Annotated in this window: 55 protein-coding genes and 1 pseudogene (1 of these 56 cut by a window edge); 33 read left to right on the top strand and 23 right to left on the bottom strand. The window is 64.8% G+C overall.

All coding sequences use genetic code 11. From position 1 onward, the window contains the following. Positions 1 to 712 carry the end of a DUF1800 domain-containing protein gene (locus tag AC628_RS20285; RefSeq protein WP_074128549.1) on the top strand. The gene continues 857 nt to the left of window position 1, outside the view, so 712 of the gene's 1,569 nt are visible here — the last part of the coding sequence; its start codon lies beyond the left edge, outside the window; the stop codon is at positions 710 to 712. Beyond that, complete coding sequence (locus tag AC628_RS20280) at positions 709 to 1,938, top strand: DUF1501 domain-containing protein (protein WP_074128548.1); 1,230 nt, start codon at positions 709 to 711, stop codon at positions 1,936 to 1,938. The genes AC628_RS20285 and AC628_RS20280 overlap by 4 nt, the downstream gene beginning before the upstream one ends. Before the next feature lie 147 nt (positions 1,939 to 2,085). Here AC628_RS20280 and AC628_RS20275 read toward each other — a convergent pair whose 3' ends face one another. From AC628_RS20275 to AC628_RS20265, 3 genes are all read right to left on the bottom strand, one after another. Then, positions 2,086 to 3,027, bottom strand: a complete 942-nt coding sequence (locus AC628_RS20275) for an aldo/keto reductase (protein WP_074128547.1) — start codon at positions 3,025 to 3,027, stop codon at positions 2,086 to 2,088. Positions 3,028 to 3,338: 311 nt separating this feature from the next. After that, complete coding sequence (locus AC628_RS20270; protein ID WP_074128546.1) at positions 3,339 to 3,800, bottom strand: GNAT family N-acetyltransferase; 462 nt, start codon at positions 3,798 to 3,800, stop codon at positions 3,339 to 3,341. Between the two features lie 154 nt (positions 3,801 to 3,954). Further along, positions 3,955 to 4,770 carry a PAS-domain containing protein gene (locus tag AC628_RS20265; RefSeq protein ID WP_074128545.1) on the bottom strand — a complete coding sequence of 272 codons (816 nt, stop codon included), beginning with the start codon at positions 4,768 to 4,770 and terminating at the stop codon, positions 3,955 to 3,957. A 211-nt stretch (positions 4,771 to 4,981) separates the two neighbouring features. Here AC628_RS20265 and AC628_RS20260 point away from each other — a divergent pair, with 211 nt between their 5' ends. Next, complete coding sequence (locus tag AC628_RS20260; protein ID WP_074128544.1) at positions 4,982 to 5,335, top strand: DMT family protein; 354 nt, start codon at positions 4,982 to 4,984, stop codon at positions 5,333 to 5,335. A gap of 22 nt (positions 5,336 to 5,357) precedes the next feature. On the opposite strand, the gene AC628_RS44110 is transcribed toward AC628_RS20260, so the two are convergent. The 3 genes from AC628_RS44110 to AC628_RS20255 form a co-directional block, all read right to left on the bottom strand. Further along, on the bottom strand, positions 5,358 to 5,513 hold the full coding sequence (locus AC628_RS44110; protein WP_168193410.1) for a hypothetical protein: 156 nt from the start codon (positions 5,511 to 5,513) through the stop codon (positions 5,358 to 5,360). Between the two features lie 61 nt (positions 5,514 to 5,574). Then, a complete protein-coding gene (locus tag AC628_RS44105; protein ID WP_167351873.1) occupies positions 5,575 to 5,751 on the bottom strand; it encodes a hypothetical protein in 177 nt (58 codons plus the stop codon). Positions 5,752 to 5,917: 166 nt separating this feature from the next. Continuing rightward, the gene (locus AC628_RS20255; RefSeq protein ID WP_074128543.1) at positions 5,918 to 6,571 is read right to left on the bottom strand and encodes a glutathione S-transferase family protein; all 654 of its coding nucleotides are present in this window, start codon (positions 6,569 to 6,571) and stop codon (positions 5,918 to 5,920) included. A gap of 633 nt (positions 6,572 to 7,204) precedes the next feature. On the opposite strand from AC628_RS20255, the gene AC628_RS20250 reads away from it, so the two are divergent. The 3 genes from AC628_RS20250 to AC628_RS20240 all read left to right on the top strand — a co-directional run bounded on the left by AC628_RS20250 (position 7,205) and on the right by AC628_RS20240 (position 9,994). Further along, positions 7,205 to 8,407, top strand: coding sequence for a pyridoxal phosphate-dependent aminotransferase (locus AC628_RS20250; protein WP_074128542.1), 1,203 nt, complete (start codon positions 7,205 to 7,207; stop codon positions 8,405 to 8,407). A gap of 259 nt (positions 8,408 to 8,666) precedes the next feature. Next, positions 8,667 to 9,191, top strand: a complete 525-nt coding sequence (locus AC628_RS20245) for a DUF992 domain-containing protein (RefSeq protein WP_050423222.1) — start codon at positions 8,667 to 8,669, stop codon at positions 9,189 to 9,191. A gap of 320 nt (positions 9,192 to 9,511) precedes the next feature. Next, positions 9,512 to 9,994: a DUF992 domain-containing protein gene (locus tag AC628_RS20240; RefSeq protein WP_050423223.1), complete on the top strand. Its 483-nt coding sequence runs from the start codon at positions 9,512 to 9,514 to the stop codon at positions 9,992 to 9,994. On the opposite strand, the gene AC628_RS20235 is transcribed toward AC628_RS20240, so the two are convergent. After that, entirely contained in the window at positions 9,991 to 10,923 is a 933-nt protein-coding gene (locus AC628_RS20235; protein ID WP_074128541.1) for an alpha/beta fold hydrolase, read from the bottom strand. The genes AC628_RS20240 and AC628_RS20235 overlap by 4 nt on opposite strands. Before the next feature lie 124 nt (positions 10,924 to 11,047). On the opposite strand from AC628_RS20235, the gene AC628_RS20230 reads away from it, so the two are divergent. From AC628_RS20230 to AC628_RS20205, 6 genes are all read left to right on the top strand, one after another. Continuing rightward, a complete protein-coding gene (locus tag AC628_RS20230) occupies positions 11,048 to 11,956 on the top strand; it encodes a LysR substrate-binding domain-containing protein (protein WP_074128540.1) in 909 nt (302 codons plus the stop codon). A gap of 180 nt (positions 11,957 to 12,136) precedes the next feature. Then, positions 12,137 to 14,185 (top strand): elongation factor G, encoded by a 2,049-nt coding sequence (locus tag AC628_RS20225; RefSeq protein WP_074128539.1) that lies wholly within the window; start codon positions 12,137 to 12,139, stop codon positions 14,183 to 14,185. Positions 14,186 to 14,275: 90 nt separating this feature from the next. Further along, positions 14,276 to 14,917 (top strand): YoaK family protein, encoded by a 642-nt coding sequence (locus AC628_RS20220; RefSeq protein WP_074128538.1) that lies wholly within the window; start codon positions 14,276 to 14,278, stop codon positions 14,915 to 14,917. Between the two features lie 31 nt (positions 14,918 to 14,948). Next, positions 14,949 to 15,791, top strand: a complete 843-nt coding sequence (locus tag AC628_RS20215; RefSeq protein WP_074128557.1) for a shikimate dehydrogenase — start codon at positions 14,949 to 14,951, stop codon at positions 15,789 to 15,791. A gap of 117 nt (positions 15,792 to 15,908) precedes the next feature. Beyond that, positions 15,909 to 16,487, top strand: a complete 579-nt coding sequence (locus AC628_RS20210) for a hypothetical protein (protein ID WP_168193411.1) — start codon at positions 15,909 to 15,911, stop codon at positions 16,485 to 16,487. A gap of 246 nt (positions 16,488 to 16,733) precedes the next feature. Continuing rightward, a complete protein-coding gene (locus AC628_RS20205; RefSeq protein WP_074128536.1) occupies positions 16,734 to 17,342 on the top strand; it encodes a single stranded DNA-binding domain-containing protein in 609 nt (202 codons plus the stop codon). A 174-nt stretch (positions 17,343 to 17,516) separates the two neighbouring features. On the opposite strand, the gene AC628_RS20200 is transcribed toward AC628_RS20205, so the two are convergent. Then, positions 17,517 to 18,653 (bottom strand): alpha-hydroxy acid oxidase, encoded by a 1,137-nt coding sequence (locus AC628_RS20200; protein ID WP_074128535.1) that lies wholly within the window; start codon positions 18,651 to 18,653, stop codon positions 17,517 to 17,519. A gap of 135 nt (positions 18,654 to 18,788) precedes the next feature. On the opposite strand from AC628_RS20200, the gene AC628_RS44100 reads away from it, so the two are divergent. The 13 genes from AC628_RS44100 to AC628_RS20135 all read left to right on the top strand — a co-directional run bounded on the left by AC628_RS44100 (position 18,789) and on the right by AC628_RS20135 (position 33,249). Further along, positions 18,789 to 18,962, top strand: a complete 174-nt coding sequence (locus tag AC628_RS44100) for a hypothetical protein (RefSeq protein ID WP_168193409.1) — start codon at positions 18,789 to 18,791, stop codon at positions 18,960 to 18,962. Positions 18,963 to 19,180: 218 nt separating this feature from the next. Further along, on the top strand, positions 19,181 to 20,527 hold the full coding sequence (gene glmM, locus AC628_RS20190; RefSeq protein ID WP_074128533.1) for a phosphoglucosamine mutase: 1,347 nt from the start codon (positions 19,181 to 19,183) through the stop codon (positions 20,525 to 20,527). 266 nt (positions 20,528 to 20,793) lie between these two features. Continuing rightward, positions 20,794 to 22,044, top strand: a complete 1,251-nt coding sequence (locus tag AC628_RS20185; RefSeq protein WP_074128532.1) for an MFS transporter — start codon at positions 20,794 to 20,796, stop codon at positions 22,042 to 22,044. Positions 22,045 to 22,349: 305 nt separating this feature from the next. Next, entirely contained in the window at positions 22,350 to 23,201 is an 852-nt protein-coding gene (locus tag AC628_RS20180; protein WP_074128531.1) for an outer membrane protein, read from the top strand. A 187-nt stretch (positions 23,202 to 23,388) separates the two neighbouring features. Next, positions 23,389 to 24,240 carry an outer membrane protein gene (locus AC628_RS20175; protein WP_074128530.1) on the top strand — a complete coding sequence of 284 codons (852 nt, stop codon included), beginning with the start codon at positions 23,389 to 23,391 and terminating at the stop codon, positions 24,238 to 24,240. A gap of 71 nt (positions 24,241 to 24,311) precedes the next feature. Further along, the gene (locus AC628_RS45375) at positions 24,312 to 24,902 is read left to right on the top strand and encodes a glutathione S-transferase family protein (protein WP_074128529.1); all 591 of its coding nucleotides are present in this window, start codon (positions 24,312 to 24,314) and stop codon (positions 24,900 to 24,902) included. 18 nt (positions 24,903 to 24,920) lie between these two features. Beyond that, entirely contained in the window at positions 24,921 to 25,391 is a 471-nt protein-coding gene (locus AC628_RS45370) for a GNAT family N-acetyltransferase (RefSeq protein WP_074128528.1), read from the top strand. Positions 25,392 to 25,558: 167 nt separating this feature from the next. Further along, the gene (locus AC628_RS20160; RefSeq protein WP_074128527.1) at positions 25,559 to 25,771 is read left to right on the top strand and encodes a hypothetical protein; all 213 of its coding nucleotides are present in this window, start codon (positions 25,559 to 25,561) and stop codon (positions 25,769 to 25,771) included. 78 nt (positions 25,772 to 25,849) lie between these two features. Next, positions 25,850 to 27,022 (top strand): phosphoserine transaminase, encoded by a 1,173-nt coding sequence (locus AC628_RS20155; protein WP_074128526.1) that lies wholly within the window; start codon positions 25,850 to 25,852, stop codon positions 27,020 to 27,022. A gap of 157 nt (positions 27,023 to 27,179) precedes the next feature. After that, positions 27,180 to 28,769: a phosphoglycerate dehydrogenase gene (serA, locus tag AC628_RS20150; protein ID WP_074128525.1), complete on the top strand. Its 1,590-nt coding sequence runs from the start codon at positions 27,180 to 27,182 to the stop codon at positions 28,767 to 28,769. A gap of 256 nt (positions 28,770 to 29,025) precedes the next feature. Then, complete coding sequence (locus AC628_RS20145) at positions 29,026 to 30,198, top strand: thiolase family protein (RefSeq protein ID WP_074128524.1); 1,173 nt, start codon at positions 29,026 to 29,028, stop codon at positions 30,196 to 30,198. A 378-nt stretch (positions 30,199 to 30,576) separates the two neighbouring features. After that, positions 30,577 to 32,244, top strand: coding sequence for a mucoidy inhibitor MuiA family protein (locus AC628_RS20140; protein ID WP_074128523.1), 1,668 nt, complete (start codon positions 30,577 to 30,579; stop codon positions 32,242 to 32,244). Positions 32,245 to 32,412: 168 nt separating this feature from the next. Then, positions 32,413 to 33,249 (top strand): enoyl-CoA hydratase-related protein, encoded by an 837-nt coding sequence (locus AC628_RS20135; protein WP_074128522.1) that lies wholly within the window; start codon positions 32,413 to 32,415, stop codon positions 33,247 to 33,249. A 76-nt stretch (positions 33,250 to 33,325) separates the two neighbouring features. Here AC628_RS20135 and AC628_RS20130 read toward each other — a convergent pair whose 3' ends face one another. Then, positions 33,326 to 33,769: a hypothetical protein gene (locus AC628_RS20130; RefSeq protein ID WP_143201698.1), complete on the bottom strand. Its 444-nt coding sequence runs from the start codon at positions 33,767 to 33,769 to the stop codon at positions 33,326 to 33,328. A gap of 286 nt (positions 33,770 to 34,055) precedes the next feature. Further along, on the bottom strand, positions 34,056 to 35,408 hold the full coding sequence (locus AC628_RS20125) for an esterase-like activity of phytase family protein (protein ID WP_074128520.1): 1,353 nt from the start codon (positions 35,406 to 35,408) through the stop codon (positions 34,056 to 34,058). Between the two features lie 263 nt (positions 35,409 to 35,671). Between AC628_RS20125 and hmuQ the strand changes: the two genes are divergently transcribed. Continuing rightward, positions 35,672 to 36,004 (top strand): heme-degrading protein HmuQ, encoded by a 333-nt coding sequence (gene hmuQ / locus AC628_RS20120; protein ID WP_074128519.1) that lies wholly within the window; start codon positions 35,672 to 35,674, stop codon positions 36,002 to 36,004. Positions 36,005 to 36,028: 24 nt separating this feature from the next. On the opposite strand, the gene AC628_RS20115 is transcribed toward hmuQ, so the two are convergent. The 4 genes from AC628_RS20115 to AC628_RS20100 all read right to left on the bottom strand — a co-directional run bounded on the left by AC628_RS20115 (position 36,029) and on the right by AC628_RS20100 (position 40,557). Next, positions 36,029 to 36,871 carry a carbohydrate ABC transporter permease gene (locus AC628_RS20115; protein WP_371818069.1) on the bottom strand — a complete coding sequence of 281 codons (843 nt, stop codon included), beginning with the start codon at positions 36,869 to 36,871 and terminating at the stop codon, positions 36,029 to 36,031. A 43-nt stretch (positions 36,872 to 36,914) separates the two neighbouring features. Continuing rightward, on the bottom strand, positions 36,915 to 37,871 hold the full coding sequence (locus AC628_RS20110) for a carbohydrate ABC transporter permease (RefSeq protein WP_074128517.1): 957 nt from the start codon (positions 37,869 to 37,871) through the stop codon (positions 36,915 to 36,917). A gap of 133 nt (positions 37,872 to 38,004) precedes the next feature. After that, positions 38,005 to 39,351: an ABC transporter substrate-binding protein gene (locus AC628_RS20105; protein WP_074128516.1), complete on the bottom strand. Its 1,347-nt coding sequence runs from the start codon at positions 39,349 to 39,351 to the stop codon at positions 38,005 to 38,007. 162 nt (positions 39,352 to 39,513) lie between these two features. Continuing rightward, the gene (locus AC628_RS20100; protein WP_074128515.1) at positions 39,514 to 40,557 is read right to left on the bottom strand and encodes a C-terminal binding protein; all 1,044 of its coding nucleotides are present in this window, start codon (positions 40,555 to 40,557) and stop codon (positions 39,514 to 39,516) included. A 278-nt stretch (positions 40,558 to 40,835) separates the two neighbouring features. Between AC628_RS20100 and AC628_RS20095 the strand changes: the two genes are divergently transcribed. Beyond that, on the top strand, positions 40,836 to 42,521 hold the full coding sequence (locus AC628_RS20095) for a methyl-accepting chemotaxis protein (protein ID WP_074128514.1): 1,686 nt from the start codon (positions 40,836 to 40,838) through the stop codon (positions 42,519 to 42,521). Positions 42,522 to 42,618: 97 nt separating this feature from the next. Here AC628_RS20095 and AC628_RS44085 read toward each other — a convergent pair whose 3' ends face one another. Beyond that, positions 42,619 to 43,002 carry a nuclear transport factor 2 family protein gene (locus AC628_RS44085; RefSeq protein ID WP_074128513.1) on the bottom strand — a complete coding sequence of 128 codons (384 nt, stop codon included), beginning with the start codon at positions 43,000 to 43,002 and terminating at the stop codon, positions 42,619 to 42,621. A 136-nt stretch (positions 43,003 to 43,138) separates the two neighbouring features. Between AC628_RS44085 and AC628_RS20085 the strand changes: the two are divergent. Further along, positions 43,139 to 44,094, top strand: a pseudogene (locus AC628_RS20085) (LysR family transcriptional regulator). Between the two features lie 24 nt (positions 44,095 to 44,118). Here AC628_RS20085 and AC628_RS20080 read toward each other — a convergent pair. Further along, entirely contained in the window at positions 44,119 to 45,078 is a 960-nt protein-coding gene (locus tag AC628_RS20080) for a DMT family transporter (protein ID WP_074128512.1), read from the bottom strand. Between the two features lie 326 nt (positions 45,079 to 45,404). After that, positions 45,405 to 46,250, bottom strand: coding sequence for a metal-dependent phosphohydrolase (locus tag AC628_RS20075; protein ID WP_074128511.1), 846 nt, complete (start codon positions 46,248 to 46,250; stop codon positions 45,405 to 45,407). Positions 46,251 to 46,383: 133 nt separating this feature from the next. On the opposite strand from AC628_RS20075, the gene AC628_RS20070 reads away from it, so the two are divergent. After that, positions 46,384 to 46,785, top strand: coding sequence for a DUF1330 domain-containing protein (locus AC628_RS20070; protein ID WP_074128510.1), 402 nt, complete (start codon positions 46,384 to 46,386; stop codon positions 46,783 to 46,785). Positions 46,786 to 46,907: 122 nt separating this feature from the next. On the opposite strand, the gene AC628_RS20065 is transcribed toward AC628_RS20070, so the two are convergent. Continuing rightward, complete coding sequence (locus tag AC628_RS20065) at positions 46,908 to 47,534, bottom strand: TetR/AcrR family transcriptional regulator (protein WP_074128509.1); 627 nt, start codon at positions 47,532 to 47,534, stop codon at positions 46,908 to 46,910. Positions 47,535 to 47,609: 75 nt separating this feature from the next. On the opposite strand from AC628_RS20065, the gene AC628_RS20060 reads away from it, so the two are divergent. Then, positions 47,610 to 48,014 (top strand): hypothetical protein, encoded by a 405-nt coding sequence (locus AC628_RS20060; protein WP_074128556.1) that lies wholly within the window; start codon positions 47,610 to 47,612, stop codon positions 48,012 to 48,014. 164 nt (positions 48,015 to 48,178) lie between these two features. On the opposite strand, the gene AC628_RS20055 is transcribed toward AC628_RS20060, so the two are convergent. The 5 genes from AC628_RS20055 to AC628_RS20035 all read right to left on the bottom strand — a co-directional run bounded on the left by AC628_RS20055 (position 48,179) and on the right by AC628_RS20035 (position 52,966). Further along, on the bottom strand, positions 48,179 to 49,333 hold the full coding sequence (locus AC628_RS20055) for an alpha-hydroxy acid oxidase (protein WP_074128555.1): 1,155 nt from the start codon (positions 49,331 to 49,333) through the stop codon (positions 48,179 to 48,181). Between the two features lie 107 nt (positions 49,334 to 49,440). Then, positions 49,441 to 50,250, bottom strand: coding sequence for an MlaD family protein (locus tag AC628_RS20050; protein WP_074128508.1), 810 nt, complete (start codon positions 50,248 to 50,250; stop codon positions 49,441 to 49,443). 81 nt (positions 50,251 to 50,331) lie between these two features. Further along, positions 50,332 to 51,261, bottom strand: a complete 930-nt coding sequence (locus AC628_RS20045; RefSeq protein ID WP_074128507.1) for a DMT family transporter — start codon at positions 51,259 to 51,261, stop codon at positions 50,332 to 50,334. 181 nt (positions 51,262 to 51,442) lie between these two features. Next, entirely contained in the window at positions 51,443 to 51,829 is a 387-nt protein-coding gene (locus AC628_RS20040; RefSeq protein ID WP_074128506.1) for a hypothetical protein, read from the bottom strand. Positions 51,830 to 52,192: 363 nt separating this feature from the next. Further along, on the bottom strand, positions 52,193 to 52,966 hold the full coding sequence (locus AC628_RS20035; RefSeq protein WP_074128505.1) for a helix-turn-helix transcriptional regulator: 774 nt from the start codon (positions 52,964 to 52,966) through the stop codon (positions 52,193 to 52,195). An 81-nt stretch (positions 52,967 to 53,047) separates the two neighbouring features. Here AC628_RS20035 and AC628_RS20030 point away from each other — a divergent pair, with 81 nt between their 5' ends. The 3 genes from AC628_RS20030 to AC628_RS20020 are packed head-to-tail and all read left to right on the top strand — an operon-like array spanning position 53,048 to position 55,285. Continuing rightward, positions 53,048 to 53,725, top strand: coding sequence for an acyl-homoserine-lactone synthase (locus AC628_RS20030; protein WP_074128504.1), 678 nt, complete (start codon positions 53,048 to 53,050; stop codon positions 53,723 to 53,725). Beyond that, positions 53,664 to 55,028 carry a cytochrome P450 gene (locus AC628_RS20025; protein WP_245321237.1) on the top strand — a complete coding sequence of 455 codons (1,365 nt, stop codon included), beginning with the start codon at positions 53,664 to 53,666 and terminating at the stop codon, positions 55,026 to 55,028. The genes AC628_RS20030 and AC628_RS20025 overlap by 62 nt, the downstream gene beginning before the upstream one ends. 38 nt (positions 55,029 to 55,066) lie before the next feature. Beyond that, complete coding sequence (locus tag AC628_RS20020) at positions 55,067 to 55,285, top strand: hypothetical protein (protein WP_050423265.1); 219 nt, start codon at positions 55,067 to 55,069, stop codon at positions 55,283 to 55,285. Positions 55,286 to 55,348 lie beyond the last annotated feature (63 nt).

Genomic DNA, 55,348 nt, shown 5'->3' with positions numbered 1-55,348 from the left:
CGTCATCACCGGCTGGACCTTCGCCGGCCGTCGTGGCCAGCTCGGCACGCCCGGCAGCTTCGTGTTCAACGCCAATGCACATCAGCCGGGGCCGCAGCAGGTGCTGGGCAAGACCTATGCGCAGGCCGGCATCGCGCAGGGTGAGGCGGTGCTGTCCGACATCGCGCGGCATCCTTCGACCGCGAAATTCATCGCAACCAAATTCGCCCGTCACTTCGTTGCCGACGATCCGCCGCCGGCGCTGGTGGCGAAGCTGCAGGACACCTTCACCAGGACCGACGGCGATCTCAGGGCGCTCGCCACCGCGCTCGTTCAGTCCAACGAGGCGTGGCAGGCGCCGCTGACGAAAATGCGCTCGCCTTACGAATTCCTGCTCGCCTCCGGCCGGCTGCTGGCGCGCAATCCCGAAGATCCGGGCCGTTATCTGAACGGCCTCAATCTGCTAGGCCAGCCGCTGTGGTCGCCGGCTGGGCCGAACGGTTTCCCGGACACCGCGGCGGCCTGGGCGGCGCCTGAAGGCATCAAGCTCAGGCTCGACATTTCGGCGCAGCTCGCCTCCCAGCTGGCCGACCGGTTCGACCCGCGCGACCTGCTCGAACTCGTTGCCGCGGATGCCGCCGCGCCGGAGACGCGGCGCACCATCGAGCGCGCGGAATCGCGGCAGCAGGCGCTGGCGCTGCTGCTGATGTCGCCGGAATTCCAGAGGAGATGACGATGGATTGCTCCGAGAGCCTGACGATGCAGGCGACGTCGCGGCGCGCGCTGCTGCTCGGCGGCGCCTCCTTTGCGGCCTGGGCCTACTTGCCGAAATTCGCGCGCGCCGCCGATGGCCGCGATCCGCGATTCGTCACCATCATCCTGCGCGGCGCGCTCGATGGCCTTGCCACTGTTGCGCCGATCGGTGACCCCGACTATGCCGGCCTGCACGGCGCGATCGCGCTGAAAGCCGATGGACCGAACGCGGCCGTGATGCTCGATCAGTTCTTCGGCCTGCATCCGGCGATGCCGGAATTCGCACGGATGTACCGCGCCAAGCAGGCCGCGGTCGTGCACGCGGTTGCGACTTCGTATCGCGACCGCTCACACTTTGATGGCCAGGATGTGCTGGAGAGCGGCTTCCCCGGTCCCGGCCGCGTGCAGTCCGGCTGGCTCAACCGCGCGCTCGAAGCATTGCCGAAGGGCGAACGGGTGACGAGCGCGCTCGCGGTCGGCCCGACCACGCCGCTGGTGTTGCGTGGCGCAGCGCCAACCGTCGGCTGGGCGCCGACCGCGTTGCCGCAGGCGGCGGACGACACCGCGATGCGGTTGCTCGATCTCTATCAGCACCGCGATCCGAGGCTGGCGAGCGCGCTGACGCAGGGCTTGCAGCTCGAGAAGCAGGCGCAGGGCGATGAAATGAAGCCGAAGCCCGGCGGCGGCGGCGTGGCAGCGATGCGGCTGGTGGCGCGCGGAGCCGCCAAGCTGATGGCGGCGGATGACGGCCCGCGGATCGGCGCGCTCGCCTTCGACGGCTGGGATACACACGCCAATGAGGGCGGCCCGGTCGGCCGCCTCGCGCAACTGCTCGGCGGTCTCGACGGCGCGCTGGCGGAATTCCAGAGCGGTCTCGGCGCGCGCTGGCGCGACACCGTGATCGTGGTCGCCACCGAGTTCGGCCGCACCGCGCGCATCAACGGCACCGAGGGCACCGACCACGGCACCGGCACCATCGCGCTGCTCGCCGGCGGCGCTGTCAATGGCGGCCGCATGATCACCGATTGGCCGGGGCTGAAGGTAGCCAATCTCTACCAGGCCCGCGACCTCGCCCCGACCACTGACCTCCGCGCCGTGATCAAGGGCGTGCTGCACGATCAGTTCGGCCTCGGCGAGCGCGTGCTGGCGGATACGGTGTTTCCAGACAGCGCGCCGGCGAAGCCGATGAAGGGGTTGGTGGTGTGAGCCGCCACAACAATGGTGTCGTCCCGGCGAAGGCCGGGACCCATTACCACCGCTGATATTTGTTGGAACGAGCTGTGGCCCCAGCGCGGGCTAACCACCGGCATTTGTGGTTATGGGTCCCGGCCTGCGCCGGGACGACGCAAGTAACTACCCCTTCGTAATCCGATCGATCTCCGCCATCTCCTCCGCGCTCAGCTTCCAGCTGATCGCTCTCACGTTCTGCTCGATCTGCTCGGGGCGTGTCGCGCCGGCGATGACGCTCGCGACTTGCGGGCGGGCGGCGAGCCAGGAGAAAGCGAGCTCGAGCATGGTGTGGCCGCGCTCGCTCGCGAAGGCCTGCAGCTTCTCGACGATGTCTTCGTTGCGCGGCGTAACGTAGCGATCCTTCAACGCCGGCGCCTTCGCGAAGCGGGTGTCGGCGGGCGCGGCGGTGCCGCGCTGGTACTTGCCGGTCAAGAGGCCGCTGGCGAGCGGAAAGAACGGCAGCAGGCCGAGATTGTATTGCTGCGCCGCCGGCAGCAGGTCCTTCTCGATGCCGCGCACCACGAGGCTGTATTCGTCCTGGCAGGACACGAAGCGGTTGACGTTGATCTGACGCGCGACGTATTCGGCTTCCGCGATCCGCCATGCCGGGAAGTTGGAGTTGCCGATGTAGCGCACCTTGCCCTGACGCACGAGATCGTCGAGCGCGCGCAGCGTCTCGTCGATCGGCGTGAGCGGATCGTAATCGTGCTGCTGGTAGAGATCGATGTAGTCGGTCTTCAGGCGGGTGAGGCTCGCCTCTACCGCGGACATGATGTAGCGCCGCGAGGCGCCCTGCTTGGTGCCGTCGGTCGCCATCGGCTTGGAGAATTTGGTGGCGAGCACGATGTCCTTGCGGCGATCGCCCAGCACGCTGCCGAGCACGGTTTCCGAGCCGCCCATGCCCGCATAGATGTCGGCGGTGTCGAACAGGGTGATGCCGAGATCGATCGCCTTGTGGATCACCTTGCGCGAGGTTTCCAGATCGGTGCGCTGGCCGAAATTGTTGCAGCCGATGCCGACCGCGGACACGCGCAGGCCGGAGCCGCCGAGATTACGAATTTCCATGAGACAATCCTGTGGGATAGGCGAGGGATTGCGCGGATTGTGACGCGCACGACGCAGGCCGGCAAGGTGTCGCCCTACCGCCAGTCACGCATGGCAATGTCGCAAAAAATGCAGTGTCACAAAACATGCAGCGTCGCAAAGGACGCGGTGTCACAAAAAAAGCGGTCCCGGTCAGACGCGGCGACTGACGGGGACCGCTCGGGGCGAAGATCTGAGACGGGGGGGCCTGATCTTACGCGAGCGGAAGCGTAGCCGGGCTTTGTAACGTGCCGGTGACACCTCTGTGCAATCCACAGGGTGCGAATGCGCGCTCAGAGAATCTTGCGATAGATGACGAAGCCGGGCTTGTCCGCGACCTTGTCATAAAGCTGCATTGCGGTGTGGTTGGTCTCATGCGTCTGCCAGTAGACGCGCGGCGATCCCGCAAGTTTGGCCTGCGTGTAGACGCCGTTGATCAAGGCGCGGCCGACGCCCTTGCCGCGCGCCGCTTCGCTGGTGAACAGATCCTGCAAATAGCAGGTCGGCGCGATCGCGGTGGTCGAGCGGTGAAACAGATAATGCGTCAGCCCGATCAGCTTGCCGCCGGCGTCGGCGACCAGCGCATGCACTGGTTCATAGGCGTCGAAGAAACGCTCCCAGGTCATCGCGGTGATCTCGGGCGCGAGCGCGGTCGGTCCGGACCGTTCGTAGAAGGCGTTGTAGCCGTCCCACAGCGGAAGCCATTGGGCGTAATCGTCGCGCGTGACGAAGCGGATGGTGACGTCGTTGGACATGAGCGATCCCTGGATGATCCCGCGTGATGCGATGTCTGCGCATCGCTCGCAACGGTTCTAGAGCATGATCCGGAAAAGTGTGAAGCGGTTTTCCGAAGAGATCATGCTCAAAAGTGGCGTCGCAGTCCTGCGGGATCAATTGGGGGGGCGCGCCTCACTCGGCGGCGCGCATCAGCCGCGTCAGATGGCGTTCGCGCCCGGCGCGCTGCGCCCGGTATTCGTCGGCGCGGGCGGGATCGTCGGTGTGCCGCACGAGGTCGGTGACCGGCGTATAGCTCAGCATGCGGCCGCCGTCGGGCAGCGCCGTGCAGCTGAAGCGCAGCACCTGGCCGTCGGCGAGATTGAGGTTGATCGGCGTGGAATCGCCTGCGCGCATCATCTCGATGCGCTTGGTGACGAACGCGCTCATCTCGTCTTCCGGCAGCTCGTAGGCGCCGGTGTCGCGGCCGTGATACATCAGCGCGACGAAGGGCGGCTTGCTGTCGGCCTGCGCGTCCGACAGCGCGAAATAGTCGCGGAAGGCGCGATTGATGAATTCGGCGCGGGTGTCGGCGTCGAGCAGCACGATGCCGATGTCGACCTGGTCGAGCGCGGCGGCAAGCCGCTCCGAGGTGGCGTGATGCTGCTGGTGCGCGGCAAAGGCATCGATCCATTTCTGCCGCAGCATTCCGGTGATAAAGGCCGTGCCGGCCGCGGTCGCGGCCAACAGCAGCATCCGCGCGAGGTCGGCTGTGTCATAGCCGGGCAGCGCGCGATGATCGAGAAAGAACAGCGCCGATGCGGCCACCGCGATCACGGCGGAGATCAGCCCGGAGGTGATGCCGCTGATCGAGCTCGCCAGCGCCACGATGCAGACGAACAGCGGCGCCGGATTGGGGACGGTGACCACCAGGCGATCGATCAGGAAGGCGGCAAGCGCAATGATCGCCGTCAGCGCAGGACCTGAAATTGCACGCCAGTCGAACCGCATGCGCGTTCTCGCTATGTGTCGAACAAACGATAAAGCCGCAGTTTGACGACAGAGCCGCAACGGCGCCGGGATTTCCGCTCCGACCGTTAAGCGGCCGTTGCGCGGTCCGAACCAGCTTTCGCTGCTTTCAAATCAAATGATATGGAGATCGGCATGGAACCTGCTTCCGTGCCCGCGGGTTACCGCGTGCTTTGCTTGCAAGAGGACATCGATGCCCGCCATTTCGCCGTCGCTACTGCCGATCCTGATGCTGTTTGCCTCGAACGTCTTCATGACCTTCGCCTGGTACGGTCATCTCAAGTTCAAGGATCATTCGCTCCCTATCGTCATCATGGTGAGCTGGGGCATCGCGTTCTTCGAATACTGGCTGGCGGTGCCGGCCAATCGCTGGGGCAGCGAGGTCTATAGCGCGGCGCAGCTCAAGACGATGCAGGAGGTGATCACGCTGGTCGTGTTCGCCGCCTTCTCGGTGCTGTACCTGAAGGAGCCGCTGGGCTGGAATCACGCGCTCGGATTTGCCTTCATCGCCGCCGGCGCGTTCTTCATCTTCCACAAATGGAGCTAGCGCATTTGCGCTGGAGCGTGCGCTAGTGGCGCGGGGTCTGTTTGGCGGCGGGCGTCGTGACGTGCGCGGGGTGCGCGCGGTCTTCGCCCTGCGTGCCGGTTACGATCAGGAGCGATGCCGCAAGCAGGATCGCCGCCGACAGCGTCACGGTCACCAGTCCGACGGGGGTCTTCATCATGTCGCGCCGCTGTCTCTCCCGCGCCTTGCCGCGGATAAGGTGCCAAAACGAACTTGCTGGATTACGCCGGGATCGATGTCGCCATGCTGATGTTGCTCGACAGCACCGTCACGGCCACGACCAGGCACAGCGTCAGCGCGCCAAGCGCGAGCGACGCGGCGATCGCGTTGGTCAGGCGGGATGATGCCACCGGGGCAGGGCGGCCATGGAAGCCTGCCGTGCCGGACCACCGTTTCATGGTGTAAATCCCTCAGGCCGCGAGCGAATCACTCGCGGCATCCGAGCGAATCTGCCCACCGTCACCGGCAACATTGCGGCGGCGAGGCCCCCTGAAAGCGGCGAAAATGCGGCCTGCGCGGCGGTTTTGCCCGTCATTTGGGCAGTTTCCCCGCTATTCCCTCAATTCAAACCCCTGCCACGAGGCGGGCCTGAGGCTCGGCTTCGGGACCCGGCTGCCAATCCATCGAGACAAATCCGGGGGTCTGCTCGACCCGTTTCAGCCAGGCCCGGATCGACGGAAAGGTCGTCAGGTCGAAGTCGCAGCGGTCGGCGACGTGGGTGTAGCCATAGAGGGCGATGTCGGCGACGGTGAACTGCTCGGCGGCGAAAAACGTGTGGTTCTTGAGGTGATTTTCCATCACCTGCAGCGCCGCATAACCGCGCTCCATCCAGTCCTCCAGCGCGTGCGTCTGCAGGTCGCGCCCGCCCTTGACCAGCGACAGCCAGAAATAGGCGGCGCCGATATTCGGCTCCAGCGCATGCTGTTCGAAGAACATCCACTGCAGCGCCTCGGCGCGCTCGATCCGCGACTCCGGCGCCAGCGGCGTGCCGATCGCAACGTACCAGAGGATGGCGTTGGACTCGGCGAGATGACGGCCTTCGGCGACCTCGAGCAACGGCACCTGGCCGCTCGGATTCTTGGCGAGGAATTCCGGGGTCCGGCTCTCGCCGCGCAGGATGTCGATCTCGATCGCCTCGTACGGCGTGTTCAGCACCGCAAGCGCCAGCCGGACCTTGTAGCTGTTGCCGGAGCGCTGCATCGAATAGAGCTTGTACATTGCGTCGGGGTTCACTCGATCAGGAAGACGGACTGCATGAGACGGTACGCTTGAAATCTGCGCGGCCTGTCACACCGCAACGCCGCTAAACAATGATGCCGACAGGGGTGCGTCGCAAGCCCTGCAATGTGGAAAAAGTCGAAACGTCTACCGCACTGCACGCGTGCAGAACGATTCCATCAACACGGCCGAACAACTCGGATCACGCCTTCGCGACGTTGTGCACGGTGCCGGTCGATGCCACCTGTGGCCATGGCCGACATGCTGCAATTCAGAAACGTTAACGCGGCATCCGGATCGCGGGATGCGCTGTCAGGGCTGCGCCGGACCGCCTGCCGCCGGCACCATCAGGCAGCTGTCGCGCGGCACATTGTCCTCGGAGCAATCCGCGCTGGGGCACATGGCCGGAAGCCTTGCCGGCTAGGCTGAAGCGGCCATGACAGGGCTTACCGGATATGAGTCATTTGGGGGCGGAACTTGCGGAATATTGCGCATGTCGCGCGCCATGCGGGAAAGTTTTCGTGCTTTGCCGCCAAGCTTCTTGCGATGCAGCGGCGACAGGCCTAGGGTGCCGCGATCCCATTCAAATCAAGTCGTGGCCCAACGGCTCACGACGTTTGCCAGGAGATGATAATGGCCTTCCTGTCCGCTGCGCTCGACCGTGTGAAGCCGTCCGCGACGATCGCGGTCACGGACAAAGCACGCGCGCTGAAAGCCGCGGGCCGCAATGTCATCGGCCTCGGCGCCGGCGAGCCTGACTTCGACACGCCCGCCAACATCAAGCTGGCTGCGATCCACGCGATCGAGGCCGGCAAGACCAAGTACACCGATGTCGGCGGCATTCCGGAGCTCAAGGAAGCCATCATCAACAAGTTCTCGCGCGAGAACGGCCTGACCTACAAGCCGAACCAGATCATCGTCGGCACCGGCGGCAAGCAGGTGCTCTACAACGCGCTGATGGCGACCATCAATCCGGGCGACGAGGTGATCATCCCGGCGCCGTATTGGGTCAGCTATCCCGAGATGGTCGCGCTCGCCGGCGGCGAGTCGGTCCCGGTGGTGTGCCCGGCCTCGACCGGCTTCAAGCTGCGCCCGGAAGATCTCGAGAAGGCGATCACGCCGAAGACCAAATGGGTGATCCTGTGCTCGCCGTCGAACCCGACCGGCTCGGCCTATACCAGGAGCGAGCTCAAGGCGATCACCGACGTGCTGGTCAAGCATCCGCATGTCTGGGTGATGACCGACGACATGTACGAGCACCTCGTCTATGACGACTTCGTCTTCACCACCGCGGCGCAGGTCGAGCCGAGCCTCTACGATCGCACGCTGACCGTGAACGGTGTGTCGAAGGCCTACTGCATGACCGGCTGGCGCATCGGCTATGCCGGCGGTCCGGCGCAGCTGATCAAGGCGATGGCTACGATCCAGTCGCAGTCGACCTCGAACCCGTCGTCGATCGCGCAATGGGCGTCGGTCGAAGCGCTCAATGGTCCGCAGGACTTCATCGCCGCGAACAACAAGGTGTTCAAGGGACGCCGCGACCTCGTGGTGTCGATGCTCAACCAGGCGAGCGGCATCGAGTGCCCGCGGCCGGAAGGCGCATTCTACGTCTATCCGTCCTGCGCCGGCACGATCGGCAAGAAGGCGCCCTCGGGCAAGGTGATCGACAGCGACGAGGCGTTCGTCACCGAGCTGCTCGAGAGCGAAGGCGTCGCTGTCGTGCAGGGATCGGCGTTCGGCCTTGGACCGGCGTTCCGCATCTCCTACGCCACCAAGACCTCGGATCTCGAGGATGCCTGCAAGCGCATCCAGCGCTTCTGCGGTAATCTGCGATAGTCGTTTCCGAACTGAGAGACTAAAAAAACGCTCCCGCACCCGGTGCGGGAGCGTTTTCGTTTACGCGCTGATATCGCGCGCCGGTAAAATCGCAGAGTCAATTCACAACCTGCTCACCTCACGCGTGTGTGTGCGAACATCAATGCCACACGCGGGAAGTTTTTACGGCCCCTTTGCGAACTGCCTTGTTTTGGACACGAGCCTTCCTTTGTGTCCGCCGCGCAAATTGCAATTCAGTTCACCTTGCGGAGACAGACCAATGCGACTTTCGACCCTCACCTTTGCAGCGCTTGCGTTGCTGGCGCCGTTCGCCACCGCCAACGCGGCGCCTCAACAGGTTCAAGCCGGGGTCCTGCAGTGCCAGGGCGGCGAGAATGTCGGCTTCGTCGTCGGCTCTGTCGCCCGCCTCGAATGCGTGTTCCAGAGCGGCGGCCGCCGTCCCGAGCCGTATCTTGCGACCGTGAAGCGGATCGGCGTCGACCTCGGCTTCACCGGGCAGACCCAGCTCGCCTGGGCCGTCAGTGCGCCGACCACGGTAGTGCCGCGCGGTGCGCTCGCCGGCAGCTACGGCGGCGTCGGCGTCAATGCTTCGGTCGGCCTCGGCGCCGGCGGTAACTTCCTGTTCGGTGGCCCGAACAACGCCTATGCGCTGCAGCCGATCAGCGTGCAGGGCCAGACCGGCCTCAACGTCGCGGCCGGTATCGCCGGGATCGATCTCGAGCCGGTCCGCACCAACGGTCCGCGCCGGCATCATCGCCACCACCGTCATCATCACCACCACTAGATTTTGTCTTGACGCGTTTTCTTCACGCGAACCGGTATCCACTTCGCTCGAAGACGCTCTAGGCTGGCTGGTGTTCGATCAAAGGGGCCCGCGAAAGCGGGCCTCTTTTTTTCGGCCTGTTGTTTGCTGTCCGTTGCTGACCAAACTTCAGCCCCGAAGGAACATAGCAACAGCGCCACATCCCCCAACAATCGGTGGCCGAGCACCGCAAATTCTGGCCGACCATCCGATGTTATGGCATAGGATACGAACGGCGCCGCAGACACGGCGCCGTTCTGTTCTCTGCTCGCGTCATGCCTCTCAGCCGGAGACTCCCCAACATGCGTCGCCTCACTCTCCTCGCCGCTGCCGCCATCGCCACGCTGACCGCAATCGTTGGCGTCAACGCCCAACAGCCGAGCCAGCGCGTACAGGTCGGCGTCCTGGAATGCCGCGGTGGTGCGAGCGTCGGCTTCATCGTCGGTTCAGTGACCCATCTCGGCTGCGTGCTGCGCGCCAATGGCCTGCCCGAGGATCGCTACATCGCGACCATCCAGAAGGTCGGCATCGATCTCGGCATCACCCAGGAATCGGCGCTGGCCTGGGGCGTCTACGCGCCGGTGGAACGGCTCGGGCCGGGTGCACTCTCCGGCAACTATGCCGGTGCGCAGGGCAGCGCGACGCTTGGCGTCGGCGTTGGCGGCAATGTGCTGGTCGGCGGCTCCGACAACACCATCGCCCTGCAGCCGCTCAGCGTGCAGGGCCAGGTCGGCGTCAACATCGCCGCCGGCCTCGAGAGCCTGGAACTGCGTCCGGGTCGCTAAAGCGCGCGCGTAGCGTTATTCAACCTGCCGAAGAAGCCGCGGGCTTCTTCGGCAACGATCCCGGGCGCTTCGGCGTGAACATAGTGCCCGGTGTCGACGAACCTGATCGAAGGTTCTCTCCAATAGTCCCCCAGCCGGTCCGACCATTCGGGTGAGATCAGCGGATCGCGGCGGCCCCAGAGAAAGCGCGAGGGCACCTTGATGCGCGGTTGCGCCGGAAGCCTGCCTTCCAGCCAGAGCCGGCGATTGGGTGCGGACGAGAGATACCAGTCGAAGCCGCCCTGGATGTTGCCCGGCTTCATGAAGTTATCGACATAGGCTTCCAGCAGGTCGCCGAACACGGCGGGATCGTCGCCCGACCAATGGTCGAGGAAGTGGCGGAAATAGAGCCGGCATGACTCGCGCGAGCTGCCGACCAGTTGCGCGGCCCATGGCAGCTGCTGGAAGTATTGATACCAGACCTCGATCAGGTGGCCGGGCTCGCCGTAGCGGTGGCCGAGGCCTGGATAGGGCGTGCAGAGATAGAGCGTGCCCGTCAGCCGCCGCGGCTGACGATGCGACATCGCCTGCATGACATAGGCGCCGAGATCGCCGCCGATCACCCCGAAGCGGTCATGACCGAGCGCGTCCATGACCGCGAACATATCCTGCGCGTGGCGCTCCGCGGTCGCGGACGGGTCGGGTCCTGGCGCCGGCTTGCCGGTGTCGCCGCAGCCCCGCAGGTCGGGTGCGATCAGTTCAAAGCTGTCGCCGAGGCGCAGCATCAGCGGCCGCCACACCAGCCAGAACTCCGGCCAGCCATGGAGCAGCAGCAGCGGCGGGCCTTTGCCGAAGCGCGCGACGTTGACGGATAGGCCGCCGATATCGATCTTCTGTTGCGTGATGCCTGCCGCGGCTGCATCCGCGAAGGCGTTTTCCAGCGCCGTCATTGCGACCTCCTGTGGTTTGCCGCAGGCTGTCCGCGTTGACGCGTCCGGTCCAATACTCGTTCGATACGGTTGCAGAGCTATTGCGTATGGCTGCCGTCGCCGGCCGCCGTGCTATAGCGGTGGCATGGAATTGCGACACCTCAGATACTTCGTGGCGCTCGGCGAGGAATTGAATTTCACCCGCGCGGCCGAGCGGCTGCACATCGCGCAGCCGCCGCTCAGCCAGCAGATCCGTCAGCTCGAGGACGAGCTCGGCGTCACGCTGCTGCAGCGGAATAGCCGTCCTGTCAGGCTCACCGAGGCCGGCGAGCTGTTTCTTGCGCGCGCACGCGCGGTGCTCGCAAGCTTCGAGAGTGCGGTTGCCGACACGCGGCGCGTCGGGCGCGGCCAGGCCGGCAGGCTCGGAATCGGATTCGTCGGCTCTGCCATGTTTGCGGGACTGCCCGACATCGTCGGCGCCTATCGTGACGCCTGTCCCGATGTCGAGCTCGTGCTCGACGAGATGCTGGCGGCCGAGATCGCAGAGGCGTTGCGGCGCCGCCGGATCGATATCGGCTTCGCGCGTCCGGCACTGCTTGACGAACCGGGGCTTGCCCAGCGGCTCATCGTCGAGGAGCCCTATGTTGCAGCGTTGCCGCGTGCGCATCCTCTTGCGGCACGGCGCGACATTGCGCTCGCCGAATTGTCCGACGATGCTTTCGTGCTGTATCCGGCGCGGCCGGAGCCGTCGGTCACGGGCCTGATCGTGAACGCATGCCGGGCAGCGGGCTTCACGCCGCGGCTCGCGCAGGAGGTTCTGCATCTGCAAACCGCGATCGGTTTGATTGCCGCCGGTGTCGGTGTATCGCTCGTTCCGGAGGCCGCGGCGCGCGCGCAGACCGGTCGCGGCGTCGCCTACGTTCGGCTTTCCGCACCGGTGGTGACGGCCCCGCTCACGATTGCGTGGCGCGAGGAAGATGCATCGCCTGCCGTGCGTCGCCTGCTCGACATCGCCGCGCGCTGGCGCGAGATCGCTCCAGGGGTTGCGCGCTAAGGAACTGGCGCATCGGACGCAATTTTTCCGGGAGAGTGGCGGCGCACAGCTCAGCGATCGTAAACGTCCGCGACGCCGCACCGCAGCGACGTTTTCCCGCTTGCCAAATGTCAAACGCAGGCAGAGCATGAACGGTCGCCGACCCAATCATGGGCCGAGCTCCAACACGAGGAGGCGGCAATGGGACAAGACGTCAGAAGTCCCCGAGGTCCACGGTGCATTGCACTGGTGGGCCCTTTCCAAAGCGGTAAAACCACACTTCTGGAAGCGATCCTGGCGCGCACTGGCGCCATCAAGACTGCCGGCAGCGTCGATGCCGGAACCTCCGTCGGCGATGCCAGCCCCGAGGCGCGTCAACACAAGATGGGCGTAGGCCTGACCGCCGCCACCACCACCTTTATGGGGGACAGCTACACCTTTATCGATTGCCCAGGCTCGATCGAATTCGCGCACGATATGCGCGCCGCGTTGCCGGCGGTCGATGCCGCGGTCGTGGTCTGCGAAGCTGACGAGAAGAAGCTGCCGCAGCTGCAGATCATCCTGCGCGAGCTCGAGGAGCTCGGGATTCCCCGTTTCCTGTTCCTGAACAAGATCGACCGCGCCAACAAGCGCGTCCGCGAGACGCTCTCGACGCTGCAGCCGGCCTCGCGGGTGCCGCTGGTGCTGCGCCAGATTCCGATCTGGAACGGCGATCTGATCGAAGGCTTTGTCGATCTCGCGCTGGAGCGCGCCTTCGTCTATCGCGAGCACAAGCCGTCGGAAGTGATGGCGCTGGAGGGCGGCAATCTCGACCGCGAAAAGGAAGCGCGCTTCTCGATGCTGGAAAAGCTGGCCGATCACGACGATGCGCTGATGGAGCAATTGCTGGAGGACATCCAGCCGCCGCGCGATGCCGTGTTCGACGATCTGGCCCGCGAATTGCGCGACGGGCTGATTTGTCCGGTGCTGCTTGGTGCCGCGAGCCGCGAGAACGGCGTGCTGCGCCTGATGAAGGCGCTGCGCCACGAGGCGCCCGGCGTCACTGAGACCGCCGGCCGGCTCGGCATCAAGGACACGAAGGATGCGCTGGCCTATGTGTTCAAGACCGTGCACCTGCAGCACGGCGGCAAGCTGTCGCTGGCGCGCGTGCTCATGGGCCACCTCGACGACGGCGCGACGCTGCAATCCTCAAGCGGCGACAGCGGACGCGTCTCCGGCATCCTCGCGGTCTCGGGCACGCATGACAGCAAGCGGCCGTCGGCGGAGGCTGGCGACACCGTCGCGCTCGGCAAGCTCGATGCAATCAAGACCGGCGATACCGTCTCGAGCGGCAAGACGGCCCCGGCCTCGCTGGCCAAGGTCGAGCCGGCCGCGGCAGTGCTGTCGATCTCGATATCAGCGACCGACCGCAAGGACGACGTCAAGCTCGGCCAGGCGCTGCTGCGGCTGAACGAGGAGGACCCCTCGCTGACGATGATCCAGAACCCGCGCACCCACGACACCGTGCTGTGGGGGCAGGGCGAGATGCATCTGCGCGTCGCCCAGGAGCGGCTGAAGGACCGCTACGGCGTCAACGTCAAATCGCATCCGCCGGCGATCGGCTATCAGGAGACCATCCGCAAGGCGGTCACCCAGCGCGGCCGGCACAAGAAGCAGTCCGGCGGCCACGGCCAGTTCGGCGATGTGGTGCTCGACATCAAGCCGAAGCCGCGCGGCTCCGGCTTCGAATTCCATGAGAAGGTGGTCGGCGGCGCGGTGCCGCGCAACTATATCGGCGCGGTGGAAGAGGGCGTCGTCGATGCGCTGGCGCGCGGCCCGCTTGGTTTCCCCGTGATCGACATCGACGTCACGCTGACCGACGGCTCCTATCACAGCGTCGATTCCTCCGATCTCGCGTTCCGCACCGCGGCGCGGATCGGGGTCAGCGAAGGGTTGCCGCAGTGCCAGCCGGTGCTGCTGGAGCCGATCCATATGGTCGAGATCGTCTGTCCGACCGACGCCACCGCCAAGATCAACGCGATCCTGTCGGCGCGCCGCGGCCAGATCCTCGGCTTCGACACCCGCGAGGGCTGGAGCGGCTGGGACTGCGTTCGCGCCACGATGCCGGAATCCGAGATCGGCGACCTCATCGTCGAGCTGCGTTCGGCCACCGCCGGCGCCGGCACCTTCACCCGCCAGTTCGACCGCATGGCCGAGGTGACGGGCCGTGCCGCCGACCAGATCATCGCCGCGCATCGCGACGCGGCGTGACGTTGGCGGTGATCACGCCCCGCGGGCGCGATCGTTGGCAGGATGGCCCGAGCCAGCTAGCTTGCGCCCCTATGGGGGCGCAAGGACATCATGCTGGAATCCCGCCGTAACCTGGCGCTGGCCTGCGCGCTCAGCGCGCTGGCCGGTTATGTCGATGCCATCGGCTATCTGCAGCTCGGCGGACTGTTCGTCTCCTTCATGAGCGGCAACTCGACGCGGCTCGGCGTGACGCTGGCTGCGGGGCATTGGCAGCACGCGCTGGAGGCGCTGGCGCTGATCGTGCTGTTCGTCGCGGGTGCCGCGGCCGGCAGCCTGGTCGTGCTCAGCAGCATCGCGCATCGCCAGCCCCTGATCCTGCTCGTCGAGGCGCTGCTGCTGGCGGTCGCGGCGTTGGCCTATGGCTATGACCTGCCGAACGCCGCCGTCGCGGCCATCGTGCTGGCGATGGGGCTCGAGAACGCCGTATTCCAGCTTGAAGGCGGGGCCGGGCTGGGCCTTACCTATGTCACCGGGGCGCTGGTCAAGGTCGGCCAGCTGATCGCCGCCGCACTGACCGGCGGCGCAGGCTGGGCCTGGATGCCCAATTTGTTGCTGTGGGCGGCGCTGGTGGCAGGCGCGCTGGCGGGGGCCGCTGCCTACCACTGGATCAACCTCGCTGCGATCTGGTTTGCCGCGGGCACCGCCTTCATCCTCAGCGCGCTGGTTGCCGCAACCGCGAAGCGGACGGATTGACAGCGCGCCTGCCTTGGCCGATGTCACCGCCATGACATCTCAACGCAAAACCCGCGCCGCGTGCCTGATCGGCTGGCCGGCGGCGCATTCCCGCTCGCCGCTGATCCATCATTACTGGCTGCGCACGCTCGGCATCGAGGGCGGCTATGTGATCGAGGCGGTGCCGCCGGAGGATTTCAAGGATTTCCTGTTCCGCCTGTCGCTGCGCGGCTTCGTCGGCGCCAATGTCACCCGTCCGCACAAGGAGCACGCGCTGGCGCTGTCGGCGCCGGATGAGCGCGCCCGCGCCGTCGGCGCCGCCAACACGCTGTGGTTCGCCGATGGCGAGTTGCGCTCGACCAACACCGATGTCGAAGGCTTTATCAACAATCTCGATGCTTGCGCGCCGGGCTGGGACAAGACCGAGGACGCGTTGGTGCTCGGCGCTGGCGGCGCGGCGCGCGCGGTGGTGTTCGGCCTGATCGAGCGCGGCATCGCGCGCGTGCATCTGGTCAACCGCACCATCGACCGCGCCCGCGCGCTCGCGGAGCAATTTGGCGCGCGTGTGCATCCTGCGACGTGGGACAAAGTCGGCGAGCTGCTGCCGCGCGCAGGCCTGCTGGTGAACACGACGTCGCTCGGCATGCACGGCCAGCCTCCGTTGGAGATCGATGTCGGCCTGTTGCCGGAGGGCGCGGTTGTTTCCGACATTGTCTACGTGCCGCTGGTGACGCCGTTGCTGGCCGCAGCGCAGGCGCGCTCCCTGAAGACCGCCGACGGGCTCGGCATGCTGCTGCACCAGGCGGTGCGCGGTTTCGAATTGTGGTTCGGGCAGCGCCCGCAAGTCACGGCGGAGTTGCGCGCGATCGTCGAGGCCGATCTCACAAAGACTTGAGGGCTGGAATAGCGTCTCCGGAACGGGGTCTGGTGTTAGTCCCCCCGCGTTCCCTCCCGGAGATCACTGATGCCTGCCAGCCGTTCCCATCTCATTCGTCCGTTCGTCGCGCTTGCGATGGTGACGGCGTCCACGCTCTACGCGCTTGCCCAGCAGCCGCCGACGCCGACCCGGGTGCGTGGAACCGTCGAAAGCGTCGACGGCGATACGCTCGCGGTGAAGTCGCGCAGTGGTGAAGACGTCAGGCTGCATATGGCCGGCAATATGGTGGTGCTCGGGCTCACCAAGATGGGCCTGTCCGACATCAAGGTCGGTTCCTTCATCGGCACGACCACGGTGCCGGGGCCTGACGGCGTGCCGAAGGCGGTCGAGGTGCATGTGTTCCCCGAGAACATGCGCGGCACCGGCGAGGGCTCGCGGCCCTATGATCTGAAGCCGAACAGCAGCATGACCAACGCCACTGTCTCGGAATCCGTCGTCAGCAATGATGGTCATACATTGCTGGTCAAGTACAAGGACGGCGAGAAGAAGGTGCAGGTCACACCCGACACCCCTGTCGTGACCTATGTTCCCGGTGACAAGGCGGACCTCAAGGCCGGCGCCAAGGTCATCGCCTTCATGAAGAAGCTGCCCGACGGCTCGTTCGAGACCGATCGCGTCAGCGTCGGCCGCGACGGTCTCACGCCGCCGATGTGAACACGTTGGTAGCCCGGATGGAGCGAAGCGAAATCCGGGTTCTGTCTCCGCGGTACGATCGTCCCGGATTGCGCTGCGCTCCATCCGGGCTACAGGATGACAGTTTCGTTATCGCAGTAACGGCATCCTCATTCGGTGCGTAGTTGTCGTGCGAGCTATCTCACCCGCGAAGGGGAGGTAGCCGCACGGAATACCTTCAACTTCCCGGTGTTCCCTGAATCGCCAGCCAAACCCATGAGGAACACCATGCCGAAATCGCTGCCACTCGCTGCATTGCTTCTTGTTGCCTTTGCCTCGACCGCGTCGGCGCAGCAGCCGCCGACCGTACGGATTCGCGGCACCATCGAGGCCGTCGACGGCGCAATGCTGTCGATCAAGTCGCGCGACGGCGCCGACATGAAGGTGCGCACCACCGATAACGTCGCGGTGTTCGGCGTTGCCAAGACCGATCTGTCCGAGATCAAGTCCGGCTCCTACATCGGCGTCACCGCGATGCCGGAGCCTGACGGGACCCAGAAGGCGATCGCGATTCACATCTTCCCGGAAAACCAGCGCGGCGCCGCTGAAGGTTTTCGTCCCTGGGACCTGCGCGCCAATTCGACGATGACCAACGCAACCGTGGCCGAGACGGTGCAGGGCGCCGACGGCCAGAACATCACGGTGAAATACAAGGACGGCGAGAAGAAGGTCGTGGTGCCGCCGGGCACTCCGGTCGTCACCTTCGTTTCCGGCGACAAGTCGGAACTGAAGCCCGGCGCCAAGATCATCATCTTCGGCGCGGTCAAGAAGGACGACGGCACGCTGGAAGCCAACCGCGTCAATGTTGGCCGCGACGGCATCGCACCGCCGATGTGAGGCGAAGCGAAGCTCTCTCGACGTGTCGTCCCGGCGGAAGCCGGGACCCATAACCACCGGGTTAAGTTGTCGAAGCGCGCTGCGGCCGCAGCGTTGCGAGATGATGACCATCGGTGGTTATGGGTCCCGGGTCGCGCTTCGCTTGCCCGGGACGACGGCGAGTGTGTGTCCGCGCTAAACCGCCAGCACCTTGTCGTCGATCTCGGCGATGGTGTTGACGCCGCACAGGCCCATCGTGGTGGTGAGCTCCTTGCCCAGGATGTCGAGCGCCTTGGCGACGCCCTCCTGGCCGCCGGCGCCGAGGCCGTAGGCATAGGCGCGGCCGATCATGCAGGATTTCGCGCCGAGTGCGAGCGCGCGCATGATGTCCATGCCGGTGCGGATGCCGCCGTCGAACATGATCTCGAGCTTCGAGCCGACCTCGTCGACGATCTCGGGTAGCACCTCGATCGAGGACGGAGCGCCGTCGAGCTGGCGGCCGCCATGGTTGGAGACCACGATCGCCTGCGCGCCGGTCTTGGCGGCGAGCTCGGCGTCCTCGACGTCGAGGATCCCTTTAAGGATCAGCTTGCCGGGCCAGATGCTGCGGATCCAGTCGATGTCTTTCCAGCTCAGCGAGGTGTCGAACTGCGAAGCCGTCCACTCCGACAGCTTGGTGAGGTCCTCGGTGCCTTTGACGTGACCGGCGATGTTGCCGAAGGTGCGGCGCTTGCCCTGCAGCACGCCCGATACCCAGGCGGGCTTGGTCGCGAAGTCGATCAGCTTCGACAGCGACCATTCCGGCGGCACCGTCATGCCGTTCTTGATGTCCTGGTGGCGCTGGCCGATCACCTGCAGGTCGACGGTCAGCACCAGCGCCGAGCATTTCGCCGCGATCGCGCGCTCGATCAGCGACTTGATGAAGCCGCGGTCCTTCATGACGTAGAGCTGGAACCAGAACGGCTTGTCGACGGCGGCCGCGATGTCCTCGATCGAGCAGATCGACATGGTGCTCTGGGTGAAGGGAATGCCGGCCGCTTGTGCGGCGCGGCAGGCGTAGATTTCGCCGTCGCCATGCTGCATGCCGAGCAGGCCGACCGGGGCCAGGATCAGCGGCATCGCCGAGGGCTCACCAAGGATCGTGGTCGCCAGGGTACGCTTGGACACATCGACCAGGATGCGCTGGCGGAACTTGATCTGCTGCAGGTCCTCGGAATTGGCGCGCAGCGTGTCCTCGGTGTAGGAGCCGCGGTCCGCATAATCGAAAAACGCCTTCGGCACCCGGCGCTTGTGCAGCTGGCGCAGATCTTCGATGCAGGTAATGTGCTTCATGGACGTTCCCGGCCCTTCTTCTTGTCGCAAGTCTATTCGAGCAAGCCTTGTTGGTAAGCCTTGCAGCTGTTCGGTCTTGCCGTCATCTAGCATGGTTGGATGGCCCGCCAAATCGAAGACGGATGGGAGAGCACGATGATGCAATCAGGCACCAAGCCGAAGGCCGACGACAACGCCGAAAAGCGCCGGCTCGACGAGGCCCTTGAAGAGGGCCTGGAGGAGACGTTTCCCGGTTCCGACCCCGTCAATGTGACCCAGCCGGCCCCGACCAAGGGCGACCAGCACGTCAAGCGCAACGACAAAGGGTAGGGGACAGCGCGCCTCCGCCGGGGATTGTCTTAACGACCGGAATGTTATATTTTTCAGCGGCTTAAGGTCGAAAAATGCGGTTCGGCCGTGGTAATGATTCATCATATTTTTTGAAGTCATCTTAGCGCCTGGCAGTCTATAAGGCCGATGCACGCTACACTGGTAGGCGTTCGGGACTCTCTCGCCGGGTGGTTCGAGAGGTCCGTGTTGGGGGTTACATGAGCCGCAAATATTTCGGGACCGATGGAATTCGGGGCCGCGCCAATGGGCTGATCACGCCGGAGCTCGCGCTCAAGGTGGGGCAGGCCGCAGGGTTGGTATTTCAGCGTGGCGACCATCGCCATCGCGTCGTGATCGGCAAGGACACGCGGCTGTCCGGCTACATGATCGAATACGCCATGGTGGCGGGCTTCACTTCGGTCGGCATGGACGTGCTGCTGGTCGGCCCGATGCCGACACCGGCGATCGCGATGCTGACCAAGTCGATGCGCGCCGATCTCGGCGTCATGATCTCGGCCTCGCATAATCTTTTCGAGGACAACGGCATCAAGCTGTTCGGCCCGCAGGGCTTCAAGCTCTCCGACGATGTCGAGAAGCAGATCGAGCAGCTGCTCGACGAATCGCTCGACCGCCGCCTGGCGCAGAGCGCGAGCCTCGGCCGCGCCCGCCGCATCGACGGCGTCCACGACCGCTACATCGAATTCGCCAAGCGCACGCTGCCGCGCGACCTCTCGCTCGACGGCCTGCGCGTCGTGGTCGATTGCGCCAATGGTGCCGCCTACAAGGTGGTGCCGGAAGCGCTGTGGGAGCTCGGCGCCGACGTGGTGCCGATCGGGGTCGAACCCGACGGCTTCAACATCAACAAGGAATGCGGCTCGACCTCGCCGGAAGCGCTGTCGCGCAAGGTGCGTGAGATGCGCGCCGACATCGGCATTGCGCTCGACGGCGATGCCGATCGCGTCATCCTGGTCGACGAGCGCGGCCATATCGTCGACGGCGACCAGCTGCTCGCGGTGATCGCGCAGAGCTGGAAGGAAGAGGGACGCCTCGCCAAGCCCGGCATCGTCACGACCGTGATGTCCAATCTCGGGCTGGAGCGCTTCCTGCAGGGCCACGGGCTTTCGATGGTCCGCACCCCGGTGGGCGACCGCTATGTGCTCGAGCAGATGCTGAGCGGCGGCTACAATCTCGGGGGCGAGCCGTCCGGCCATATCATCATGTCGGACTATTCGACCACCGGCGATGGCTTCGTTGCGGCGCTGCAGGTGCTGGCCGTGGTGCAGAAGCTGCGCCGCCCGGTGTCGGAGATCTGCCGGCGTTTTGAGCCGTTGCCGCAAATCCTGAAGAACGTGCGCTATCGCAGCGGCAAGCCGCTCGACGCCGCCGAGGTCAAGTCCGCGATCACCGACGGCGAGAAGCGCCTCAACGGTCACGGCCGTCTGTTGATCCGCCCCTCCGGTACCGAACCCGTGATCCGCGTCATGGGCGAGGGCGACGACCGCATCCTGGTGGAAGAGATCGTGGACAACATCGTCAGCGCACTCGGCCACGCCGCCGCGGCTTGAAGCTATAGATTCTCCGGGGCTCACCTGCTGATTCCGTCATCCTGAGGCGCTCGCGTAGCGAGCCTCGAAGGATCGACGGCCCGGCTGGTGGCCGTGCATCCTTCGAGGCTCGCAAGGGCTCGCACCTCAGGGTGACGGAGACGGATTTGATTCAATAATGCTGACCACGCAGCGCATCGCTGCCATCGGCTAGCGCAACTGGTCCGCCCTACCTCCGCGTCGTACGACACGGAGGTAGTTTTGCGAATCCGTCCGGGAATGCTGCATTGAACAAGCCCGTCATAAGCGAACAGGCACTGGGCAAACCGGTGCCGGTGCCGGAATTGACTGCCGCGAAGGCGGCGGCCGCCGCCGGGCCGGCCTATGTCGTGCTCGCCGGCATCAGCTTCTCGCACTTCCTCAACGACACGATGCAGTCGCTGATCGCCTCGGTCTATCCGATCCTGAAGGACAATTACGCGCTCGACTTCGCGCAGATCGGAATGATCACGCTGGCGTTCCAGTTCACTGCCTCGCTGCTGCAGCCGCTGGTCGGGCATTTCACCGACAAGAAAGCGCAGCCGTTCTCGCTTGCGATCGGCATGGACTTCACCTTCTTCGGGCTGCTGTTGCTCAGCGTCGCGCATTCTTACGGGATGATCCTGATCGCCGCTTCGCTGGTCGGTCTCGGGTCCGCGGTGTTCCACCCGGAATCGTCGCGGATCGCGCGGCTGGCCTCGGGCGGACGCTACGGTTTCGCGCAATCGGTGTTCCAGCTTGGTGGAAGCTTCGGCACTTCGATGGGGCCGGTGCTTGCGGCGCTGATCGTGGTGCCGTTCGGCCAGCCCTCGATCGCCTGGTTCTCCTCGATCGCGTTCCTCGCCATCGTGATCCTCTGGCGCATCGGCGTCTGGTACAAGCCGCAGATCGCGGGCAAGAAGGCAGTCGCCGTCGAGCGGCATCCGGACCATCCGGACCAGCGGCGCGTGATGATCGCGCTCGTCGTGCTGGTCGCGCTGCTGTTCTCCAAGCAGCTCTATGTCTCGAGCCTGTCGAGCTATTACATCTTCTATCTGATCGACAGGTTCGGCGTCTCGACGCAAGCGGCGCAGCTCTACCTGTTCATCTTCCTTGCCGCGAACGCCGCGGGCGCCTTCATCGGCGGGCCGCTCGGCGACCGCTTCGGCCGCAAATACGTGATCTGGTTCTCGATCCTCGGCGCGCTGCCGTTCACGCTGGCGCTACCTTATGCGGGCCTGTTTGCAAGCGCCGTGCTGACGGTCGTGATCGGCCTGATCATCTCGTCGGCGACGTCGGCGATCATCGTGTTCGCGCAGGAATTGATGCCGCATCGCTTCGGCATGATCTCCGGCGTGTTCTTCGGCGTCGCCTTCGGCATCGGTGGCCTCGGCGCGGCTGTGCTCGGCAAGCTCGCGGACCGCACCTCGATCGCCTTTGTCTATCAGCTGTGCGCATTCCTGCCGGCGATCGGCCTGCTCGCGGTGTTCCTGCCGAAGATGCCGAAGGCCGTCCGCTGAACTCCCGGCAGTGAGGCGGGCAGCAGTTCCCGCATTAAGCATTCGCTAACACACGCAGCTCGCGTGCGTTGCAAACGCGCCCCGCGTCAACGCTTCATTAGCACCTGTGGCGAGATCGCCATCTTTCGCCGCTGCGTGCGCGCATTTATGGACTCATAAGCAACAGCCGCAGAAATCGGTGAGAGAAAATCAACCTTAAAAATTAGGGTTAAGTGCCGCTTAAACATTTGCTGCCATCGTCCGCCCGTGAGTTTCAGACGTGGGGCCTTTCGTGTCGCCTCACTTGGGCCAAAAGGACGAAGCCAATGCGTAGCGTAAAGACCCTGATTGCCGCCGGAGCGGCATCTCTGTTGTCCTCGGCAGCGTTCGCTGCCGACATGCCGATCATGCCGCCACCCCCGATGGCGTATGCGCCTCCGCCGGTCCAGGATTTCGGCGGCTGGTATCTGCGCGGCGATATCGGCATGACCAACACCAAGGCGAGGCTGCACGTCAACGCCTACGATACGCTGCCAGCCGGCACTGCCTTCAACCAGTACGGCCACGGTTTCGACGGCGGCATGCTCTACGGCATCGGCGTCGGCTATCAGTTCAACAGCTGGTTCCGCGCCGACATCACCGGTGAGTATCGCTCGAAGGTGAGCTTCAACGGCACCGACTTCTTCACGTTCCCCGGGCCGAGCTCCTTGGGTGACACCTATCATGGCGGCATCCAGAGCTGGGTCGGCCTCGTGAACGTCTACGCCGATCTCGGCACCTGGGGTTGCTTGACCCCGTTCATCGGTGCCGGTGTCGGTGCCGCAGTGCTCAAGACCGCGGCGTTCTCCGACGTCACGACGTTCCCGAGCGGGTCGGGCCTGACCAGCTCCTTCATCGCCGACGGCGCCACCAAGACCAACTTCGCCTGGGCGCTGCACGCCGGTGTCGCCTACAAGGTCACCAACAACTTCACGGTCGAACTGGCTTATCGCTACCTCGACATGGGCACCGCCGGCCAGGGTCAGGGTCACTTCTTCGACGGCACGCCGACCGGTCCCTCGAGCTTCCAGTTCCGCGACATTACCTCGCAGGACGTGAAGCTCGGCGTGCGCTTCAACCTGCCATGCTGCGACGTGCCGCCTCCGCCGCCGCCGCCCCCGCTGATCCGCAAGGGCTAATAAGGGTTAATTTCGAGGCCTCACGGTTAACGATTGAAAACGGCGCGGGATCATCCCGCGCCGTTTTCCGTTGCCGCGTCATTGCGCGAGTGCAACTTGCGTGGTCGAAAGCTGCCGGCGACAACGATTGGTTAAGGTTAACAGGGGATGATCAACGCGCATTCGATGAGTGGGATGGAGCGTTGCGATGCGTAGGTTCTTGCTGGCGGCGATGATGTTCGGGGCGGTGACCGGCGCGCAGGCGGCCGACATGCCGGAGTTCCTTCGCGGCAGTCTGCCCGCGTCCAGCGCGCCCACCAGAAACTGGGACGGCTGGTATGTCGGCGGTCAGGTCAGCCAGACATGGATCAATACCGACTTTGGCGGCTCGGTTGCGCCTCTGACCAATTCCATCTTTCGCAACACGACGCTGCAAGGGCCGACGTCCCAATTCAATCTGCTTGGCCGGGTCAATTCGCAAAGCTCGGGCTTCGGAGCATTTGTCGGACGCAACTGGCAGTATGACGACGCCGTGGTGGGTGTCGAAGCAAACTATACCCATTGGTCCGGCCTTACGGCATCGACCTTCGGAAGCCTGGGTCCGATTCAAGTCGCGCAACCCACCTTGGTCCTGCCGGCCGGTGCCTCTGCCGCCGACGGCGTGACGTTGAATGGAAGCGCTTCAATGAAGCTCAAAGACGAGGTGACATTCCGCGGCCGGGCGGGTTGGGCAACCGGTGACTTTCTGCCCTACATGTTCGGCGGCCTTGCGGTCGGCCGAATGGATGTCTCGCGCACGGTCACGAGCTCCGTGAACAGAACGATCAACTTTGCCGACGGAAGTTCGACCACCTTTGCACTCCCGCAGTTTTCCCAAACCGCAACGGATGCGAAGACGGACGCTTACGTTGCAGGCTGGACTGCTGGTCTCGGCCTGGAATACATGCTGTGGAACTGTGTTTTCGTGCGCGGCGAGTGGGAATACGTCAAGTTCATGCCGGTCAAGAACACGTCGGTCACGCAGAACAGCGTACGTGCTGCCATCGGCTACAAGTTCTGACGAGCGCTGCGTCGCTTGACACTGCAATGTGCGGCTGATCCGATGTTGCTCCGCAAGCGGAGCGACCTCACATGAAAATCCACGGCGACGCCAATTCAGGCAATTGCCTGAAGGTGAAATGGGTGTGCGACAAGTTGGCGCTGCCATACACATGGGTCGAGATCGACACCATGAAGGGCGGCAGCCGGACGGCGGAATTCCTCAAGCTGAACGGCTGGGGTCAGGTGCCGACGGTCGAGCTCGATGACGGACGCACGCTTGCGCAATCCAATGCCATCATCCGCTACCTCGCGCGCGGCAGCGATCTGATCCCCGCCGATCCCTATCGCGCGGCGCAGATGGATGCCTGGATGTTCTGGGAGCAGAACAGCCATGAGCCTTATGTCGCCGTCTGCCGTTTTCAGACCGTGTATCTCGGCAAGGCCGTCTCCGAGATCGATCCGAACCTGATCAAGCGCGGCTATGTCGCGCTCGATCACCTGGAGCGGCATCTTGCCGGCACGCAGTTCCTGGTCGGCGATGCGTTCTCGCTCGCCGACGTGTCGTTGCTCGCCTATACGCGCATGGCGGAGGACGGCGGCCTCGAACTCGCGCGCTATCCCATGATCCGCCGCTGGATCGCCGATGCCGAGCATGTGCTCGGCCTGCCGGCGGTGCGCTGACTTCTGGTGAACATCGATATGACTGAAGCCTCATCGATCACGATCCGCCGCGCGCGGCGCGAGGATGTCGCCGCCATCGTCGGCATGCTGGCGGACGATCCGCTCGGCAGCGCGCGTGAGCAGATCGCGGATCCGCTGCCGCAAAGCTATTACGACGCCTTCGCACGGGTCGCGCGTGATCCGAACCTGCAGCTCGTCGTTGCGGTCGACGGGGAGGGCGCCGTGGTCGGCTGCCTGCAGCTTGCGGTTCTGCCGGGGATCAGCTCGCAGGGCTCTTCGCGCGGCCTGCTCGAGGACGTCCGCGTTGCAAAACACTGCCGCAGCCGCGGCATCGGCGAGCAGCTCGTGCAGTGGGCGGTGACCGAGGCGCGTGCGCAAGGCTGCATGCTGGTCGAGTTGCTGACGCATCACACCCGCGTCGATGCGCAGCGCTTCTATGAGCGGCTGGGATTCGCGCGCAGCCATGTCGGCATGACGCTGCGCTTTTGAGCTGCGCGCACGAAGTTGTGCCGCTCACAAGGCAATGCCTGCGGTAGCCGCTGCTGCGCGTTCCGGTTAACAGCCAATAAACTAAGCCGGCCTCCGTGATTTTACGGGCGGAACGAGTCCGGTATGTCGGACGTCTCCCACGGGGCGGCGGGCAACCGGGGATTGGAATGTCGGAATATTCGATCGTGCGGGTCGGCAACGAGTACATCGTGCTGGCCGGCGATAAGAGCATTTTGAAAATATCGAGCCGGCGCAAGGCAGTTAAGATCATGACTCTGGCGGCAGATTTGCTCGATCAGGAGACGATGCAGCAGGTCGAGAACGCCCCATCAATCAGCCGTGATCTCCCGATCGTTCCGGAAAAGTCTGAACTTCCTTGACGTTTGGGTACCCTTCTACTATCTCCGACCGCGGGAAACCTCTCCCCACCGAGAGGCAGCTATCTGGAAGGGTAGAATATGACTGCAGCGAAGCCCGCTTCGCGGCCTAATGTGCCGCATTTCTCCTCCGGCCCCTGCGCCAAGCGCCCCGGCTGGAACCCCAACAATCTCAAGGATGCCGCTCTCGGCCGTTCGCACCGTGCGAAGGTAGGCAAGGCCAAGCTCAAGCTCGCGATCGAACTGACGCGCGAAGTGCTTGAGGTGCCTGCGGACTACAAGATCGGCATCGTGCCGGCGTCGGATACCGGCGCGGTCGAGATGGCGCTGTGGTCGCTGCTCGGTGCGCGGCCCGTCACCACGCTCGCCTGGGAATCCTTCGGCGAGGGCTGGGTCAGCGACGTCGTCAAGGAATTGAAGCTGAAGGACGTCACCAAGCTGAACGCGGCTTACGGTGAAATCCCCGATCTCTCCAAGGTCGATCCTGCCTCCGACATCGTCTTCACCTGGAACGGCACCACCTCGGGCGTGCGCGTGCCGAACGCCGACTGGATCAGCGCAACCCGTGAAGGCCTCACGATTTGCGACGCGACCTCGGCCGCCTTCGCGCAGCCGCTCGATTTCGCCAAGCTCGATGTCGTCACCTTCTCCTGGCAGAAGGCGCTCGGCGGTGAGGCCGCGCACGGCATGCTGATCCTGTCGCCGCGTGCGGTCGAACGGCTCGAGACCTACAAGCCGGCCTGGCCGCTGCCGAAGATCTTCCGCCTCACCAAGGGCGGCAAGCTCAACCAGGGCATCTTCGAAGGCGAGACCATCAACACGCCGTCGATGCTCTGCGTCGAGGATTATCTCGACGCGCTGAACTGGGCGAAGTCGATCGGCGGCCTGAAGGCCCTGATCGCGCGCGCCGACGCCAACACCAAGGCGCTCGCCGACTGGAAGGCGCGGACGCCCTGGATCGACTTCCTGGCCAAGGATCCCGCGATCCGCTCCAACACCTCGGTGTGCCTGAAGTTCACCGATCCCGCGATCACCTCGCTTCCCGCTGATGCGCAGGCCGACTTCTGCAAGAAGCTGGTCGCGCTGGTGGAGAAGGAAAACGCCGGCTTCGACTTCGCGTATTACCGCGATGCGCCGGCGGGCCTGCGGATCTGGTGCGGCGCCACCGTCGAGGCAAAGGACGTCGAGCTGCTGACGCAGTGGATCGACTGGGCCTTTGCGGAGACCAAGGCCGCGCTGCCCAAAGCGGCCTAGGCCGCTTCGCGTAATTCATCATCGTTATGGCCGGGCTAAAGCGCGAAGCGCGTCTTCGCTGGTTGACCCGGCCAACTATCGCGCAGAGTGGCCGGGCGGGCTTCGTGCCCGCGGCCGTCGTGTATTCAAACGCATCGTTCAGCAACGGATCATTCCGATGACAAAACCCAAGGTTCTCATTTCCGACGCGCTGTCGCCCGCCGCCGTGCAGATCTTCAAGGATCGCGGCGTCGAGGTCGACTTCCAGCCCAACCTCGGCAAGGACAAGGACAAGCTCGCCGAGATCATCGGCAACTATGATGGCCTTGCGATCCGCTCGGCCACCAAGGCGACCGCCAAGATCATCGAGAAGGCGACCAAGCTCAAGGTGATCGGCCGCGCCGGCATCGGCGTCGACAATGTCGAGATCCCCGCCGCGACCGCCAAGGGCATCATCGTGATGAACACGCCGTTCGGCAATTCGATCACGACCGCCGAGCACGCGATCACCTTGATGCTGGCGCTGGCACGCGAGATCCCGCAGGCCGACGCCTCGACCCAGGCCGGCAAGTGGGAGAAGAACCGCTTCATGGGCGTCGAGATCACCGCCAAGACGCTCGGGGTGATCGGCTGCGGCAATATCGGCTCGATCGTCGCCGACCGCGCGCTCGGCCTGCGCATGAAGGTGATCGCGTTTGATCCGTTCCTGTCGCCGGAACGCGCCAAGGACATCGGCGTCGAGAAGGTCGAGCTCGATGACCTGCTGAAGCGTGCCGATTTCATCACGCTGCACACGCCGTTGACCGACAAGACCCGCAACGTCATCGACGCGGCCGCGATCGCCAAGATGAAGAAGGGCGTGCGCATCATCAACTGCGCCCGCGGCGGGCTGGTCGACGAGCAGGCGCTGGTCGATGCGCTCAATTCCAAACATGTCGCGGGCGCGGCGTTCGACGTGTTCGTCGAGGAGCCGGCGACCACGAACGTGCTGTTTGGTCATCCCAACGTGATCTGCACCCCGCATCTCGGCGCCTCCACCACCGAGGCGCAGGAGAACGTCGCGCTGCAGGTCGCCGAGCAGATGTCGGATTATCTGCTGTCGGGCGCGATCTCGAACGCCGTCAACTTCCCCTCGATCACAGCGGAAGAGGCCCCGAAGCTGAAGCCGTTCATCGAGCTCGCCGAGAAGCTCGGCTCGTTCGCCGGCCAGCTCACCGAGAGCGGCATCCTCAAGACCACCATCACCTATGAGGGCCACGTCGCCGAGATGAAGATCAAGGCGATCACCTCGGCGGTGCTGTCCGGCCTGCTGCGCCCGATGCTGGGCGAGGTCAACGTGGTGTCGGCGCCTGTCGTCGCCAAGGAACGCGGCATGGTGGTGGACGAGGTGGTCCGCGCCGCGCAGAGCGACTATGAAAGCCTGATCACGGTCACCGTCGCGACCGAGCGCCAGGAGCGTTCGGTATCCGGCACCGTCTATGCCGACGGCAAGCCGCGCCTCGTCGACATCAAGGGCATCCGCGTCGACGCCGAATTCGGCAAGTCGATGATCTACGTGACCAACGAGGACAAGCCGGGCTTCATCGGCGCGTTCGCGAGTCTCCTGGGTGATGCGAAAATCAATATCGCGACCTTCCATCTCGGCCGCGTCAAGCAGGGTGGCGACGCCATTGCGCTGGTTGAGGTCGACGGCGCGGTGCCGGCGGAGTTGCTCGCCAAGGTGCAATCGCTGCCGCAGGTGAAGCAGGCCAAGGCGCTCACGTTCTAAGGCGCTGACGTTCTAGGAAGACGTTTCAAACGCTGTTTGAGCGGCTGTTCGTCGCCCGGGACGTGCCGGGCATGATGGGGGAAGATACCGTTCAAGCGCATCCAAATTCCGATCTGCGGAACATGACGCCGTCTCCGGCCCCGGAGGCGGCGTTTGTCGTTCCAGGGCCTCCGGTATTGCTGTTGCGCCGCACGAAAAATGTGTACGAACGGGCCACGACGCGCCACAATGACCGTCATCTCAGAGGGAGAAAACAATGCGTGAAGCCGTAATCGTTTCCTACGCGCGCACCGGCCTGGCGAAGTCCGGCCGTGGCGGATTCAACATCACCCCGCCGATGTCGCTCGCCGCGCACGCCATCAAGCACGCGGTCGATCGCGCCGGCGTCGACAAGGAATATGTCGAGGATTGCTATCTCGGCAATTGCGCGCACGGCGCGCCGAACATCGGCCGCCAGGCTGCGCTGCTCGCCGGCCTGCCGAAGTCGACCGCCGGTGTCTCGGTGAACCGCTTCTGCTCGTCGGGCCTGCAGACCATCGCGATGGCCGCCAATTCCATTCGTTCGGATGGCTCTGATTGCATCGTCGCCGGCGGCGTCGAGAGCATCTCGATTCCCGGCGGCGGCACGCCGAAGGAATCGATCGATCCGGACCTGCTCAAGACCGCGCCCGACATCTTCATGGCGATGATCGATACCGCCGACATCGTCGCCGAGCGCTACAAGCTCAGCCGCGAATATCAGGACGAGTATTCGCTGGAGTCGCAGCGCCGCATGGCGGCCGCGCAGCAGGCCAACAAGTTCAAGGACGAAATCGTCCCGATGAAGACCAAGATGAAGGTGGTCGACAAGGCGACCAAGGCCGAGTCGATCGTCGACTACGTGGTCGATCGCGACGAGTGCAACCGCCCCGAGACCACGCTGGAAGGCCTTGCCAAGCTCGAGCCGGTCAAGGGCCCGGGCAAGTTCGTCACCGCCGGCAATGCCAGCCAGCTGTCCGACGGCGCCGCCGCCGTGGTGCTGATGGAAGCCAAGGACGCCGAGAAGCGCGGCCTCAACCCGCTCGGCCGTTTCGTCGCCTGGGCCTCGGCCGGCTGTGAGCCCGACGAGATGGGCATCGGCCCGGTGTTTGCCGTGCCGAAGCTGCTCAAGCGCCATGGCCTGAAGGTCGACGACATCGACCTCTGGGAGCTCAACGAGGCCTTCGCCAGCCAGTGCCTCTATTCGCGCGACCAGCTCGGCATCGATCCCGAGAAGTACAATGTCAACGGCGGCTCGATCGCGATCGGCCATCCGTTCGGCATGACCGGTGCCCGGCTCACCGGCCACCTCTTGCAGGAAGGCCGCCGCCGCAAGGCTAAGTGGGGCGTCGTGACCATGTGCATCGGCGGTGGTCAGGGCGGCGCAGGCCTGTTCGAGATCTACAGCTAAGCCACAGCTCGGCTGACTGCTCGGAATTTGCGACACGGCGCCTCAGGGCGCCGTGTTTTTCATGCCGACTCTTTCTCCGTCATCCCCGCGCAAGGGCTTCGCCTTTGTCGCTGGAGGAGCGCGCATTTGCGCGCGTCTCGAAGGATGACGGGATAGGCACGCTGCTGCATCGAGCGAGCTCCTCTCAACGATGGCAGATAGGTGCCTCGACATCGCTGCGCCATATCGCAGCCGCGGCGCCGCCATGGTCGCGCCGCACGGAAACCTCAATCGAACCAGTCCCTTCCTCGCAGCGTCTCACCACCAGAAACGGCGTGCCTTGAGCCCGGCGCGCGGTTCGTCTCGCGCGCGATGCGATGTTTCCCGGAGGGATGTGTGATGCGAAAGATTGCGAATTGTCTTGTGACCTCCAGCCTGGTGCTGGCGGGAGCGCTGGTTGCCGGGCCGCTGCATGCGGCCAATCTTGACGCGGCGTCGCAGGTTGACGCCGTGACCGTCTATCCCGACGGCGCGAGTGTCACCCGCGTCATCACACTGGATCTGCCCGCCGGCGACAACACGCTCGTCGCGAAGGATTTCCCGATGAGCCTCGATCCGACCTCGCTGCGGGTCGAAGGCGAGGCGGGCGACCGGCTGACGATCGGAGCCATCGACGCGCGGCCGCCGCGCCCGGTGCCGCCGGCCAACCTGCCCGACATCGACAAGCGGATCGAGGCGCTCAGGGATCAGCGCGAGGATCTGCAGGGGATCATCACCGCCGCCGAAGCGCGGCGCAAATTCGCCGAACATTTTGCCGAGGCCTCGCCGGCCGGGATCGGCGAGAAGGGCGAGGCGCGTCCGGTGAGCGAGTGGCGTGCCGCGTTCTCGGCGGTCGGAGATGAAGTGGCAACCGCCGACAACGCGATCCGCGACGCCACGCGCAAGCAGCGCGACATCGATCGCGAGATCGCGCGTCTTGAAGCCGATCGTGCCGCCAAGCCGCCGAGCAAGCTCGAGGTGCGGATCGAGCTGGCCTCCGCCGCCGCGACCCGGGCGACGCTGCGGGTGACCTATGCGGTGCGCAATGCCCGCTGGATGCCGATTTACGACGCCCGTCTCGACACCGGCGCCAAGGATCGCAAGCCGGCGATCGAACTGGTGCGCCGTGCCGAGATCACCCAGTCGACCGGCGAGGATTGGTCGAACGTGGCGCTCGTCGTCTCCACCGTGCGCGTCGCCCGCGGCGGCAACGCGCCCGATCTCAATTCGCTGCTCGTGCGATATCCGCTGCCGCCGCGGCCGCTGGCTGCGGGCCGAGCGTTCGACAGCGTGCAACAGCCCTCGGCGCTGATGCCCGCACCGGCTGCGCCGCCGATGGAGCAGCATCTGTCCAAGCAGGCCGAGGAGCGGGATGCCGTCGCCGAGGTCGGCGCCTTCCAGGCCACCTTCAAAATCCCCGGCCGCGTCAGCGTTGCAGCCAATGAGGGCGCCAAGAGCTTGCGCATCGCGACGGCGACGATCACCCCCGATCTCGCGGTTCGCGCCGTCCCGGTGCTCGATCCGACCGCGTTCCTGGAGGCGAGCTTCGTGCAGGCCGACGATGCGCCGCTGCTGCCGGGGCAGGTCTCGATCTACCGCGACGGCATCTTTGTCGGCCGCAGCCGGATGGCCACCGCCGCCAAGGACGAGACCGTACGGCTCGGCTTCGGCGCCGACGACAAGGTCAAGATCGAACGCACGGTGGTGAAGCGCAACGAGGGCTCCGCGGGCCTGATCGTGACGACGTCGAAGACCGACGAGCGCGCGTTCAAGACCACGGTGCGCAACGGCCACGACTTCCCGATCAAGGTCGCGATCCAGGATCAGCTCCCGGTCAGCGAGAACGACGACATCGTGGTCGAGATGCTGCCGTCGTCGACGCCTGCGACCACCACCAATTTGCGCGACAAGCGTGGCGTGCTGGAATGGGCATTCGAGGCCAAGGCCGGCGAAGTCCGTGACGTCAATTTCGCCTGGCGGATGCGCTGGCCGAAGGACAAGGGCATCGTGATGGTGCCGGCGGGCTAGAGCCCGTGCCGGGCTCCAGCTTTGTTGTTTGAGGCGTTTTCTTTACGCGAACCGGAGTCCACTTCGCTCGAAAACGCTATGCGGATCTGCATCAGCTGCCGATGACTTCACTCCCGATCTCGGGCATCACTTTGCCAAGGGCAAAAATGTCTGAGATCGGGAGGATCCATGAGCTACCAGCACATCGTCGTCGATGATCCGCGTCCGCGCGTCCGCCGTATCACGCTGAACCGCCCCGAGAAGCGCAATGCGCTGAACAACCGCCTGCGCGGAGAGATCTTCGAGGTGCTGGAGCAGGCCGACCGCGATCCCGATATTTCGATCTCGATCCTGCGTGGCGCTGGGCCGTGCTTCTCGGCGGGCTATGACCTGTCCGCCGATAACCGTGTCGACCAGCCCTATCATTCGGCATCCGGCCCCGGCCAATGGTCGCGCCATGTCGTCGAGGGCTGGTTCTCGATCTGGGATCTCGCAAAGCCAGTGATCGCACAGGTGCACGGCTATTGCCTCGCCGGTGGCACCGAGCTCGCCACCGCCTGCGACGTGGTCTATGTCGCCGACGATGCCCAGATCGGCTACCCGCCGGTGCGGCTGATGAGCCCGCCCGACATGCAGTATCACCCCTGGCTGGTCGGCATGCGCCGCGCCATGGAATTGATGCTGACGGGCGATGCGATGTCCGGCCGCGAGGCCGCCGAATGGGGCTATGCGACCCGGTCGTTTCCGCTCGCCGAGCTGGAGGCGAAGACGTTGGACTTCGCCGAACGTGCGGCAAAAGTGCCGATCGAGCTACAGCAGCTCAACAAGCGCAGCGTGCATCGCGCGATGGAGATCATGGGCGCCCGCGCCGCGATGCGCGCCGGCACCGAGATCCAGGCGCTGGCCTTCACGACCGAGGCGAGCAAGGCCTACATGGCCGGCTTCCGCCGCGACGGCGGCAGCGTGAAGGCCCAACTCGATCAGCGCGACACCACGTTCGGCGATTACCGGACCAAGAAGGAGTGACGCTGGCCGCGCCAACGTTCACTATATTGACGCGATTTCTTTACGCGAACCGGTGTCCACCTCGCTTGAAAACGCGTTAGAAGCCGGCGTTCTCCTCCAGCCATTGCTGGTTGTCCCAGTGGGCGCGACGGCCGAGGACATAGTCGCGAACATCGTCCATGAAGCGCACCTTGCTGGCGAGCGCGCCAATGAAAGCGGCGATCGCCGCCATCCAGGGCCATAGATGCATCAGCAGTGTGTCGGGTATCTGGCTGGCGAACCCCGCCTGCAGCGCGCTCATTGCGAAGTAAGCCAATACGGCCCATGCAAGGGCCAATATCGTGGCCACTGCCCCGTAGCTGTTCTGATGAAGCCTCACCAATCGGCGCATCAAGCACAGATAGGCAAAGTACACGATCGCGCCGAGTATCAGGGCGATGCATGCCGGCGGAAGGCCCCAGCTTTGATCCCAGGTAAGGTACACAACGAAGCCCGCGGCTATCAGCGCCTCTATGGTGGTCAGGCTGGATTTTTCTTGCATGATTTGCCCCAAGGCGATTCGAGTATCGGCCGAGGCTAGCATCGTCTAGCGCGTTGCTAGAAGTGTATTTGTCGAACAACCTTTGGATTGAACTTGATCTGATGGCCACGCGCTAACAGGTGCGAGGAGAACGGGACGAGCCTCCACATATTCGCTGTCATGCCCGCCTTGAGCGGGGCATCCAGTACGCCGCGGCCTATCCGTTGAAGTCGACCGCCTCTGGAATACTGGGTCGCCCGGTCCGCACATCGAGCCGGGCGACGACACGATGTTTTCGAGAGGCGCCTCACTTCGCCTTCAGGAAATCACCCACTTCGAGCAGCACGAACTCGTCGTCATCGGCCTTGTTCGGGGCGCGGCTCGAGGAGAACGGCAGGTTGTTGTCGTTGCCGACGATGATGTGGGTTTCGTCGACCCGGTCGACATTCTCGATGGTGAAGAACGGGAAGGTGTAGACGCCGTCGTTGAGCGGCTTGCGTGCCTTCTTGTTCGGATCGCGGATCTTCATCAGATCAATATAGGCGATCTTGCGCACCGGCTTGCCGACATTGGCGTCGGAGAGTTCGATCTTGTAGACGCGCTTGAACTTGGCGAGATCAGGGAAGCAGTTCTCGCCGCGCTGGCCTTGCGGGCAGGCCTTGTCGGCGGTGCCCTCGCCATTGTCGCGCTCGATCACGAGGCCCTGGGTCGGGTCGATCATGTTGAAGTCGCCGATCGCATTGCCGTTCTGCTCGAACACATACTGCCAGTAACGTCCGGTGAACTTCTCCGCCGCGACGTCGAATTCGAGGATGCGCGAGGCTTCCTTGCCGTCAACCTTCTCCCAGTCCTTCTTGTCGGCATCCCACAGCGGCCCCTCGAGCAGGCCGTAGAGGAACTTGCCGTCCTTGGAGGAAGCGAAGCCCTCATAGCCCTTGGAGCGGCGCAGATTGACGTTGGTGTAGGAAGCACCCGGCGCGCCCGGCGACTGTACCGCCCAGTGATCCGGCGAGCGCACCGGCTTGCCGTCGGCGACGGTCTCGAACACGGCGAGGATCTTGCCGGTCTTGTCGGCCTTCAGGATATAGGGCCCGAACTCGTCGCCGATCCAGAAAATGTCGTTGATGATCTGGAAGCCTTCAGTGTCGAAGTCGGCGCCGGTCAAATAGCGTTTGGCGGTGTCCTCGTGCACGATGCGGAACGGCACCTTCTTGTCGGGATCGTGCAGGAACACGGTCTCCTGGCGCTCGATCTTGCCGCCCGTCCAGTCCATCTTGTAGCGGTTCAGATACAGCATCGAGTCCGCCGAGTTGTAGCGCGAGCCCATGCCGTTGTCGGTGATCACCCAGAACGAGCCGTCGGGCATCGCCTTGATGCCGGAATGGCCCTGCAGCGGCTGGCCCTTGAACGGCAGCGACACGCCGGTCGGCCGCTCGTAGGACTTGCCCATCACGGTGCCGATCGCATCGACGCGCTTGCCGGTGGTGTACTTGCCCGAGGTCTTCAAATCGGCCGGCGCATCAGCGGGGGCGTCGATGAAGCTCTCCGCCGGCATCACGGCGTGTCCTGCCAGCGTCGCCGGAAATTCGCCCTCGCTCTGCGCGAACGCCGACGTGGCGAGCAGGATCGAGGCGACGGAATAGAGCAGTGACAGACGCATGGTTGATCTCCCAAGAAAAGATACGACGAGATAAACGATGCGGTGTTCTCCGAGGCGCCTGTTACAGCCGGCTGACAGTTTTGTGAATCGCCGATGTTGCTGCGGGATAAGGCTTGCGGCGTTACATCGCCTCGGTCCGTCGTGCCCGGCCCTGTCACCGCCTTTACTGAAGCTGCTGCCCCCGGCGCGGCCCGTCGTTTATGATATCAACGAGATCAACCGGGGCGCCAGCGGGCATCCGCCGCCAAACAGGAGAGGTTTTCATGTTCATCGCAATGAATCGGTTTCAGGTGATCAGGGGCAAGGAGCAGGCGTTCGAGACGGTCTGGAACACGCGCGATTCCTATCTCGGCGAGGTTCCGGGCTTCATCGAATTTCATCTGGTCAGGGGTCCCGAGGCCGAGGACCACACGCTGTATGCAACCCATACGGTGTGGGCCAGCAAGACCGCGTTCGAGGACTGGACCAGGTCGGATGCGTTCCGCCGCGCCCATTCGCGCGCCGGCAACGAGACCGGCGGCAGCCTCTATCTCGGCCACCCGAAGTTCGAGGGTTTTGCTGTGCTGATCACCGAGCGGGCGAAGACCGCCGCGTGACGGAGGCCTTCACCGCAAGCTCAGCTACTCCTTCACAGCGCCGGTCAGCGACGACACGTAGTAGTCGACGAACAGCGAGTAGAACAGCGCGACCGGCAACGAGCCGAGCAGCGAGCCGGCCATCAGCGCGCCCCATTGGTAGACGTCGCCGGTGACGAGCTCGGTCAGGATCGCGACCGGCACGGTTTTGTTGGCGCCGCTCTGGATGAAGGCGAGTGCGTAGATGAACTCGTTCCAGGACAACGTGAAGGAGAAGATGCCGGCCGAGATCAGGCCGGGCACCGCGAGCGGCAGCGTGATCCGCCACAGGATCTGCAGCCGCGTCGCGCCGTCGACCAGCGCGCATTCCTCGAGCTCGTAGGGGATCGACTTGAAGTAGCCGATCAAGAGCCAGGTGCAGAACGGCACCAGGAAGGTCGGATAGACCAGGATGAGCGCGAGCGGCGAATCGAACAGGCCGAACTGCACGATCACGGTGGCGAGCGGAATGAACAGGATCGACGGCGGCACCAGATAGGCGAGGTAGATGCCGAGCCCGACATAGGGGCTGCCGCGGAAGCGCAGCCGCTCGATCGCGTAGGCGGCGAGCGTCGAGGCGAACAGCGACAGGAATGTCGAGCCGATCGCGACCAGCATGGTGGTCTTCAGCCAGCGCGGATATGACGTGTCGAACAACAGGTGCTTGACATGTGCGAGCGTCGGCGAGGTGATCCAGAACGGATTGTGCTCCTTATAGTTCAGAAGCTCCGCGTTCGGTTTGAACGAGGTGATCGCCATCCAGTAGAACGGGAACAGCAGGATCAGGATGAAGCAGGCGAGCGGCAGATAGATCATCACCACGCGCCGGGCGCGGCTGTCCCACGCCATCGTGTCGGGCGTGGCGCTTGTGACGTTGGATTGGGCTGCAAGGTCAGTCATTGGCTTCTCCCTGCTGCCATTTGCGGCGGGCGAGGCCGAAGTAGCTGAACAACGTCGCGAACACCAGGAACGGGATCATCGAGACCGCGATCGCCGCGCCCTCGCCGAGCTCGCCGCCGGCGATGCCGCGCTGGAACGCCAAGGTCGCAAGCAGATGGGTCGAGTTGACCGGGCCGCCGCGGGTGATGGCGTAGACCAGCTGGAAATCGGTGAAGGTGAAGATGATCGAGAACGTCATCACGATCGCCAGGATCGGCATCATCATCGGGAAGGTGATGTAGCGGAAGCGCTGCCAGGAGGTGGCGCCGTCGAGCATCGCCGCCTCATAGAGCGAGGGCGAGATGGTTTGCAGCCCGGCCAGCAGCGAGATCGCGACGAACGGGATGCCGCGCCAGATATTGGCCGCGATCAGCGAGAACCGCGCCGGCCAGGGCGAGCCGAGGAAGTCGACATTGCTGTCGCGCAGGTGCAGCACGTCGACCAGCAGATAGGAGATGATCGAGAACTGCGGATCGTAGATCCACCAGAACGCCAGCGCGGACAGCACCGTCGGCACGATCCACGGCAGCAGCACGATGGCACGGATCAGGCTTTTGAGCGGGAAATGATTGTTGAGCAAGAGCGCCAGCCAGAAGCCGAGCGCGAACTTTCCGAAGGTTGCGACCGCGGTGTAGAAGATCGAGTAGAACACCGCGTTCCACCACAGGGGGTCCTTGAGCAGATACTGGAAGTTCTCCAGCCCGATATAGATGCCGCGCTGGCCGATCGTGGTGTCGGTGAAGGCGAGCCAGATGCCGAGGCCGAGCGGATAGGTGAGGAACACCAGCAGCAGGCCGATCGCGGGCGCCAGGCACATCACAATCAGGAACGGCTTGTAGTCGAACAGGCGCGCGAGCCAACCGGGCTGGCGAAGCGTCGCGCCGCGTGAAGGGAGGGTGGTTACGGACATTGAATGCTCGTCTTGTCGTCATTGCGAGGAGCGAAGCGACGAAACAATCCATTTCTCCTTTGTGGCGCTATGGATTGCTTCGCTTCGCGCGCAATGACGGTTGATTTAAGGTTTCGCAGTTCAATGACCGCCGTCACCGGTTCTGCCGGCGGAAGTACCGCTTGGCGCGCTGCTCGGCTTCCGCGGCGGCGGCCTCGGGCGTTGCCGCATCGGTCGCAACCGAGGCGCACATCTGCACCAGCACGTAGTCGGCGGTGACGGCACCGGTCGCGGTCGAGATCGGTCCCTTGTAGCCGTTGTAATAGGCGCTCTTCATCGTCTCCTTGAAGATCGAGACCTTGGGATCGCCCGACCACACCGCAGCGTCGGCGTAGGCCGCGAGCGGCTGCGACCAGTAGCCGGAGTTGGCGTTGAGCCACGGCTCGTACTGCTCCTTCTCCAGCATGAACTGCAGGAACGCTTTCGCCGCATTCGGATACGGGCTGTGCTTGAACGCCATCGCGTTCAGGGTCAGGCCCGACATCGGCGAGCTCGACGCCAGTCCCTTGGGCAGGAACTGATGCTCGGTGTCGTCGGCCACGGCCTTGGTGGCGGGATCGCTCTTCAGCGAGAAGTACAACGAGACGCCATTGGCGGTCAGGCCGATCTCCTGCGACGAGTAGGCGCGGTTGTTGGAGACGTCGTTCCAGGATGGCGTGCCGGCGATGAAGGTCGGATAGAGCTCCTTCAGATATTTCAGCGCGGCGATCGTCTCCTTGCTGTTGATGATGATGTTGCCTTCCTCATCGAGCAGCGCGGCGTTGTGCGACCACAACAGCCAATTGGCGAAGCCGTTGCCGTCGCCGACGGCGTTACCGAGCGCGAAGCCCGCCGGCTTGCCGGCCGCCTTCAATTTCTTGCAGAGTTCGAGGATGCCGGCGTGGTCTTCTGGCACCTTGTCGAAGCCGGCCGCATTGACCAGCGACTTGCGGTAGACCAGCGGGCCGCCGGAGGCGCCGAACGGCAGGCCGACCCAGCTCTTCGACTTCGAGCGCATGCCGTAGCGCTTTGCCAGCGTGAGCCATCCGCCGTAGCGCTTGTCGAGATAGTCGGCGACGTCGGTCAGTTCGATCAGCTTGTCGATATAGATGTGCGGCGCGTCGCCAAAGCCGATGATGATGTCGGGGCCGGCGCCGGAATTCGAGGTCACCGCAGTCTGCTGATTGATGTCCTCCCAGCCGACGAAGTCGACCTTGACCTCGACGCCGGTCTTGTCGGTGAAGCGCTTGGCATTGGCGCGGAACACGTCTTCGTCGGCCTGCACGAAGCGCACCGGCCGCAGCATGCGCAGGGTCGCGCCCTTCTCGATCGGTAGCGACGGCGCCGCCACGTCGGCAGCCTTGACCTTCGACGCCTCCTGCGCCGCAGCGCCGGTGACGGCCAGCGCTGCCGCGGATGCCCCCAGCGCCAGCGCGTCGCGACGCGTGATCTCGTACTTCATGTCGTTCGCACTCCCGTTCTTATTGTTTCGTTGTTGTTTTGTATCGTTGTCGTCTTTTCTTCCCGGCGTTTGGCCGCCGGTGAAGGGTCTTGTGGTCTCGGCACGCCGCCGCGCGAAAGGCCCGCACCGAGCGGGCCTCCGCGCGAGAAGCGTAGTCCCGCCTCAGCTGTTCGGACCGCGATCCATACTGACGGGCTGCCAGCGGCGCAGCGCGGTGTTTTGCAGCACCGACGGGTTGACGCAGCTTACCGGCCACATGCCTTGCAGCACTAGTGACAATTCGTAGCCCACGCGGCGCTTGCGCGCCTCGTCAAAACGTGCCGATGCCGAGGCGACGTGGGCGGTCAAGGTAACATTGTCCATCCCGAGCATCGGGTTGTTGTGCGACGGCGGTTCCTTTTCCAGCACGTCGAGCGCGGCGTGGGCGATCCAGCCCTCCTGCAACGCCTTGATCAGCGATTCCTCGTCGACGGTGGCGCCGCGGCCGGTGTTGATGAAGATCGCCGACTTTTTCATCTGGCGAAAATGCTTCTCGGTCAGCATGTGGTGCACTTCGGGCCGCGCCGGGGCGTGCATCGAGACGAAATCCGACTGCGACAGCACCTCCGACAAAGTCGAGGGGATCACGCCGTGGTCGTACATCAGCGTTTCCTGGATGAAGGGATCGTGGGCCATCATCCGAAGGCCGAACGGCGCGGCGCGCTTGGCCACCGCGCGGGCGACGCGGCCGAACGAGATGAAGCCGAGCGTCTGGCCCATCAGCCGCGGAATCTTCAACAGCGCCGGCCGGCCCTCGGCCCAGCGGCCGCTGCGCACCATCTTGTCCTGCTCGATCAGGCGGCGGAAGCTTGCGAGCAGCAGCATCATGGCGTGGTCGGCGACCTCCTCGATGAAGGTGTCGGGGATGTTGGTGACCGGGATGCCGCGCGCGGTCGCGGCCTTCACGTCGACGGAGTCGACGCCGACGCTGCCGAGCGTGATCACCTTGCAGTTCTCGAGCGCATCGATGACCGCTTTGGTGATCGGCATGCCCTTGGCGTAGATCGCGTCCGCGGTCTTTGCAGCGGCGATGAATTCGGCCTCGTTGGCCGGCGCCTCGACGATCTCGGCGCCGATCGGATCGAGCGCCTCGCGCTCATAATCGTAGCCGCCGCCGGCGACCGTGAAGCTTGCGCCCTTCGGCGTCACCACCCTGAATTTCGACATTGTCTGCTCCCGATGTGAGGTCTTCTGTTCTTGATTGTTGCTTCTTGCTGGGTTTGCTTCTTGATCTTCTTGCTTCTCCGAGCGCGGCTTGCTTCGTCGCTTCGCCTACTTGTACGCGAGCCGGGTGGTCCTCTCCACAATTGCCGGTTGGTCCGCGGCCCGATTCTCCGGGCTACTACGGGGAACCACCGTAACCATCAGGTAAAGGGTCTCACATTACGGTGAGCGGAATCAATCCGCCAATCGCGTCGCGTTCCCCGCCTCTTCTGGAGATCCCCGTGAAGCTGTCAAATCTGAAGATCACCCCCAAGCTCGGCATTCTGGTGGGGGTGACCCTCCTTGGTCTGTGCACGGCCGGCATTCTCGCCGGTCATTTGATGCAGCGTGAGATGACAAATGCTCGCATCGACCAGGCCAAGGCCATCGTCGAGATGGCGAAGAACATGGCGGCAGGCCTGAAGAAGGAAGTCGACGCCGGCAAGATGACCAAGGAGGCTGCGCTGGCCGAGTTCGGCAAGCGCGCCAACTCCATGACCTATGACAACGGCGCCGGCTATCTGTTCGGCACCGACTATAACGGCATCACGGTGCTGGCGCCCGATCCGAAGCAGGTCGGAACCAACCGCATGGACGTCGTGACCAATGGCCGCAAGCTCTCGCAGGAACTGATGGACGGCGTGAAGGCCAAGGGCGAGATCCTGCTGTTCTATGATTATGTGAAGCCGGGCCAGGAGACGCCGATCCACAAGCTCGGCTATGCCGTCGCAGTCCCCGGCTTCGACATGTATCTCGGCACCGGCGCCTATCTCGAGGATATCGACGCCAAGATGCGGCCGATCGCCTGGCTGCTCGGCCTTGCGATCCTCGGCATCGGCATCGTTTCCGGCTCGGTCGCCTGGCTGATCGGTCGCAGCATCTCGCGGCCGCTCAATCTGCTCGGCAGCCGCATGCGCGACATTGCCGACGGCAAGCTCGACGGCGACATCCCGGGCGTCGGCCGCGGCGATGAGGTCGGCGGGATGGCGGCGACCGTTCAGATCTTCAAGGACAATGCGATCCGCATCCGCGGCCTCGAGCAGGCCGAGGCCGAGACTCAGGCGCGCGCCGCATCCGATCGTCGCAACGCGATGGAGAATATCGCGAGCGATTTCGAGCGCAGCGTGAACGGTATCGTCCGCACGGTGGCTTCCGCCGCCGCCGGCATGCAGACCACGGCGCAGTCGATGACCGCAACTGCCAGCGACGCCAGCGCACGTGCTGCGACCGTCGGCGCTGCATCCGACAGCGCCTCCAACAATGTCGGCACCGTCGCCGCGGCTGCCGAAGAGCTCTCCAGCTCGGTTGCGGAAATCTCCCGCCAGGTGGCGCGCTCCAGCGAGGTCGCAAGTAAGGCGGTCGCCGATGCCGAGCGCACCAACGCGACCGTTCAGGCGCTGTCCACCGGCGCCGAGAAGATCGGCGAGGTGGTCAAGCTGATCCACTCGATCGCGGCGCAGACCAATCTGCTCGCGCTCAACGCCACCATCGAGGCGGCGCGTGCCGGCGAATCCGGCCGCGGCTTCGCGGTGGTCGCCTCTGAGGTGAAGGCGCTGGCCAACCAGACCGCGAAGGCGACCGAGGAGATCTCGGCACAGGTCGCCGCGATGCAGGCTTCCACCGGCGAGGCGGTGACCTCGATCGGCGGCATCACCGCGACCATCGCGCAGATGAGCGAGATCACGGCGTCGATCTCGACCGCGATCGACCAGCAGGGCGATGCGACGCGCGAAATCGCGCGCAACATCCAGCAGGTCGCCGCCGGCTCGAGCGAGATCTCCGCCCATATCGGCGGCGTCACCACCGCCGCCGCCGCCACCGGCACCGCCGCGGGCGACGTGCTGTCGAACGCACGCGAGCTCGACACCCAGTCCGGCATGCTGCGCAACGCGGTCGACGAGTTCCTGCAGAAGGTCCGTGCGGCGTAAGACCGGCGCGATCAATCGACATGATCACGATGCCCGGGCCTTGGCCCGGCATTCGCGTTTGAGCCGCCGACGAACTCTCGGGCGCGCCGGCGGAACGTTACGATCCCGCCGGGAAGACCTGCGCGACGTGAAAAGCCTTGGTGGTGATGAGCCAGCGGCCGTCGATCCGATGAAACACGAGATGGTCGATGAAGCCGGTCTGGCCGTTCCTGACGCGCACCTTGGCGATGGCCAGATCGGGCGCGGTCTGGTCGATGCTGATGATGCCCTCCTCGCGTGGCGATTTCATCGATGCCGGCGACGGACGGCTGCGGATGAAGTCGCGGAATTCCGCGGCCGACCGCACCGTGTGCTTGCCGTCCCGGATGCCGTGCACGATGCAGGCATCGGAGAAGACGTCGCGGAACCGGCTGTCGTCGACGTCATACATCAGGTCGAAATATCCATCGATCGCGGATGCGATGGCCTGGATGTCGCTCATTGCAAAATCTCCTTGGGGCGATGATGTGGTGGTGGCCGCACCGGATCGAACCGGTGATCTGCGCCAACAGTGGCCGATATGGTGGCGGAGTGCTACGACTGGGCGGTCATCTCTTGGATGACTGAGAGGCATCGGCATGGATGAAGTTGACGGTCGGCTGGTTGGCGGCCTGGTGGTCCTCGCGGCGCTGGCGGATGCGCGCAGTTTTGGCCGCGCCGCCGAACGGCTCGGCATGACCCAATCCGGTGTGAGCAAGGCGATCGCAAAGCTCGAGGCGCGCTCGATGCCAGGCTGGTTCACCGCACGAGCCGCGCCGTCGAGCTCACCGAGGAAGGACGCGCGCTGGTCGAGCGCGTTGCCGCGCATCTGGCCGGGATCGGCGAGGCGGCGGCGGAGACCTCGAAATCGCGCGATGCGGTCCGCGGCAGGCTGCGGGTCAATGTCGACCCGCTGTTCTCCCGCATGGTGCTGTCGCCGAAGCTGAGCGAGTTCCTGCTGCAGAATCCGGGCATGGAACTGCGTATCGAGACCCGCGACCGGATCGCGGACCTGGTCAGCGACGGCTTCGACCTGGCGGTGCGTTTCGGCGAGCCGGCGCCGTCGGCGCTGATTGCGCGCCGCGTGCTCGATGCGCGCGTGCTCACCGTGGCCTCGCCGATCTATCTCGAACGACACGGCCGGCCGCTTGATCCGCGGGAACTGGCGAGCCGCGACCATCAGTGCATCCATGCAATCGATGCGGCGACCGGACGCCCCTTCGACTGGGAGTTCTGGCGCGGCGGCGAGGTCGTGCCGGTCGCGGTCAACGGACGGCTCACCGTGACCGATTCAGGAACCAAGCTCGGCGCGTGCCTGGCCGGCTTCGGGATTGCGCAGGTGATCGATATCGGGCTCGACGATCACCTGAAGAGCGGCGCGCTGATCGAGCTGTTTCCGGACTGGCCCGACGAGCGCTTTCCGCTCTACGTCTACTACGCCTCGCGTAGCCACGTGCCGGCCAAAGTGAGGCGGTTCATCGACTTCATCACGGACACGCTGGCGGCAAAGCCACATTCACCACGCAATTCCGCCGGCTTGCGCAAGGTGGGCTAGCCAGATCCTCGGCGTCAGCTAGCGCTACACCGATCCTTTGGCTGATCCTTGAGCTGATCCCTGCCGCGAAGCAATGATGACGCCGGCCAGCACCTGCGCGTAGCCGATCAGATGGAACGGCGCGAGCGTCTCGCCGAGCAGCAGGATCGCCATCGCCGAGCCGAACACCGGCACCAGATGGAAGAACGGCGCCGCGCGGTTCGGGCCGATCAATGCGATGCCGCGGTTGAAGAACAGATAGGCGAGCGTGGACGGGAAGATCAGCGTGTAGCCCAGCGTGGCAAACGTCAGAACGTCGAGCTTCAGCGTCACGCCATTGACGAATTCCCAGACAGCCACCGGCAGCAGCATCAGCGCACCACAGCAGGTGGTGAACGAGATCAGCGAGAGCTGATGGATTTTCGGCCGCCGCGGGATCAGCGCCGAATAGAGCCCGAACGACACCAGCGAGGCGCCGAACATGATGTCACCGCGGTTGAGGCTGATGCTGGCGAGCGCCGAGAAGTCGCCGCGCAGGATGATGGTCAGCACGCCAGCCAGCGAGATCGCGATGCCGGCAAGCTGCGCCGGCGTCAGCCGGACGCCGAACAGAATCAGCGACCACAGCGCCACGAACAGTGGTCCCGCCGACTGGATCAGCAGCGCGTTCAGCGCCTCGGTATATTGCATCGCCCAGTAGGAGATCGCGTTGTTGAACGCGAAGCCGACCGCGGAGAGCAGCAGCATCAGCGGCAGCGCCCTGCGCAACTTCGGCCAGTCCTCCTTCAGATGCGGCCAGGCGAATGGCAACAGGATCAGAAACACGCCGAACCAGCGGATCGTGGTCAGGGTGACCGGCGGCACATGGCTGCCGACATGTCGCGCCAGCACGATATTGGCAGCCCAGAACAGCGACGTCAGGCTGAGCAGCAGATAGGGCTGGTTGTTGAGCCAGTGCAGCGGGGTGCGGCGCGGGGTTGTGGCAGGTGCGGGCAAAGCGGTCATTATCTGGTGGATGTTGTGCCCGAATCCGCCGCCGCCACAAGACGAAAGAGCGGATTGGAGCCATGCGCGGCGGTGTCACGAGGTTGCTGCACCGCCAATGTGTAATCGCCTGCAAGGGGGCCGAGTGACGGAATTGATTCCGTCATCCCCGCGCAAAGGCTTCGCCTTTGCCGCTGGAGGTGCAGCGGAGCGAGCCTCGAAGGATGTACGGCCCGGCTGGTAGCCGTACATCCTTCGAGACGCGGCTTCGCCGCTCCTCCAGCGGCAAAGGCGAAGCCTTTGCGCGGGGATGACGGGGACAGTTCTTTTTGCGTGGTTCTAGCTACCTATTTCTGCGGTCCCGACAGCGAGATGTCGCGCTCGGCGCGAAACACGTTGCTGTAGAGATTGGCGATCCATTGCCGCCCGCTTGAGGTGATGTTGAGGTGGCGGATCGCCTTCTGAACATGCGGCGCGACGCTGTCCCAGTAGAAGCGCGGATAGAGGTCGACGAGATCGGCCGGCGAATCGTAGCCGAGCTGGCGGTTCAGTCCGGCCTCCTCGAATTCGATGTACAGCGCGTTGGCCTTGCGGATGTAATGCGGATCGCCGAGCTGGCCGATCAGATCGGCGGCCCGCAGCAGGATGGCCTCCTCTCCGAACTCCTCATTCCCGTCCGGCGCGCTCTGCGGAAAGCGTGTGCCCTCGATGGCGCGCGCGATGCGCTCCTTGTCGAGCAGCGCGACGCCCTTGAGCCGCTCCATCACGAAGATCTTCGAGCGGTCGACGTGATAGGACATCAGCGCCGCATCCGACGAGCCGCGCGGCAGGATCACCTTGCGGCCATCGGCAGCGACCAGATAGCCGTTCTGGTCGTCGGCATCGAACAGCCCGCGCACATAGCCGATGTCGTGGGTGAGGCAGGCGATGATGACATGCGCATAATCCTCGGCGCTCATGTGCGAGTGCAGCGCGCGGCCGCGCAGGATGTCGTGACCGGCGAGCGTCACCAGCATCGTGTGCTCGACATTGTGGTAGAGCGCGTCGCTGTTGCCGATGCATTCGATCGCGATCCGGGCGATCGAGGGCACCATCTCCACCAGCTGGGTCTGCGAGGAGCCGAAGCGGCGCTGCATGTATTCGCCGAGGAATTTGCCGAGCGCGTCGGCCGCAAGTTCGGGAAGGGTCATCACGGCATTGACCTCCGAGATCGGGTAGCGAGCTTACGGCCTGCCAGCAGTTCAGGGTAGTCCCGCGATGTGACATAATGTTAGCGGCCGGACCGACCCGGCCCGGACTGATGCGACCTTGGGCGGGAGCCGGTGGATGGGTGTCGATCTCCTGAACGTCAAAGGCCTGAGCGAACTGGATCAAGAGGCTCCGGTCGTGATGGTCAATCTGATGCGATTTCGCAAACGGTCGCTCGACGGCGACGGCTCGGGCTGGGATGCCTATCTGCGCTACAGCGCGCTCACCGTCCCGATGATCAAGGCGCGCGGCGGCACGCTGCTGTGGACCGGCAGCGCCGAGACAGTCGCGCTGGGCGAGCCGGCCGGCCAGCGCTGGGACTACCTCGCGCTGGTGTATTACCCGAGTGTTGCTGATTTCCTCGACATGATGACCTCGGCCGACTACGAAAACCGCTGCGACCCGCACCGCCGCAACGGCTGCGAGGAGCACGTCATCATCGCGACGCGCGAAGCCTACAGCAAGTTCAAGGTGGGGTAGCCGACGAGCTTTGCTCCGTCGACGTCATTGCGAGCGAAGCGAAGCAATCCATTTCACCGCGTGTGCGGAGCGATGGATTGCTTCGTCGCTTCGCTCCTCGCAATGACGGCGATGAACGGTGCTCAGGATGACGGGTTTGAGAGCGTAAGCGGCTGCAGCGCCGCGTGGCAGGCCGTCTGCACCACCCGGCAGACCTCATCCCGCGACCGCCCGGCGGAGCTCAGCGAGGCGAAGGTCGGATAGCTCGTCAGCGCGAAGATCAGGTCGACGGCATCCTTGCGGGCCTGTGGAGATGCACCCTTGGCCGCGATGCGGTCGATCAATGCGGTGACGCCGCGGCGGCGGCGCTCGTTGCGCTCGCGCACCGCTTCGGCGAATTCGGGATCGGTCGCCATCGCGTCGTGCAGGCGCCCGACCGCAGTATCGCGGCTCCAGAAGCCGCAGAAGATCTCGACCATGCGATCGAGCGCGGCGCGCGGATCGGCTATCGTCATGGCGTCGGCGAGCTGATGCAGGCCGCCGTGGCGCGCGATCTCGTCGAACACGGCCTCGAGCAGCCCGCGCCGCGAGCCGAACTGGTTGTAGACCGTCAGCCGCGTCACGCCCGCGGCCTTCGCCACCGTATCCAGCGAGAAGCGCGCGATGCTCTCGCCTTCGCGCAGCGTGCGCGAAGCGGCCTCGATCACGCGCTCGCGGGTCTCGGCGGCGGCGGCGCTGCGCGCCGGGCTCACATAGCTGCGCGGCGGCATCGGTTTGCCTTGCTTTCGTCAGATTGACTATACATTATGTATATCTAATTTCCAATGCCCATTTGGAGCAACGTCATGCAGACCGTCCTCATCATAGCCTTGTCGCTTCACGTCCTGTCATCGGTGTTTTGGGCCGGCTCCAGCTTCACTTTGGCACGGACCGGCGGCCTCGGCGGCGAAAGGCTGCTGGGCCCGCAAATCGGCGCGGCGACGGTTGCGATCGTGACCGGCGCCACGCTGTGGCGCCTGGTCCATGAAGGCTCGTTTGCGCTGTCGGAGCAGATCCTGGCCGGTGGCGCGATCGCCGCATTGGCCGCGATCGCCGTGCAGATCATCGTCGGCGGCGGCGCTGTCAGGCAGCTCCGCAATGGCGCGGCCGAACCGTCGGCCGCCCGTTCGCGGCTCGCCGTCGCCCAGCGCATCGCGGCCGGGCTGCTCGCGATCACCGCGCTTTGCATGGGTGCGGCGCGCTACGCGTGACTTTTTCTTACCTCTCCCGCTTGCGGGGGAGGTCGCTGTGCCCGAAGGGCGCAGCGGGTGGGGGCTCTCGCCACCCAACGACTCTCTCGCAAGCGGAGACACCCCCACCCCAACCCTCCCTGCAAGCGGGAGAGGGGCCTAGTCCCGTTGCGGATGCAACATCTCTAGAACTTCCGCACCAGGTCGGGGGTGATCTCCTTCAGGCTGCGGATGCCGAGCAGCGCGAGGTCGCGGTCGATCTCGGCGTGCAACAGCGAGATCGCGCGCGACACGCCGGCTTCGCCCGCGACCACAGCGCCATAGAGGAACGGACGGCCGATCCAGACGAAGTCCGCGCCGAGCGCCAGCGCCTTGATCACGTCGGTGCCGCGGCGGATGCCGCCGTCCATCATCACCGTCATGCTGCCCTTCTGCGCGGCGATCTCCGGCAGCGTGCGCAGCGCGGAGACGGTGTAGTCGAGCTGGCGGCCGCCATGGTTGGACACCATCACGCCGTCGCAGCCATGCTCGCGCGCCAGCCGCGCATCTTCCGGCGCGATCAGCCCCTTGACCACGAGCTTGCCGGGCCAGCGCTTGCGGATCAGCTCGACATGCTTCCAGGCCAGTTGGTCGCGGCTGCCAATGTTGCGCATCAAATTCTTCGACAGCACCGGCGGGCCCGGCTTGGCGTCCATGTTCTCGAAACGCGGCATGCCGTGGTTGAACACGGTGCGCGCCCAGGTGTTCAGCAGCCAGTCCGGATGGGTGATGATGTCCCGGAACACCCGCGGCGTGATCTCGAGCGGCACCTGGAAGCCGTTGCGGATGTTGTTCTCGCGGTTGGGCGGCACCGGCACGTCGGCGGTGACGACGAAGGTGTCGTAGCCGGCCGCCGCGACGCGATCGACCAGCGGCTCGATGCGCTCGGGGAGACCGGCGAGATAGGCCTGGTACCAGGCCTGCTGATTGGCTGCGCGGACGTCCTCCAGCGTAATCAGCGAGGAGGCCGACAGGATCATCGGGACGTTGCCGGCGGCCGCGGCGCGCGCCAGCACGATGTCGCCCCGATAGGCGCACAGCGCGGACGAGCCCATCGGCGGAATCCCGAACGGCGAGGCGTAGGTCTTGCCGAACAGCGTCGTGGTCTGGTCGCGGCCGGAGACGTCCTTCAACACCCGCGGCACGAAACCGTATTCGTCGAAGGCCCGGCGATTGTCGGTGCGTGCCGCGTCGGTCTCGGCGCCGCCGGAGATGTAGCCGTAGAGGAATTTCGGCAACAGCTGCCGCGCCCGCGGCTCGAAATCGTCGAGTGTGAGATAGCGCCGCAAATGCCGGGGCACGGCGCTCGTCGCGCGGTTGACGGTTGCGGGAGGCGGGGAGGGCGCTGCGGTCCGGTCGTGCACGTTGGGCGTTTCCGTTGTTCTTGGTTCTTGGTTGGAGCCTGACGTTAGCGCCTGCCGCCGCGCCCGGCAATTTTCTCGTTGAACGCGTTGACGGACTGGCTGACGTCGCCGAGCGTCTTGCGCGTCTCGGTGATCATGACGCCGGATTTCTTGTCGAAACTCTGGATCAGCTCGCGCAGCGAGATCACGGTCGGCAGCAGCTCGCCGCCATATTTGTCGCTGCCGAAACTCTTCAGGAACTTGTCGGCCGAGGCGAGCTTGGCGTCGACCGTGCTGATGCCGTCGTCGGCGGCGTCGATGAAGCCCGCGATCAGCTCGCCATTGCCGGACAGCGAGTTGGTGAAGTTCTCGAGCCCGAGCAGCGAGTCCTTGATGTCGGCCTCGTTCTCGGTGATGACGCGGTCGACATTGCGCAGCGCGACGCGCAGCTTCTCCTGGATGCCCATCGTGCCTTCGGCGTCGGCCGTCAGCTCGGGAATGCCGTCGGCGCCGACCGCAGGCGGCGACGCATCGTCGGTGCCGCCGGTGAAGGAGATCGAGGCGATCCCGGTCAGGCCCTGGAATTCGAGGCCGGCTTGGGTGTCCTTCTTGATCGGGGCGTTGCCCTCGATCCGCGTCATCGCCACCACGCGGTGCCGGTCGAGCCGGATCGAGACCACTTCGCCGATCCGCACGCCTGCGAAATTGACACTGGCGCCGCGGCGCAGGCCCGACGCCGAGCCCTCGAACACGACGCGGAACGGCACCATCCGCTTGATGCCGGCATAGCGCTGATAGCCCAGCCAGCCGCCGAGCGAGCCGGCGATCAGGGCCAGCGTCAGGGTGCCGATCACGAGATTGCTGGCGCGCGCCATGCGTTTGGGACCTGTCCGCGAAGCAGATTGCAACAGATAGCGGATTTGCCGCCGATAGTCACCGCGCCTCGGGCCGCGGGATCAGGCCGCCGACTGCTTCCGCGAAGCCGCGAAGACGCCGGCCAGCACCAGGGCAAAGCCGATGAAATGGAAGGCCTGCGGATGCTCGCCGATGAACACGATCGACATGATGGTGCCGAACACCGGAACCATGTGGAAGAACGGCGCGGCGCGGTTGGCGCCGATCAGCTGCACACCGCGGTTGAAGCACAGATACGCCAGCGTCGAGGGGAACACCGCGACATAGAACAGCGACAGCAGGTTGTTGGCCGTGAGCTGCATCACCGGACGCGCGCCGAGTTCCCAGATGAAGAACGGGACCAGCAACAGCGCGCCGCAGCCGAAGGTGAAGGCCGCGACCGACAGCCCGTGGATCTTGGGCCGCTTCAGCGTCAGCACCGAATACAGCGCGAAGATCACCAGTGCGACGATGAAGATCAGGTCGCCCTTGTTGAAGTCGATCTTCGACAGTGTCGTGAGGTCGCCATGCAGGAGGATCACCAGCACGCCGGCGAGCGACAGCGACACGCCGCACAGCTGCGCCAGCGTCAGCCGCGCGCCGAGCAGGATCAGCGACCACAGCGCGACCATCAGCGGCACGGAGGATTGCAGCAGCAGCGTGTTGAGCGCCTGGGTGTGCTCGAGCGCCCAGTATTGCAGCGTGTTGAAGGCGCTGATGCCGGTCATCGACAGCAGCACCATGATGCCGAGATTCCTGCGGATCACAGGCCAGTCGCGGGCGAGGTGCTTCCAGGCGAACGGCAGGATGATCAGGAACGCCACGAACCAGCGCAGGAACGACAGCGTCACCGGCGGAATGTGGCCGGCGGCGAGCCGGCCGACGATCGCATTGCCGGCCCAGCACATCGCGGTGATGCACAGCAGCAGATATGGCTGGTTGGCGATCCGGGAGCCGGACGCGGGCGTTGCGGTGGAATCGGAGACAGACATGCGATGAGGCCCGGGTTCACGACGCCGCGGCCCGCCCAGCTGCTGTCGCCGGGCCGGTATGGATTTCCCCGGCCCCTGTCACAGACACGGATTCCGCCATTCCATCAATGGGGATGGACGCATCGCGACCATGCGCGAAATCCCCCTTCCGGAACACCCCTCCGCACCTTTCGGGTCGTGTCTAGCCGCTCTCCGGCGGCGTGGTCTGGCGCTTGACGATCTGCTCGGCGAGCTCGATCAGGATCCGCTTGGTGTCGGGGTCCTGCACGTCGCGGAAGACCCGCAGCATGCGCAGTTCGAGCAGGGATTGCAGCGATTCTGCCGCCTGGCCGGTCTGTGTCGGCGCTGTCGTGGCGGGCCGGCGATTGAGCATGTCGGCGGCGATCCCGAGCATCTCGGCGACGGTCGCCAGGCGGCCGGTATCGACTTTCACCGTGCCGTCCACGCTGTTCTTTTGTAAGGAGGCGCCCGAGCACAGGATCTCGGCGAGATCGGCCTGAGACAGTCCGATTGCGCGCCAGCGCGCCTGCACCAGTTGATCGATCTGGTCGTCCTGCGATGTGCTCATGGTGCGCTTCGGCGATCTCCAGCTACGTCCGTCAACAGCATGTCCGCGACAATGATTGGTAGCAAATGGAACTGTGGTTCGTCGCGACGGGACTTTTACGGATCAGCCGGATCGACCCACGGATTCCGCCGCGCCGGGCAGGCTCTGCGATGCGCACCCGTGGTCCGAGATGCCCGCACTGGCGCCATCCGGCCCTGATCTTCTTATCAAGACCGTGCGCGAATGCAATCTGTGGGCGACGGCTGCGATGAATCCAACCCGGATGTGTGACCTCGCCACATATCACGGCGCTACCGCCGAACGGGGCGGTGCCGTGCGGATCGCAGCAGCCCCGAGCGCGCCGCGATCGCTACGCGGCACGGCTCACAAGTCGATGATCCCGAGCGCGATGCTCTTCGCCACCCCGTGCGTCTTGTTGGATGCTTCGAGCTTGCGCAGCGCCTGCTTGATGAAGCCTTCCACCGTCTCCGGAGAAATACCGAGGATCTGCGCGGTGTCGGCGACGGTCTTGCCGCGCGCCGCCCACGCGATCACTTCCTTCTCCCGTCCCGTGAGCTTGATGGTTTCGGCGGCGTCGGCGGGCTTCAGGATGGTCGGCGCGTTGCGCTGGTCGCGGTTGACGATGTCCATCGCCCGCTGCACCCAGTAGATCATCAAGAGATGCAGTTCGTGCCGATGGCAGACGAACAGCTTGTCGAAGTCGCGCGGCTCGTCCTCCCAGAAGAACACCGTCGAACTCGAATGCACGGCGCCGAGCCGGTCGCGATAGTGGAAGGGCACGACGAAGCCCTGGCGGAATCCGTGGTCCCGCGCGGCCTCCATCATCTTCAGCTCCGGCGGGCGCTTGCGCCCTTGCCGCTCCGGCAACTTCAACTCGCCCCAGTGAAACGGCGTGTTGGTTCGTCGCACCCGCGTCAATGCCGGATCGCAATGAACGAAGTCGTTCTGGATATAGGCGCGCTCCCAGGCCGGCGGATAGGTGCCGGTATGGTACGGCAGGTCGAGCTCGGGCCGGCCCGCATCGATGAAGGCGAAGCCGGAGAAGCCGTAGTTCTGGACGACCCGGTGCAGCGAAAGTCGAAGCTCGTCGATCGTGCCCGACGCCTCGATACTCGAAATCGCTTCTTCCAGGATCATTGACTAAAACCCCCGGTTTCCGGGGGTACCACAATTAAGCCTTTTTGTCCCAGATGCCGGCGACATCTGGAGGCGGAGGGAATGTCGCAGCTTTGGGGGGAATACCACGCGCTCGTCACCACCGAAGAGCGCTATCCGGCACATGTTCAGGCGATGCTGAGGCTGCGCAAGCGGCTGTTCGTCGATCATTGCGGCTGGCTTCTGACCACGACCGGCGACGTCGAGCGCGACCAGTTCGACGTCTGGTATACCGAACACTGCCTGCTGTTTCTCGGTTCGGAGCTGATCGGCGGCTTCCGCGCCATCCGCACCGACTATCCCTATCTCACCAAGTCGGTCTTCCCGCAGCTGGCGCAGCGCCGCTTTCCGAGCCGCCGTGACGCCTGGGAAATCAGCCGCTTCGGCGTGCTGCCGGGGGCGGCAACCGCATCGGCCGCGCGCGTCAACTATGCGCTGATGTTTCGCTTCGCCGAGTTGCGCGGCGCGGCTGCGCTGGTGGCGATGGCCGACCTCACCTACGAGCGCTTCCTCGCGCGGATGGGCATCCGCACCCACCGTTACGGTCCGCCGCAGGTGATCGGCAACGACCGCTACGGCCGCCCGCTGACGGCGCTCGCCGGCGAGATTCCGCTCGATATCGCCGGCAATCCCGGCCTGACCAAATTCCTCGACCTTGGACGGCAATTGGAGATCCACGATGCCACACATGTTCTCGGACGTTCGAGCGTTTCGGAGCGACCCGCTCAAATTCCTGCTTGAGCGCGGCAACGCGTCGCCGCTCGGGCTGGTACCGCTCCATCTCGGGCCCGCGCCGGTCTTGCTGGTGAATGATCCTGATCTGATCCGCCCGATCCTGAAGGCGCCGGAAACCGAGGTCGGCAAGGGCCGGCTGATCAAGAAGCTTTCGCCGGTGCTCGGCCAGAGCTCGCTGATGCTGCATGGCGACGAGCACAAGCGGCGGCGTGCGGTGCTGCACAAGCACATGGCCAAGGGCAGCGTCGAAAAATACCTGCCGCAGATGTGCGCCGAGATTCGCGCGGTCGGTGCGAGGCTGGCGCGGCTCGGTGCGTTCGATCCGCATCGCTTCACCGCGACGCTGGCGCTGCGCACGATCTGCATCGCCGTGTTCGGCGCCCAGGTCATCTCGTCCGGCGACGAGGAGGCCCTGGTGCAGGCGGTCGGCACCATCGAGGATGATCTGGCCGACGAGATGTTCCGCGTGCTGCCGCTTGGACCGGTGTCCTGGTATCGCAGGCGGCAGAACCGGATTTGCGCCAAGCTTGCGATGTCGACCGTGGTGCAGCGGCTGCGCAGCAGCGCCGGCTCGACCAGTGCGCTGCGCGATCTCGAAGCGCTCGGCCTCAGCGATCGCGACCTGCACGACGAAATTCTCACGCTGCTGCTGGCCGGCCATCACACCACCGGATCGACCGCCGCCTGGGTGCTGTATCACATGGCGGCCGATCCCGCGCTGATGGACGAGATCGCGGACGAGGCCGCCGATTGCATCGGTGACGACGGCGAATTGCGCGTCGATGCCGTCAGGCGTGCGGACGTCAGCGCGACCCTGGTCAAGGAGGTCTGCCGGCTCTATCCCAGCGCCTGGTGGTTTTCGCGCGAGGTGATGCAGCCGGTGACGATCGGCGGGCGCGACCTCAAGGTCGGCACCTCGCTGTTGCTCTGCCCCTGGCAATTGCAGCGCGATCCGAGGCATTTCGAGGATCCCGACCGCTTCCTGATGACGCGGCGCTACAACACCGACGCCTACATCCCGTTCGGCGCCGGTCCGCGCGCCTGCGCCGGGATGGGGGTTGCGATGCTCGAGCTGCAATTGCTCGCGCTCGAGATCGCCGCGGCCTATCGCTTTACCGGGGTCAGTCCGAATCCGGCGCCGTGGCCGAAGGCATCGGTGACGCTCGTGCCACCCCCCATGACCATCGACATCGAAGTCCGTGAGGTCCGCTCGCGCGTCCCGCAGCTTGGCGAGGATGCCGCGCGGCTGCCGTACATCCCATCCGCCAGCGCGGCGTCCATCAGCACACTGCAATCGGTTTCCCAATGACAACACACATCACGACGGCCAGCATCGGGCAAAGGGCCATGGATCAAGTGCAAGTGCGCAGTCTGCGCGACGTCATCGCTGTCTTGATCGAACAGCGCAGCATCGTGACGGCGGCCGGCGCAAGCTTTGCCGCACATCTGCTCGACCTCGCGATCATGCAGCTCAGGCTCAACGTCAACGATATTTCGGCAGAGGAATTGACCGGCCTGTCCGACTACGTTGGCGCGGAGTTTACCAGGGACAAGTCCTCGCATTGATCGCGCTGAGCGTTATCGAGCGAAGTGGGCACCGGTTCGCGTGAAGAGGACGCGTCAAAACAA

This window comes from Bradyrhizobium sp. NAS96.2 (assembly GCF_001908235.1).
Lineage (GTDB): Bacteria > Pseudomonadota > Alphaproteobacteria > Rhizobiales > Xanthobacteraceae > Bradyrhizobium.
The sequence above is the reverse complement of the archived record's forward strand: the minus strand, read 5'-3'. Positions and strand labels throughout refer to the sequence as shown.

Bases quoted from the DNA above. Each gene is read 5' to 3' on its own strand.
- AC628_RS20070 (WP_074128510.1), top strand. From the start codon at position 46,384: ATGGGTGTCGATCTCCTGAACGTCAAAGGCCTGAGCGAACTGGATCAA.
- AC628_RS20220 (WP_074128538.1), top strand. From the start codon at position 14,276: ATGCTGGAATCCCGCCGTAACCTGGCGCTGGCCTGCGCGCTCAGCGCG.
- AC628_RS44085 (WP_074128513.1), bottom strand. From the start codon at position 43,002: ATGAGCGACATCCAGGCCATCGCATCCGCGATCGATGGATATTTCGAC.
- AC628_RS20180 (WP_074128531.1), top strand. From the start codon at position 22,350: ATGCGTAGCGTAAAGACCCTGATTGCCGCCGGAGCGGCATCTCTGTTG.
- AC628_RS20100 (WP_074128515.1), bottom strand. From the start codon at position 40,557: ATGTCGAAATTCAGGGTGGTGACGCCGAAGGGCGCAAGCTTCACGGTC.
- AC628_RS20275 (WP_074128547.1), bottom strand. From the start codon at position 3,027: ATGGAAATTCGTAATCTCGGCGGCTCCGGCCTGCGCGTGTCCGCGGTC.
- AC628_RS20110 (WP_074128517.1), bottom strand. From the start codon at position 37,871: ATGTCCGTAACCACCCTCCCTTCACGCGGCGCGACGCTTCGCCAGCCC.
- AC628_RS20225 (WP_074128539.1), top strand. From the start codon at position 12,137: ATGGGACAAGACGTCAGAAGTCCCCGAGGTCCACGGTGCATTGCACTG.
- AC628_RS45370 (WP_074128528.1), top strand. From the start codon at position 24,921: ATGACTGAAGCCTCATCGATCACGATCCGCCGCGCGCGGCGCGAGGAT.
- AC628_RS20130 (WP_143201698.1), bottom strand. From the start codon at position 33,769: ATGCAAGAAAAATCCAGCCTGACCACCATAGAGGCGCTGATAGCCGCG.
- AC628_RS20080 (WP_074128512.1), bottom strand. From the start codon at position 45,078: ATGACCGCTTTGCCCGCACCTGCCACAACCCCGCGCCGCACCCCGCTG.
- AC628_RS20205 (WP_074128536.1), top strand. From the start codon at position 16,734: ATGCCGAAATCGCTGCCACTCGCTGCATTGCTTCTTGTTGCCTTTGCC.
- AC628_RS20040 (WP_074128506.1), bottom strand. From the start codon at position 51,829: ATGAGCACATCGCAGGACGACCAGATCGATCAACTGGTGCAGGCGCGC.
- AC628_RS20125 (WP_074128520.1), bottom strand. From the start codon at position 35,408: ATGCGTCTGTCACTGCTCTATTCCGTCGCCTCGATCCTGCTCGCCACG.
- AC628_RS20160 (WP_074128527.1), top strand. From the start codon at position 25,559: ATGTCGGAATATTCGATCGTGCGGGTCGGCAACGAGTACATCGTGCTG.
- AC628_RS20215 (WP_074128557.1), top strand. From the start codon at position 14,949: ATGACATCTCAACGCAAAACCCGCGCCGCGTGCCTGATCGGCTGGCCG.
- AC628_RS20145 (WP_074128524.1), top strand. From the start codon at position 29,026: ATGCGTGAAGCCGTAATCGTTTCCTACGCGCGCACCGGCCTGGCGAAG.
- AC628_RS20025 (WP_245321237.1), top strand. From the start codon at position 53,664: ATGCCACACATGTTCTCGGACGTTCGAGCGTTTCGGAGCGACCCGCTC.
- AC628_RS20210 (WP_168193411.1), top strand. From the start codon at position 15,909: ATGGTGACGGCGTCCACGCTCTACGCGCTTGCCCAGCAGCCGCCGACG.
- AC628_RS20050 (WP_074128508.1), bottom strand. From the start codon at position 50,250: ATGGCGCGCGCCAGCAATCTCGTGATCGGCACCCTGACGCTGGCCCTG.
- AC628_RS44105 (WP_167351873.1), bottom strand. From the start codon at position 5,751: ATGAAACGGTGGTCCGGCACGGCAGGCTTCCATGGCCGCCCTGCCCCG.
- AC628_RS20035 (WP_074128505.1), bottom strand. From the start codon at position 52,966: ATGATCCTGGAAGAAGCGATTTCGAGTATCGAGGCGTCGGGCACGATC.
- AC628_RS20175 (WP_074128530.1), top strand. From the start codon at position 23,389: ATGCGTAGGTTCTTGCTGGCGGCGATGATGTTCGGGGCGGTGACCGGC.
- AC628_RS20135 (WP_074128522.1), top strand. From the start codon at position 32,413: ATGAGCTACCAGCACATCGTCGTCGATGATCCGCGTCCGCGCGTCCGC.
- AC628_RS20255 (WP_074128543.1), bottom strand. From the start codon at position 6,571: ATGTACAAGCTCTATTCGATGCAGCGCTCCGGCAACAGCTACAAGGTC.
- AC628_RS20245 (WP_050423222.1), top strand. From the start codon at position 8,667: ATGCGACTTTCGACCCTCACCTTTGCAGCGCTTGCGTTGCTGGCGCCG.
- serA (WP_074128525.1), top strand. From the start codon at position 27,180: ATGACAAAACCCAAGGTTCTCATTTCCGACGCGCTGTCGCCCGCCGCC.
- AC628_RS20200 (WP_074128535.1), bottom strand. From the start codon at position 18,653: ATGAAGCACATTACCTGCATCGAAGATCTGCGCCAGCTGCACAAGCGC.
- hmuQ (WP_074128519.1), top strand. From the start codon at position 35,672: ATGTTCATCGCAATGAATCGGTTTCAGGTGATCAGGGGCAAGGAGCAG.
- AC628_RS20115 (WP_371818069.1), bottom strand. From the start codon at position 36,871: ATGGCGTGGGACAGCCGCGCCCGGCGCGTGGTGATGATCTATCTGCCG.
- AC628_RS20235 (WP_074128541.1), bottom strand. From the start codon at position 10,923: ATGACGGCGCTGGAAAACGCCTTCGCGGATGCAGCCGCGGCAGGCATC.
- AC628_RS20240 (WP_050423223.1), top strand. From the start codon at position 9,512: ATGCGTCGCCTCACTCTCCTCGCCGCTGCCGCCATCGCCACGCTGACC.
- AC628_RS20065 (WP_074128509.1), bottom strand. From the start codon at position 47,534: ATGCCGCCGCGCAGCTATGTGAGCCCGGCGCGCAGCGCCGCCGCCGCC.
- AC628_RS20250 (WP_074128542.1), top strand. From the start codon at position 7,205: ATGGCCTTCCTGTCCGCTGCGCTCGACCGTGTGAAGCCGTCCGCGACG.
- AC628_RS20155 (WP_074128526.1), top strand. From the start codon at position 25,850: ATGACTGCAGCGAAGCCCGCTTCGCGGCCTAATGTGCCGCATTTCTCC.
- AC628_RS45375 (WP_074128529.1), top strand. From the start codon at position 24,312: ATGAAAATCCACGGCGACGCCAATTCAGGCAATTGCCTGAAGGTGAAA.
- AC628_RS20260 (WP_074128544.1), top strand. From the start codon at position 4,982: ATGCCCGCCATTTCGCCGTCGCTACTGCCGATCCTGATGCTGTTTGCC.
- AC628_RS44110 (WP_168193410.1), bottom strand. From the start codon at position 5,513: ATGATGAAGACCCCCGTCGGACTGGTGACCGTGACGCTGTCGGCGGCG.
- AC628_RS20045 (WP_074128507.1), bottom strand. From the start codon at position 51,261: ATGTCTGTCTCCGATTCCACCGCAACGCCCGCGTCCGGCTCCCGGATC.
- AC628_RS20230 (WP_074128540.1), top strand. From the start codon at position 11,048: ATGGAATTGCGACACCTCAGATACTTCGTGGCGCTCGGCGAGGAATTG.
- AC628_RS20280 (WP_074128548.1), top strand. From the start codon at position 709: ATGACGATGGATTGCTCCGAGAGCCTGACGATGCAGGCGACGTCGCGG.
- AC628_RS20020 (WP_050423265.1), top strand. From the start codon at position 55,067: ATGGATCAAGTGCAAGTGCGCAGTCTGCGCGACGTCATCGCTGTCTTG.
- AC628_RS20060 (WP_074128556.1), top strand. From the start codon at position 47,610: ATGCAGACCGTCCTCATCATAGCCTTGTCGCTTCACGTCCTGTCATCG.
- AC628_RS20140 (WP_074128523.1), top strand. From the start codon at position 30,577: ATGCGAAAGATTGCGAATTGTCTTGTGACCTCCAGCCTGGTGCTGGCG.
- AC628_RS20105 (WP_074128516.1), bottom strand. From the start codon at position 39,351: ATGAAGTACGAGATCACGCGTCGCGACGCGCTGGCGCTGGGGGCATCC.
- glmM (WP_074128533.1), top strand. From the start codon at position 19,181: ATGAGCCGCAAATATTTCGGGACCGATGGAATTCGGGGCCGCGCCAAT.
- AC628_RS20030 (WP_074128504.1), top strand. From the start codon at position 53,048: ATGTCGCAGCTTTGGGGGGAATACCACGCGCTCGTCACCACCGAAGAG.
- AC628_RS20270 (WP_074128546.1), bottom strand. From the start codon at position 3,800: ATGTCCAACGACGTCACCATCCGCTTCGTCACGCGCGACGATTACGCC.
- AC628_RS20265 (WP_074128545.1), bottom strand. From the start codon at position 4,770: ATGCGGTTCGACTGGCGTGCAATTTCAGGTCCTGCGCTGACGGCGATC.
- AC628_RS44100 (WP_168193409.1), top strand. From the start codon at position 18,789: ATGATGCAATCAGGCACCAAGCCGAAGGCCGACGACAACGCCGAAAAG.